This window comes from Sporosalibacterium faouarense (genome assembly GCF_016765695.1).
Lineage (GTDB): Bacteria > Bacillota > Clostridia > Tissierellales > VENL01 > Sporosalibacterium > Sporosalibacterium faouarense.
The window spans coordinates 1-41,978 of sequence record NZ_JAETGO010000035.1; the positions used below are offsets into that span (position 1 = coordinate 1).

The 41,978-nt window shown below is 31.1% G+C and carries 38 protein-coding genes and 1 riboswitch; of the genes, 35 read left to right on the forward strand and 3 right to left on the reverse strand.

The features are described from left to right. From JMO20_RS06200 to JMO20_RS06265, 14 genes are all read left to right on the forward strand, one after another. Positions 1 to 736: flagellin N-terminal helical domain-containing protein (locus JMO20_RS06200; RefSeq protein ID WP_202708670.1), on the forward strand; the 736-nt coding region annotated here is incomplete at its 5' end. 112 nt (positions 737 to 848) lie between these two features. Further along, positions 849 to 1,175 carry a hypothetical protein gene (locus JMO20_RS06205; RefSeq protein ID WP_202708671.1) on the forward strand — a complete coding sequence of 109 codons (327 nt, stop codon included), beginning with the start codon at positions 849 to 851 and terminating at the stop codon, positions 1,173 to 1,175. A 14-nt stretch (positions 1,176 to 1,189) separates the two neighbouring features. Then, the gene (locus JMO20_RS06210) at positions 1,190 to 3,127 is read left to right on the forward strand and encodes a glycosyltransferase family 2 protein (protein ID WP_202708672.1); all 1,938 of its coding nucleotides are present in this window, start codon (positions 1,190 to 1,192) and stop codon (positions 3,125 to 3,127) included. A gap of 173 nt (positions 3,128 to 3,300) precedes the next feature. Continuing rightward, entirely contained in the window at positions 3,301 to 4,815 is a 1,515-nt protein-coding gene (locus JMO20_RS06215) for a tetratricopeptide repeat protein (protein ID WP_202708673.1), read from the forward strand. Positions 4,816 to 4,846: 31 nt separating this feature from the next. Then, on the forward strand, positions 4,847 to 5,083 hold the full coding sequence (locus JMO20_RS06220) for an acyl carrier protein (protein WP_202708674.1): 237 nt from the start codon (positions 4,847 to 4,849) through the stop codon (positions 5,081 to 5,083). A gap of 34 nt (positions 5,084 to 5,117) precedes the next feature. Beyond that, a complete protein-coding gene (locus JMO20_RS06225; RefSeq protein WP_207753450.1) occupies positions 5,118 to 6,674 on the forward strand; it encodes an acetate--CoA ligase in 1,557 nt (518 codons plus the stop codon). A 31-nt stretch (positions 6,675 to 6,705) separates the two neighbouring features. Further along, complete coding sequence (locus JMO20_RS06230; protein ID WP_202708676.1) at positions 6,706 to 7,317, forward strand: acyltransferase; 612 nt, start codon at positions 6,706 to 6,708, stop codon at positions 7,315 to 7,317. 5 nt (positions 7,318 to 7,322) lie between these two features. Then, positions 7,323 to 8,447: a DegT/DnrJ/EryC1/StrS family aminotransferase gene (locus tag JMO20_RS06235; protein WP_202708677.1), complete on the forward strand. Its 1,125-nt coding sequence runs from the start codon at positions 7,323 to 7,325 to the stop codon at positions 8,445 to 8,447. Positions 8,448 to 8,467: 20 nt separating this feature from the next. Next, positions 8,468 to 9,790 carry a UDP-glucose dehydrogenase family protein gene (locus JMO20_RS06240; protein WP_202708678.1) on the forward strand — a complete coding sequence of 441 codons (1,323 nt, stop codon included), beginning with the start codon at positions 8,468 to 8,470 and terminating at the stop codon, positions 9,788 to 9,790. Between the two features lie 31 nt (positions 9,791 to 9,821). Next, a complete protein-coding gene (locus JMO20_RS06245) occupies positions 9,822 to 10,946 on the forward strand; it encodes a Gfo/Idh/MocA family protein (RefSeq protein ID WP_202708679.1) in 1,125 nt (374 codons plus the stop codon). A 170-nt stretch (positions 10,947 to 11,116) separates the two neighbouring features. After that, entirely contained in the window at positions 11,117 to 11,488 is a 372-nt protein-coding gene (locus tag JMO20_RS06250) for a flagellar protein FlaG (RefSeq protein WP_202708680.1), read from the forward strand. 31 nt (positions 11,489 to 11,519) lie between these two features. Next, positions 11,520 to 13,979, forward strand: a complete 2,460-nt coding sequence (gene fliD / locus JMO20_RS06255; protein ID WP_202708681.1) for a flagellar filament capping protein FliD — start codon at positions 11,520 to 11,522, stop codon at positions 13,977 to 13,979. A gap of 20 nt (positions 13,980 to 13,999) precedes the next feature. Next, positions 14,000 to 14,389 carry a flagellar export chaperone FliS gene (gene fliS, locus JMO20_RS06260; protein WP_202708682.1) on the forward strand — a complete coding sequence of 130 codons (390 nt, stop codon included), beginning with the start codon at positions 14,000 to 14,002 and terminating at the stop codon, positions 14,387 to 14,389. 1 nt (position 14,390) lies between these two features. Then, on the forward strand, positions 14,391 to 14,870 hold the full coding sequence (locus JMO20_RS06265) for a flagellar protein FlgN (RefSeq protein WP_202708683.1): 480 nt from the start codon (positions 14,391 to 14,393) through the stop codon (positions 14,868 to 14,870). Positions 14,871 to 14,936: 66 nt separating this feature from the next. On the opposite strand, the gene JMO20_RS06270 is transcribed toward JMO20_RS06265, so the two are convergent. Beyond that, positions 14,937 to 15,164 carry a hypothetical protein gene (locus JMO20_RS06270; protein ID WP_202708684.1) on the reverse strand — a complete coding sequence of 76 codons (228 nt, stop codon included), beginning with the start codon at positions 15,162 to 15,164 and terminating at the stop codon, positions 14,937 to 14,939. 812 nt (positions 15,165 to 15,976) lie between these two features. On the opposite strand from JMO20_RS06270, the gene hpf reads away from it, so the two are divergent. The 19 genes from hpf (at position 15,977) to JMO20_RS06365 (ending at position 39,332) form a co-directional block, all read left to right on the forward strand. Continuing rightward, positions 15,977 to 16,504 carry a ribosome hibernation-promoting factor, HPF/YfiA family gene (gene hpf, locus JMO20_RS06275; RefSeq protein ID WP_202708685.1) on the forward strand — a complete coding sequence of 176 codons (528 nt, stop codon included), beginning with the start codon at positions 15,977 to 15,979 and terminating at the stop codon, positions 16,502 to 16,504. A gap of 181 nt (positions 16,505 to 16,685) precedes the next feature. Beyond that, positions 16,686 to 17,273, forward strand: a complete 588-nt coding sequence (locus tag JMO20_RS06280) for a DUF5317 family protein (RefSeq protein ID WP_202708686.1) — start codon at positions 16,686 to 16,688, stop codon at positions 17,271 to 17,273. A 158-nt stretch (positions 17,274 to 17,431) separates the two neighbouring features. Further along, positions 17,432 to 20,173, forward strand: coding sequence for a preprotein translocase subunit SecA (gene secA, locus JMO20_RS06285; RefSeq protein WP_202708687.1), 2,742 nt, complete (start codon positions 17,432 to 17,434; stop codon positions 20,171 to 20,173). Between the two features lie 15 nt (positions 20,174 to 20,188). Next, positions 20,189 to 21,299, forward strand: a protein-coding gene (gene prfB, locus JMO20_RS06290; protein WP_202708688.1) for a peptide chain release factor 2 whose coding sequence is annotated in 2 segments (ribosomal slippage) — positions 20,189 to 20,263 and positions 20,265 to 21,299 — 1,110 coding nt in all. Because the reading frame shifts where the segments join, the coding sequence is not laid out codon by codon here. A gap of 278 nt (positions 21,300 to 21,577) precedes the next feature. Beyond that, a complete protein-coding gene (locus tag JMO20_RS06295; RefSeq protein WP_202708689.1) occupies positions 21,578 to 23,767 on the forward strand; it encodes a methyl-accepting chemotaxis protein in 2,190 nt (729 codons plus the stop codon). Between the two features lie 119 nt (positions 23,768 to 23,886). Next, positions 23,887 to 26,154 (forward strand): Tex family protein, encoded by a 2,268-nt coding sequence (locus tag JMO20_RS06300; protein WP_202708690.1) that lies wholly within the window; start codon positions 23,887 to 23,889, stop codon positions 26,152 to 26,154. Between the two features lie 198 nt (positions 26,155 to 26,352). Further along, entirely contained in the window at positions 26,353 to 27,654 is a 1,302-nt protein-coding gene (locus tag JMO20_RS06305) for an MFS transporter (RefSeq protein ID WP_202708691.1), read from the forward strand. A 202-nt stretch (positions 27,655 to 27,856) separates the two neighbouring features. Further along, positions 27,857 to 30,100 carry a hybrid sensor histidine kinase/response regulator gene (locus JMO20_RS06310; protein ID WP_202708692.1) on the forward strand — a complete coding sequence of 748 codons (2,244 nt, stop codon included), beginning with the start codon at positions 27,857 to 27,859 and terminating at the stop codon, positions 30,098 to 30,100. A gap of 88 nt (positions 30,101 to 30,188) precedes the next feature. Then, positions 30,189 to 31,349, forward strand: a complete 1,161-nt coding sequence (locus JMO20_RS06315; RefSeq protein WP_202708693.1) for an amidohydrolase family protein — start codon at positions 30,189 to 30,191, stop codon at positions 31,347 to 31,349. 12 nt (positions 31,350 to 31,361) lie between these two features. Then, positions 31,362 to 32,522 (forward strand): amidohydrolase family protein, encoded by a 1,161-nt coding sequence (locus JMO20_RS06320; protein ID WP_202708694.1) that lies wholly within the window; start codon positions 31,362 to 31,364, stop codon positions 32,520 to 32,522. Between the two features lie 79 nt (positions 32,523 to 32,601). Further along, a riboswitch (FMN riboswitch) is annotated at positions 32,602 to 32,721 on the forward strand. Between the two features lie 132 nt (positions 32,722 to 32,853). Further along, positions 32,854 to 33,456 carry an ECF transporter S component gene (locus tag JMO20_RS06325; RefSeq protein ID WP_202708695.1) on the forward strand — a complete coding sequence of 201 codons (603 nt, stop codon included), beginning with the start codon at positions 32,854 to 32,856 and terminating at the stop codon, positions 33,454 to 33,456. Between the two features lie 235 nt (positions 33,457 to 33,691). Continuing rightward, the gene (gene tsaE, locus JMO20_RS06330) at positions 33,692 to 34,150 is read left to right on the forward strand and encodes a tRNA (adenosine(37)-N6)-threonylcarbamoyltransferase complex ATPase subunit type 1 TsaE (RefSeq protein WP_202708696.1); all 459 of its coding nucleotides are present in this window, start codon (positions 33,692 to 33,694) and stop codon (positions 34,148 to 34,150) included. Continuing rightward, positions 34,150 to 34,872 carry a tRNA (adenosine(37)-N6)-threonylcarbamoyltransferase complex dimerization subunit type 1 TsaB gene (gene tsaB, locus JMO20_RS06335; protein WP_202708697.1) on the forward strand — a complete coding sequence of 241 codons (723 nt, stop codon included), beginning with the start codon at positions 34,150 to 34,152 and terminating at the stop codon, positions 34,870 to 34,872. Before tsaE ends, tsaB begins: the two co-directional genes overlap by 1 nt. Further along, positions 34,865 to 35,314 carry a ribosomal protein S18-alanine N-acetyltransferase gene (rimI, locus tag JMO20_RS06340; protein WP_202708698.1) on the forward strand — a complete coding sequence of 150 codons (450 nt, stop codon included), beginning with the start codon at positions 34,865 to 34,867 and terminating at the stop codon, positions 35,312 to 35,314. The genes tsaB and rimI overlap by 8 nt, the downstream gene beginning before the upstream one ends. Before the next feature lie 18 nt (positions 35,315 to 35,332). Beyond that, positions 35,333 to 36,016, forward strand: coding sequence for a Yip1 family protein (locus JMO20_RS06345; RefSeq protein ID WP_202708699.1), 684 nt, complete (start codon positions 35,333 to 35,335; stop codon positions 36,014 to 36,016). Positions 36,017 to 36,165: 149 nt separating this feature from the next. Continuing rightward, positions 36,166 to 36,744: an RNA polymerase sigma factor gene (locus JMO20_RS06350; RefSeq protein WP_202708700.1), complete on the forward strand. Its 579-nt coding sequence runs from the start codon at positions 36,166 to 36,168 to the stop codon at positions 36,742 to 36,744. Next, complete coding sequence (locus JMO20_RS06355) at positions 36,717 to 37,256, forward strand: anti-sigma factor family protein (RefSeq protein ID WP_202708701.1); 540 nt, start codon at positions 36,717 to 36,719, stop codon at positions 37,254 to 37,256. Before JMO20_RS06350 ends, JMO20_RS06355 begins: the two co-directional genes overlap by 28 nt. A gap of 3 nt (positions 37,257 to 37,259) precedes the next feature. Then, positions 37,260 to 38,297, forward strand: a complete 1,038-nt coding sequence (locus tag JMO20_RS06360) for a bactofilin family protein (protein ID WP_202708702.1) — start codon at positions 37,260 to 37,262, stop codon at positions 38,295 to 38,297. A 138-nt stretch (positions 38,298 to 38,435) separates the two neighbouring features. Continuing rightward, the gene (locus tag JMO20_RS06365) at positions 38,436 to 39,332 is read left to right on the forward strand and encodes a toast rack family protein (RefSeq protein WP_202708703.1); all 897 of its coding nucleotides are present in this window, start codon (positions 38,436 to 38,438) and stop codon (positions 39,330 to 39,332) included. A 175-nt stretch (positions 39,333 to 39,507) separates the two neighbouring features. Here the strand turns inward: JMO20_RS06365 and JMO20_RS06370 are convergent, their stop codons facing one another. Continuing rightward, the gene (locus tag JMO20_RS06370) at positions 39,508 to 40,305 is read right to left on the reverse strand and encodes a DL-endopeptidase inhibitor IseA family protein (protein ID WP_202708704.1); all 798 of its coding nucleotides are present in this window, start codon (positions 40,303 to 40,305) and stop codon (positions 39,508 to 39,510) included. 216 nt (positions 40,306 to 40,521) lie between these two features. Here JMO20_RS06370 and JMO20_RS06375 point away from each other — a divergent pair, with 216 nt between their 5' ends. Then, a complete protein-coding gene (locus JMO20_RS06375) occupies positions 40,522 to 41,259 on the forward strand; it encodes a hypothetical protein (protein WP_202708705.1) in 738 nt (245 codons plus the stop codon). A 63-nt stretch (positions 41,260 to 41,322) separates the two neighbouring features. Next, a complete protein-coding gene (locus JMO20_RS06380) occupies positions 41,323 to 41,544 on the forward strand; it encodes a hypothetical protein (RefSeq protein WP_202708706.1) in 222 nt (73 codons plus the stop codon). 87 nt (positions 41,545 to 41,631) lie between these two features. Here JMO20_RS06380 and JMO20_RS06385 read toward each other — a convergent pair whose 3' ends face one another. Continuing rightward, on the reverse strand, positions 41,632 to 41,805 hold the full coding sequence (locus tag JMO20_RS06385; protein ID WP_202708707.1) for a hypothetical protein: 174 nt from the start codon (positions 41,803 to 41,805) through the stop codon (positions 41,632 to 41,634). Positions 41,806 to 41,978 lie beyond the last annotated feature (173 nt).

Below are 41,978 nucleotides of genomic sequence, written 5' to 3' on the forward strand. Positions count from 1 at the left end.
GATGACTGTTAACAAGTCTAATTTATCAAAGTCAATGGAGAAACTTTCATCAGGTAAGAGAATAAACCGTGCAGCAGATGATGCAGCAGGATTATCAATCTCTGAAAAGATGAGAGGACAGATTAGAGGACTAAAGCAAGCACAAAGAAATGCACAGGATGGTATTTCTTTAATTCAAACTGCAGAAGGTGCAATGGATGAAGTGAGTAATATGTTAGTAAGGCTTAAGGAGTTAGCAGTACAAAAGGCTAATGGAACATATAACTCTGATGATCAGACTAATATAGCTCAAGAAATGACTGCTTTAGCTGATGAAATTGGTAATATTGAGACCAATACTAAGTTTAACAATACATCAATATTAGATGGTACTCAAACATTTGATATAGTTATTTCAGATTCTGATACAGTAGCATTAACTATAACTGCTGGTAATGTATCAACTGCTTCAGCTCTATCTTCTACATCTGTTACTTCAGAGATTGAAGCTTCTATAAACTCTATTAACTTAGAAAGAGCTAAGCTAGGTGCACTTCAAAATAGACTAGAAAGTACAGTAAGAAACTTAGGAGCAACTTCTGAGAACTTACAAGCAGCAGAATCAAGAATTAGAGACGTAGACATGGCTTCAGAAATGATGCAGTTCACTAAGAATAACATCTTACAGCAAGCAGCTACTTCAATGATGGCGCAAGCAAATCAAGCTCCTCAAGGCGTGCTTCAATTATTAAGATAATCAAAAATTTTGTTGATAAATCAAAAGAGACTCTGAAAAAGAGTCTCTTTTGAAATATTGACCCTAATTAACAAAAATAGTATTTGCATGAAATAATGAGGAGGTTATCACTTTGAGTGGAAACATACAAGAACTAAAGAACTCAATTTTAGAACTTACTTTAAATATAACTAAAAGAATAAACGATATACATGATAATTTTTCAGATACAAATGAATTTGAAAATGATAGAGTGTTTTTTCTTATGGAAGATCTGAGTACTCTTTTTGATGGAATCAATTCTATTGTGGATGAAACTAATACCATAGACTTATTGGAGTTTAGCGAGAAACTTGGTATGATGATAGAAGCACTTGAAAGCAATGATGAGTACTTATTCCATGATGTAATGATATACGAGTTGAAACCTGTTTTGGAAGGAATATATGAATCTATTTAAGTTGAGGTGTTAAAATGGAACATAAATATAAGTTAAGCATTTGTATGATTGTAAAAAATGAAGAAGAGAATATGCAAAGTTGTCTTGAGAGTATAAGTCCTTTGTTGGAAGACTCATTTGGTGAATTGATTATTGTCGATACAGGTTCAACAGATGCTACCCCTCAAATAGCTAAGAGATACACTGATAAAGTATACTTTCATGAATGGAATAATAATTTTTCTGATATGAGAAATATATCGTTATCATATGCAACAGGAGAATGGATTTTTATAATTGATGGTGATGAAGAGCTAGTAGATTGTGACAGATTAATTTACCTGTTAAATTCTATGGAAATTGAAAAATATAATACTATATCTATAATGACAAAAAACTACTTTTCTACAGATAATGATAAGGGATTTGCTTTAGCTACAGGGCTTAGAGTTTTTAGAAATGATGGAGAATTTCATTATGAAGGGTCTATCCACAATCAACCTAAGTTTAAGAACCCGATTTTAGGAGTAGACATTTACCTAGATCACTATGGATATGCGGCAGATAGAAAAGAGGTAATGGAGAAAAAGTTTAAAAGGACTAGTACTATATTGAAGCAAGAATTAGAGAAAGACCCTGATAATATATATTATAGATATCAACTTGCCGTAAGCTATGATTCTCATCAGGAATATGATCTTGCATTAAATGAAGTTAGAAAAGCTTATGAAATTGCAAAGAAAAAGAAAGTTCTTGAACAAGGGCATGTCTATATATACGGATGTTATTCTAAAATAGCTTTTAATAATAAAGAATATATGGAAGCCATTAGAATTTGTCAAGAAGGATTAAAAATCCTTGAAGATAGTGTGGACTTAAGATATATATTAGCTAAATCTAAAAGTGAAATTGGTGAAAAGAAAGCTTCAGTTGAAGCATTTAGAGACTATGTTGAATTTGCTGAAAAGTTTGATACTTTAGAAGTTTCAAAGAATCCATCTTTAGTAACCTTATATGCGTCTAGTAAGCATATTGATTTTGCCTACATGAATATAGGTAAAGATTATTTAATAAAAGAAAAATATCTAGAAGCCTATAAAACAATTAAAAAAATTCAAAATCATAAAACTAAGTCGATATTAATGATAGAACCACTTATAAAGCTAAAAAAATTTAGTGAATTAAAATTTTATTATAAGCTAATAAAGAATGAAGATAAGCAATTATTAAACTTTATTAAACTATTGGAACAAGAAAAGAAGCAATTGTCAAAAGAGGAAAATGAAAAGATAGAGAAGCTACTTACAGGAAATAATACACATTACGAAATGCTAAATAAGATTAGATGCTCAGAGAGTAAGATGAGAGAAAATCTTAAAAAGGAGTTTGCTAGACTGTATGATCTAAATAAGTTACCTGAATTTTATTGGAAAGTTCTTGAAATAAATAAGAGCAATCTACGGTCAATGCTAACAATGTTTAAGAAAATTACAAATGCAAATCTGCAAGTATTTTTATCAGGATTAATAAATAATTCTAAAGAAACGAGACAACAATTAAAAAACTATATTCTGAAAGAAGATATTAGAGAAAATGACTTTCATTCTAGTAGAATTTTTGTTTGTATTGCTGAGTCTTTAATGGATTATAATGCTGACAAAAATTATGATAATGAAGAAGATACAATACAAGAAGATTTTGAAATATTCGAGATTTTTTTGAAAATAGGGTCAAATTATGTTAAAAATCTATACAATGAAAGTAAATTCAAACTTCAGTGGCAGTTTATAGAAAATAGTCGTGATAAATTTTTTGTTTTAATGAATTTTGTAAATGAGGCTTTATCGAATAATAACGAAAAACTAGCAATCAAATATTTTAGAGATGCATATAGGATATATCCCAGTATGATTCGTTTTTTAAGGTATTATAAGAATCAAAACTTTTCAATAGATTTGATAAATGAAGAGTAATGATTTGACTTCAATACTATAATTTTATGAATTTCTGTGATTAATCCTTGTATATCTTATGATAATAAATATTAGAAAAACAAAGTATTATAATGTTAATATATAACAAATGTACTTGGCAGTATATAGAAATATTAAAGATAATAAGTTAAAGAATTAGGAGTGCTTTTAATATGAAAAAAAAAAGCAACATACAGGGAAAATTAAATGGATTAAAAGATAGAATTAAGTTATTAATAGAACAGGGGTTACTTGAACAAGCAATGGGAATTATAATTCAATATGAAAAGGTAGTGCCTAGAGATGTAGAGATACATTCAATGAAAGCTGTCATTTATATGATGAGTAATAAACTTGTAGAAGCAGAAAGAACTTTAAAAGAAGGGTTAATGATAGATAAGTATAATTTTGACATACTCTATAATTTAGGATATGTATATAGCTTATCTGGAAGATACTATGAAGCTATGACTTCATATTATCTAGCTAAGCTTGAGACTAAAGATTTGCTAAGTATTGAAGATATTCAACAAGAAATTATGAAGATATCTTGTAAAATTAATAATGGGTGTGAAGCTCAAAATAAGCGTATAGAAAAATTTCGATTATCATTCAAAACTAAAGTTATTTTAGTGGGTAATAAAGATCAAGTAAATGAAGTGAGAGAAGAATTTGATCATGATTTTGTGATTGTCCGCTGTATAGATTTTTTAAATTCAGAAATTAAAGCAACAGATATTAACTTTAGAAAAGAATTAAAGAATTTAGACTTTGATTATATAGTTTTATTAAGTAAAGAAGATGAAGAAATACAAAGGCACAAAGAAATATTGAATAGGGTTGGTATATTAGAAAAGAAAATTTTTGAATATCATAAGTTCAATTTTAATTTTGTAATAGAGGGGTTTGACTATAAATTATTACAATCACTAAAAAATGACAAAGTTGAATTAATTACAACAGGTTTATCATATGCAGAAGTTGGAGTAGACGGTAAATTTCTTGAACGAAATTCAATTAATATTGCCTTATCTAGCCAAGATTTATTTTATGACTTTGAATTTTTTAAATTTGTGTACAATTTTAAATATATAAAAGAGAATCTCAAATATGCAATTATAAATTTAGGATACTATAGTTTTGACTATGATCTATCTAGAACATTTGAAAGAACTAGAATACATAGATATTATCCATTATTAAAAACCACTCATAACTATGATAATGAGCTTGGGATCAGACTCATTAATAAAATGTATCATAGAGAAGTAAGCTCCAAAGCTTACCTGTCTAGCAGAATCTTTAAATCAAATAAGGTACTGGATTCTTCTTGTTCAGAGAAAGGAAAGAAGTATGCAATGTATCATTCTAGAATGAATAGACCAAAGATTGTTAATGAAAATAAAAAAATATTTGATGAATTTATTAATTTTCTAATAAATAATAATGTAAAACCTATTATTCTAGTATGTCCAGTAAGTCAATACTATTATAAATATTCTTCATCGGATCTAAAAGGGAGATTTTATAAAATTATAAATGAATTTAAAAGACGATATGATTTTCAAATTATTGATTTATTTAAGTCTAGCATGTTTAATGATGAAGACTTTTGGGATGATTCTCACTTAAATAATGAAGGCGCCAAAAAACTAACTATCTTTTTAGAGGAAAATATTGAATGGTAGTTATTAATATATAAAATAGAGGAGAGTATGTATGAAAGAACTAGAAAGTATAAGGAGATTTATTACAGATAATTTAATCTTACAAGATGTAGAAATAGATTTAGATACAGAACTTTTTAATTCAGGACTTATAGATTCATTTGCACTTTTAGACTTAGTTTGCTATATAGAAGATGAATTCAATGTTAAAATTAAAGACTATGAGATAGTTGAAAATAATGCAAATACTGTAATAAAAATTGGAGATATGATAAAAGAAAGGTTATAAAACTTAGATGATGAGGAGTCAAAAAATGTTTAATATGGGTGAATTTATATGCCGAAATACAAGTAATGATATTGCATTGGTTGGTGTTAATAAAAATGGAGACCCAAAGAAATATAGTTATTTTGATTTAGATAAGTATTCTAATCGTGCCGCAAATATGTTAATTAGTATGGGAATAAAAAAGGGAGATAGGGTTGTTGTCTGTGCTGAAAAAAATCCTTACTTAATATTTATGATAATCGGAATATTAAAGGTGGGTGCAATATATAGTCCAATATTTACTAGCTCTGGGACTGAATCTTTTAATCAGAAAATTGAAGACTGCAAGCCCAAAATAATAGTCACTCAGAAGTACTTACTAAAAAAGATGCAGTTTTTAACCAAGAGGAATAATCATATAAACATTATTATAATGGATGAAGATATGGGAGACGTAGATTTACATTACTGTCAAGTTTTATCTATAAAAGAGCTGTCTAAATTTGACTATAATTTTGAAGACTATAGTACTTTAGAAAATGATATTGCCATAATACACTATACATCAGGTACTACTTCTAAGCCTAAAGGAGTGGTACATATACATAAAGCTATTAAAAGGTATAAGTATACTATGAGAGAAGTATTTGGATTATCAAAACAGGATATGTACTGGTGTACTGCCAACCATGCATGGGTTACAGGCTCTACATATGGAATTCTGGGTCCACTAAGCATAGGAGCAACTACATTAGTATTGGAGCCGGGATATAGAGCAGCACATATTTTAGATGCATTAGAAAAATATAACATTAAAATATGGTATACAGCCCCAACTTTATTACGTATGCTAATGAGGGAGAAACATGAAGTCTTTGAGCAATTTGAAAATAATTACTTAAAAAATATTTATTGTGTAGGGGAACCACTTAATGTTGAAACAATTCAATGGGTAGATGAAAAATTTAGTATTATTCCCAGAGATACTTGGTTTCAAACAGAGACAGGTAGCATTATAATTGCTAACGGTGAAAAAACTAAAGTTAAGTTCGGTTCTATGGGAAGGCCTTTGAATGATGTCGAAGTTACCATATTAGATGATAATTATAAACCAGTAGTTGGAAATGTCGCTGGGAATCTATGCATAAAAAAGAATTGGGAATCTATGTTTATTGATTATTGGAATAATGAAGATGTATATAATGAAAAGTTTGAAGGTGAATGGTATATTACAGGTGATATTGCTTATTGTGATGAAGATGGATATTACTGGTTCAAGTCAAGAGCAGATGAAATAATAAATACAGCTGGTCATCTAGTTAGTCCATTTGAAGTAGAAAATTCAATTATAAAGCATCCTTTAATTCAAGACGTTGCAGTATTTGGAGTTAAAGATAGTGTATTAGGAGAAAAAGTGGTAGCTTTTGTTATAATGAAGAATAATACTCAATTAACAAATTCAATAAAAATGCAAATTAAAAGAATCGTTAGACAAGAAGTTATGCCATTTGCAGTGCCTCAAAATATAACAAGAGTTAATGAATTCCCTAAAACTAATAGTGGAAAAATTTCAAGGCGTACTCTTAGGAAAATGGAAGAGAGAGCCAATTGAATAAAGGGATAAATTATGTAAGGAGGCTTATATGTCAACAAAAATAATATACCCTAATGTAATCTTAGGTAAAAATTGCATAATAGAAGATTTTGTCATAATAGGTAAGCCTTCCTCTGATGAAGATGAAGATTTATCTACTGTGATAGGAGACAATGCAGTAATTAGATCCCATACTGTTATATATGCTGGTAATAAAATTGGACATAACTTTCAAACGGGACATAATGTCATGATTAGGGAAAACAATAAGATAGGAAATAACGTAAGTGTTGGAACAGGGTCATGCATTGAGCATCACATTAAAATACGAGATAATGTAAGAATTCATTCTCAAGTATTTATTCCAGAGTATACTACATTAGAAGAGGAATGTTGGATTGGACCTAATGTAGTATTGACTAACGCTAGGTATCCAAGATCAAAAAATGTAAAAGAAAAACTAAAAGGACCAATTATATCTGAAAAAGCTAAAATAGGAGGAAATAGTACAATTCTTCCTGGTATAAAGGTGGGAAAGAACTCTTTAGTAGGAGCTGGAAGTGTCGTTGTAAAGGATATTGGTGACGGCAAAGTTGTGGCAGGAAATCCAGCAAGAGTAATAAAGGAAATTGATGATATACAAGAATATAATCAGAGGTGATTCATTTGAAAATACCATTCATGGACTTATCAGGAAGTTATCCTCAAATATATGATGAAGTGATGTTGAAAATAAAAAAGCATATTGATAATACTAGGTTTATTGGCGGAGAAGATATTAAGAAATTTGAAAAGAACTTCTCAGAGTACTGCAATGCTGAAAACACAATTTCCTGTGGAAATGGAACGGACGCTTTAATAATAAGCCTAAAAGCATTAGGAATAGGACCAGGAGATACTGTAATTACTGTTCCGAATACTTTTATAGCAACTGGTGAAGCTGTAACAGCTGTGGGTGCACAAGTTGATTTTGTTGATATAGAAGAAAAGACATATACAATGGATCCACAAAAATTGAAAGAATATCTACACAAGAACTCAAATAAAAAAAATATTAAAGCAATCATTCCAGTACATATTTATGGGCAGATGTGTGATATGGAAAGATTAATGAAAATTGCAGAAGAATATAACTTATCAGTAGTTGAAGATTCCTCTCAAGCTCATGGAGCTAAATTTAAAGGTAAGGGACCTGGAGAATACGGAGATATTGCTACATTTTCATTTTATCCTGGAAAAAACTTAGGTGCCTTTGGAGACGGTGGAGCTATCGTATGTAATGATAAAGAACTTGCTGAAAAAATTCGAAAATATGCTAATCATGGTAGAGTAGATAAATATACTCATCAATTTGAGGGATATAACAGTAGATTAGATTCAATTCAAGCAAGTGTTTTGGATATCAAACTCAAGCATTTAGATGGGTGGAATGAGTTAAGAAGTAAAAAAGCTAAGTACTTTAGCGAGAAGCTCAAAGGCGTAAACTGTATTATTCCTTATACTGATAAAGATATATACAGACATGTTTATCATCTTTATGTTATACAGTCAGATAATAGAGACGAATTAAGAGAATTTCTTAAAGAAAAAGGGATATCTACAGGAATACACTATCCCTTACCTTTGCACCTTCAAGAGGCATATAAGTATTTAGGTTATAAAGAAGGGGACTTTCCAACTACGGAAAGGATTGCGAAAAGAATAATAAGCTTACCATTTTGGCCTGAAATCAGGTATGAAGAAATAGATGAGGTTGTTAATTCAATTAAATTATTTTTAAATAATAAATAGTAGTGATGGAGGTGTAATCTATGCATAGTATTGCGATTATTGGAACGGGATATGTAGGACTAGTTACTGGAGCATGTTTATCAGATTTCGGTCTTAAAGTAACTTGTGTTGATAGAAGTGAAGATAAAATAGAAAAATTGAATCAAGGAGTAATACCAATTTATGAGCCAGGATTGGAATATATTGTAGAAAGAAATTTTTATTATAAAAGGTTAGACTTTACCTTAGATATAGAGAAGACTGTAAAAGACAATGATGTAATATTTATAGCTGTTGGAACACCCCCTCAAGGAGATGGTAATGCTGATTTACAGCATGTAAAATATGTGGCTCAACAAATAGGACAAAGTATGAATAGGTATAAAGTAATTGTAAATAAAAGTACAGTACCTGTAGGAACAGGAAAACTAGTTGAACAAATTATAAAAGATGAATTAAAAAAGAGAAAAGTAGATTATGGGTTTGATGTAGTATCAAATCCAGAGTTCTTAAGAGAAGGCTCAGCTGTTCATGATTTTACTCATCCTGATAGAGTCGTAATAGGAACAGAATCCAATAAGGCAAGAAAAATTATGAGAGAAGTATATAGAGTACTGAATATTAATGAAGTTCCGTTTGTAGAGACAAATCTAGAAACTGCTGAGTTAATTAAATATGCTTCAAATGCATTCCTTGCAATGAAAATTACATTTATAAATGAGATGGCTAATCTATGTGAAAATGTAGGAGCAAAGGTACAAGAAGTTGCAAGAGCAATGGGAAGAGACGGAAGGATATCATCTAAGTTCCTTCACCCTGGTCCAGGATATGGAGGGAGCTGTTTTCCTAAGGACACGAGAGCTTTAGTAGAAATAGGGAAAAAGTATAATTCCCCAATTACACTTATTGAAACGACAATTGCAGCTAATGAAAGACAGAAAAACAAGATGGTAGAAAAGATACAAAATGAATTAAATGACCTTAAGGGCAAAACAATAGGAATATTAGGAGTTGCTTTTAAAGCTAATACAGATGATACTAGAGAATCTTCTGCATTAACCATAATGGAACAACTAGCCAATAAAGGAGCTAAGATAAAGGTATATGACCCTTGTGCCATGGAAGAGGCTAAATGGAGGCTTAAGGAAATTGAAGATAAGGTTGAGTATTGTGAGGATGAGTATGAGGCAGTTAATGATTGTAATGCATTAGTGATTATTACTGAGTGGAATCAATTTAGGAATCTAGACTTAAGTAGGATAAAAGAGAGCTTAAAAGAGCCGTACTTTTTTGATTTTAGGAATATTTATTCAAGAGACAATATAGAAAAAAATGGATTTATATATATAGGAGTAGGACAATAGCTATTAAAGTTTAAATGATAGGGGTGACATCATGAAAAAGCTCAGCTTTGCAATAATAGGATGCGGTAGAATATCTTATAAGCATATAGATGCAATAATTGAAAATAATGATTTGGCAAGACTTATTGCAACTTGTGACATTGTTATTGATAAAGCACATGCCAGATCGAAAGAATACTTAGAAAAGCTTCAAAAGAAAATTACAGACAAGGATTGTGATTTAACTACTCCACTAGTCTGTGACGATTATAAGTATATCTTGGCAAATAAGGATATAGATATAGTGTCAATTTGTACGGAATCTGGCAAACATGCAGAAATTGCTATTGAAGCATTAAAATCTGGCAAACATGTTTTAGTGGAGAAGCCAATGGCACTATCTACAAAAGATGCTGATGAGATGATTTATTTGGCAAAATCTAAAAACTTAAAGTTAGGTGTTTGTCATCAGAATAGATTCAATCCTCCCATTCAAGAGCTAAGACAAGCTATAGATGAAGGAAGATTTGGTAAAATCTTTGCGGTAACAGCTAGGATATTATGGAATAGAAATAAAGAGTATTATACTCAGGCATCATGGCGAGGTACATTTGACCAAGATGGCGGTTGCCTGATGAATCAATGTATTCATAATATAGACCTATTACAATGGATGGTTGGACAACCGATAAAAGAAATTAATGGATTAGTAAATAATTATACACACCCATATATTCAAGCAGAGGATTATGGTAGCATTCAGCTAGAGTTTATAGATGGAACTATTGGCAACATAGAAGGAACAGTAGTTACTTATCCACAAAATTTGGAAGAAACATTAACTGTTTTAGGGGAAAAAGGAACTGTTGTTATCGGAGGAAAAGCAGTTAACGAAATTCTAGTATGGAATTTTGAGGATAGAAAAGATGATTTGAATAATGTGCTACAGAGCTTTGATAATAAAATTGAAAATATATATGGAAATGGACATATTCCTTTATATACTGATTTCATGAATAGTATAAAAGAAGATACTGAACCACTAATTAATGGCAAAGAAGGGAAGATAGCTATGTCTATTATTCTTCATTCTTATTTATCAAGTAAATATAAAAAGAGAGTGAAGTTTGATATTAATAATATTATGCTAACAAAGCAAGGAGTTAAGGAGATATAAGTTTTTTATTTTAGAGAATATTGCAGTAGCAAAACCTAAATATAAACATTAATTTGTCTTTCGTTAAGTATATATAGTAGATTAAATTCTTAAAGTCTTAAAAACAATTAAACTATTGTAATTATTTGCCGATAATGTTTATAGAAGAATATTTGATTGGAGGCGCAATTATGAATTTAGGAAGCATTGATATGTCAGTAAATGGAAACATACGGCAGGCTCAGGCTCAGCCTCAGCAGAATACTGTACATAATAGAAAAGAGCAAAAAGGAAACGCTCCTAAAGAAGTTACGGTTTCTCTTCATGGTTCACAACCAAGTGAAGAGAAAATAATTAAAGCAATTGAATCGGCAAATAAGAAGTTTGAAGTATACGATAGAAAATTAAAATTTTCAGTACATGAAAAAACTAATTCAATAATTGTAAAAATAGTTGATTCAAATACTGACGAAGTGATAAGAGAGATTCCACCGGAAAAAATATTGGACATGGTTGCCAATTTATTAGAAATGGCAGGAATCATAGTGGACGAAAAGGTTTAGTAAGAATGATATTTGATAGGAGGAGAAAATAATGTCTGATATGCTTAGAATTACTGGAATGGCAACTGGAATGGATACAGAATCTATAATTAAACAGTTAATGAGTGTAGAATACAGTAGAGTAGATTCTGTAAAACAAAAAAAAGAATACGTCGAGTGGCAAACTGACGCATATAGAGAAATGACAAATCTCTTGAGGGGATTTAAGGACGAATACTTTAATATGTTAAATCCAAGTACGAACATGATGTCATCAAGTACCTTTGCAGCTTTTTCTACTTCAACGCAGGTAGGAGGAATAGACAGTAATGTTGTTACTGTTAAAGCAACTGGGTCAGCTAATGTTGGAACTCATACTATTAACAATATTAAGTTAGCTCAAAAAGCTTTATGGAGTAGTTCATCTTCAGTTTCAGATGTAATGACAGGGAATGCTATTAATTTTTCTAATTTAAAAGAAGGTAAATCCTTCAATATAACTCTAGATGGAAATACTAAAACTATAACTTTGAATAGTACAGCTGCTGGAGCTACAACAGCAACTGGATTAGCCACAGAGTTACAAAGTTTAGTTAACGATGCTTTTGGAAGTGGAAGTATAGATATCTCTGGTAATGACGGAACAGGTACATTGAGTTTTCAGGCTAGTGGTCATACTTTAAATATTGAGAGTGCTTCACATACTTATTTAAGTGACTTAGGGCTAAACCAAAACCAAACGAATTCAATTACTGGTCAAGAACTAGATTTTTCTAGTGCAATTGATATTAGTGGGAATATAAAAATAGATGTAAATGGAACTGAAAAAGATGTTTCTATTGGTATAACTGGAGCCAGTACTATAGGGAGTTTTGTTACACAGCTTCAAACTGACTTGGATGTAGCTCTTGGAAATAATGTTGTGGAAGTAGTTAATGATGGGGATAGGGTAAAATTAGTATCTTATAATACTTCCGATGAAATAACAATTTTGTCAGGAGATACTCCAAATTCTATTGGTGACATTGGATTTGCCAGTGGACAGAAAATTAATAAACTTGAAGGTAATGTGAACTTAACTGCATCAGATTTAGGCAAAGAAATGGATATATTTGCAGATGGAACACAATATCATATTGATTTAACTCAAGACTATACTGATATAGCTAGTTTAACAAGTGCTATTAATTCTCAGCTTTCAAGCCAAGGTGCTACTTTTACTGTATCAGATGGCGGTAGCGGAAATTTGATACTTAGTGGTACGGCTGGTCAAGAGATAAAAGTGGCTAATAGTACTGAAACCGTTGTAGATGATTTAGGATTCGATAATATTAGTAAAAATGTAATAGATTTAAAACTAAGTCTAAATGATTTAAACTTTGGGACAGATACTGTATTTAATAGTGGTAAAGTTGAGTTTCAGATTAATGATACAAATTTTTCTTTTGATGAAACTGACTCCTTACAATACGTCATCAATCAGATAAATAGTAGTGATGCAGGTGTTACGTTAAGTTATAGTAGCGTATCTGATAAGTTTGTATTACAAGCTGATAATGAAGGTGCCATGAACGATATATCATTAGGAGATTTAAATGGAACGAACTTTCTTAATGGTTCACTAAATTTAAATCAGGTTACGGAAGGAACTGATGCGCAATTCACATTAGATGGTGTAGCTACTACTAGAAGTTCTAATAATTTTACAATAGATGGAGTTGAATATACCCTAAACACTGAATATGATCCTAATGATACAGAAGGTTTAACTGACATATCTGTTAATGTAAATGCGGATCCAGATGAAGTATTTGATACTGTTAAGAAATTTGTAGACAAATATAATGAAGTAATATCTGAAATAAATTCTAAGCTCACAGAAGAGAAGTTTTATGATTATAAACCTTTAACGGAAGTTCAAAAGGGAGAAATGTCAGAAAAGGAAATAGAATTGTGGGAAGAAAAGGCTAAGAGTGGTATGTTAAGAAGTGATTCAATTCTTAGAAGTATTGTTAGCGATATGAGGAATGCCCTTTATGATGGAGTGGATAATGTTGGGATAAGATTATTTGACATTGGAATAACAACTAGTTCCAACTATAGGGATAGAGGGAAGCTAATAATAAATGAAGATAAACTTAAAGAAGCACTTTCTAATAATTCTCAAGAAATTATGCAACTGTTTACCAATAAGGGTGATATGTACGGTGAAAAAGGAATCGCTAGTAAACTTAATGATATAATTGATAAAAATATTAGCACAACAAGAGGCGATGATGAGCTAAAAGGTAGATTGCTTGAAAAGGCAGGAATCGAAGGAGATACATCAGCAGTTAATAATATTTTGTTCTCTAAAATTCAGAACTATGATGAAATGATTAATGGACTACAAAGTGATTTAGCTGATAAAGAAGAATATTACTATAGTATGTTTGCAAGACTTGAGACCGCTATGGCTGAGATGAATTCTCAATCATCTTGGTTAGCATCACAATTTGGTGGAGGAATGTAATCTTTAAGGAGGTAATATATATGGCAATGAGTAATCCTTATTCACAATATAAACAGAATTCAATTATGACTGCATCACCTCAAGAACTAAATATTATGTTATATAAAGGAGCAATGAAATTCATTAAGCAATCAATAATAGCTATTGATAAAAAAGAAATTGAAGTAGCTCATAAAAGTAACATTAGGGCTCAGGATATATTTATTCACTTTATGTCAATTGTCGATACAAATTATGAGGTTGGAAAAAACCTGTACAGTCTTTATGATTATATGCAAGATAGGTTACAGGAAGGAAATATAAAAAAAGACATTGAAATATTACAAGAAGTCTATGATATGACTAATGAGTTAAAAGAAACTTGGGAAGAAGCAATGCAAATTACAAAAAAGAATAAGGTGAATATATAGCATGCAAGATATAGAAAATGATTTAAGTCCTTTAATTCAATTACTAGAAGCAAAGTTAAATCTATTAGATGAAATATTAAAATTTACCCATAAACAAACAGAAGTGTTGCAGAGCCAGGAAATAGAAAGATTGGATCATTTAATAAAAAGTAAACAAAAAAGAATAGATAAGATAGATAGGCTTGATAAAGCTTTTAATAAGCAATTTGCAGGGATAAAGAAAAAATATGGTGTTGAAGAAATAGCAGAATTAGATATTGATAAGAGTCTAGTATCTGTACTTAAATCTGTTACAAAAAAGATTCAGAATATAATTCATGCTATTTATGATATTGAGCAAGTTAATAAGGGATTAATTAATAAGAACTATAACGATGTTAAATCTAGACTTAAGAATATCAAGAAAGGTAAAAAACTTACTTCAAGTTATTATAAGCAGAGTACTCAAACCGATGGATACTTTATTGATCGTAAAAAGTAAGGATTGAATAGTATGAAGGAATCATCCTATATGGGTGATTCTTTTATTATTAATCAATTAGAATGGCTATTTCCCCGAAATAAACACTTTACCATCCCTAATATACTTTAAAATAAGGGATTTAGATACTCCAGTAGCATCAGATAACTCTATTATGTTTACATTGCTTCTTCCATATAGATAGTCTCTAATTTTTTTATAGGGATTATCCAATTCTTCTGAACATTTACTACATAAAATATCCTTTTCACTTTCAAAAAGTTTTCCACATTTCTTACAATTAACCAAACTCATAATATCTCCACCTTCAGAATTATTTTAAAATAATTAATTGAGAAATATCTATTTATTATTAAATATAATCATATATATATACAATTATATTTGAATCCTAGAAGGCACCATAATAAGCAAAACCTTGTTACTAAAACTATACTAAATAAATGTAGAAATGTAAACATTAATACAAATTCAAGTTTATTGTAATAAAATATAGTACTTTTGACCTATGAATAAGGCCTACATCTAGTATCTGACAAATATTATCACCACAATAAAAAGAATAACTATAATTGTCAAAACTAACAGTAAATTAGCAAATTTAGGAATCAAATGTAAAATTAACAACTGTCCACTATTGATTCACACTTTTTCCACAATATAGTTTGTGGATATATACTGTTTTCCACAGAGTTATTCACATTATCCACAGAAAACCTATATACTTATCCACAAAATTACAACCAAAATGGTGTGGATAACGAAATTAATAATTATGCAAAAGAATGAATAATATTTGTTGAATATGTTTTATTCTATCAAATTATAATATATATGTACGTAATAAAAGGAATATTTTGGTGACAAATTTCAAATAATTATAGAAATTTTTATAAAGTAAAAAAGATGTTAAATAATTTCTAGGGTGGGTATCATATATATAAACAAAAGAAATATTTATTTGATAAGGAAATTAACAAAATATTATGAAAATTGAAAGGATATTTTTAAGCAGATATAGAAATATATATATAAGAATTTTTATCATAATATAAAATAAATTTTCTTATCAATTGTAATTCTTAACTTGAAAGGAGTTGGAATTTATGAAAATTACTGTTAGTGGAAAAAACATGGATGTTACAGATGCTCTAAGAAATACCGTAGAAAAGAAGTTGAATAAACTAGAAAAATATTTTAATGAGGATGTAGAGGTTAATGCTACAGTTAGTGTAGAGAAAAACAGACACATCTTTGAAGTGACAATTCCTTTTACTAAAAATATTTTAAGAGCAGAAGAAATTACTGACGATATGTATGCATCAATAGATAGGTCAGTTGATATTCTAGAAAGACAAATAAGAAAACATAAAACAAAGCTTCAAAAAAGATTTCATAATGGAGATACTATTAGGTTTGAAAATGTTAGTCTATTACAAGAAGAAGATGATGAGCCTAAAATAGTTAAAACTAAGAAATTTGCTATGAAGCCAATGGATGAAGAAGAGGCAGTATTACAAATGGAATTGATAGGTCATAGCTTCTTTGTTTTCAGAAATGCAGAAACTAATGAAGTCAATGTAGTTTATAAAAGAAAAGATGGAGATTATGGCTTAATTGAGCCAGAATTTTAAAATAGATTTTAAATAATATATAGAATGATAAGGACGAGGATTTTTTCCTCGTCTTTTTATGTCGGGATTTTTCAAGAATATTATTATTATTCTGTTAAATGAGAAGGATTATCCAATATTTTATAGAATTATTTGTATAGAAGATAATTGGTAAGTCAAAGCTAAAAGGGGAGGGAAAATAATGCTTATAGAGTTTTTAATTGCAGCAATAATTATAGGGGTTATTCGAGGAGGAAGCATAGCAAAATTAATTAGTTCATCATTCAATAAAATGATAGTTCTAATTTTAGCATTAATAATATATATGAGTTTTATTCACTTTGCTATACGAGGATATGATTTGCTTTTAGATTATAGTTATATTATTTACATCGTTGTAAATATAATTCTCTTAGTTGCAATCGTATTAAATTATAAATATAGAGAAGTTTGGTTAATTTGTATTGGATTAATACTAAATATAATTTCATTTGTAGCAAACGATCAAAATATTATTTTTTCTGGAAAAGGACTTTCTTACATAGGACTGGAAGATGCAGCAAATCTCTTAACTAGAGAAGGAGCTAATTTACTGGCACCTTTAACTGATGCAACAAATGCAAGTGTATTAAGTCACTTTATAGCGATACCAAAACCCTATATTTATCCACAGATTTTTAGTATAGGTGATTTATTAATAAGTTTGGGAGTATTTCTCTTAATTCAAACTATTATGTTTAATCAAGACATTGGAAATAATAAAATGCTTAATTTCAGATATAGAGGATAGTGATAGACTCTTAACAATAATAAACATAAAATAATCAAATCCAGTCTAAAGAATGGAAGTTCTTTCTGGATTTTTGTTTTGTATTTTTGGATTTCTTGCTACTTACAAATTTTAGTGATAAAATATAATGATAGTATAAACTAGTGAGGTGAGATACTGTGAAATCAATTTTCGAGAAGATTTTTGGAAGCTACAGTGAAAGAGAAATAAAACGATTGGGACCGATTGTTGATAAGATTGAAGCTTTAGAAGATAATATGAGAAAGCTAAGTGATAGTGAATTAAAGAACAAAACCAATGAGTTTAAAGATAGACTTAAGTCAGGAGAGACCTTAGATGACATATTACCAGAAGCTTTTGCAGTTGTTAGGGAAGCTTCTGATAGAGTATTGGGATTAAGACATTATAGGGTGCAGCTTATCGGAGGTGTCGTTCTTCATCAGGGTAGGATAGCTGAGATGAAAACTGGTGAAGGTAAAACTTTAGTTGCAACTTTACCACTTTATTTAAATGCTCTGGAAGGTAAAGGAGCTCATCTAGTAACTGTAAATGATTATCTTGCATCATATCAAGGTGAAATGATGGGGAAGGTATATAATTTCCTAGGGCTTACTGTTGGTGTTATAGTTCATGGACTTAGTATTGAAGAAAGAAGAAAAGCATATGGTAGTGACATTACCTATGGAACTAACAATGAGTTCGGCTTTGATTATCTGAAGGATAATATGGTTATATATAAGAAAGAGATGGTTCAGAGAGATTTGAATTTTGTTGTTATAGATGAGGTTGACAGTATATTAATAGATGAAGCAAGAACACCATTAATTATATCTGGTAATGGAGAAAAATCAACAAAGATGTATTTTGCAGCAGAAACCTTTGCAAGGACATTGCAAGGTAGAAAAGCTGACCCTAATGAAAAGGGAATGGATAAATTTGATAGAGAGTATAAAGAAGATGAAGATGCTGATTTTATTGTAGATGAAAAGGCAAGAACAGTTACATTAACCGATAGAGGGATTACGAAAGCAGAAAAATTCTTTAATATTGAAAACTATGGGGATATTGAAAATATGGAGATATCTCATCATATTAATCAAGCATTAAAGGCAAGAAACTTAATGAAGGTTGATATTGATTACGTTATTAAAGAAGGGGAAGTAGTAATAGTTGATGAATTCACTGGTAGACTTATGTTTGGAAGAAGATATAGTGAAGGATTACATCAGGCCATAGAAGCAAAAGAAGGATTAGATGTAAGAAGAGAATCAAAGACTTTAGCTACTATTACATTCCAAAACTATTTTAGAATGTATAACAAACTTTCAGGAATGACAGGTACAGCTAAGACAGAAGAGGAAGAATTTAGAGAAATATATAATGTTGACGTAGTTGAGATTCCAACTAATAAACCTGTTATAAGGGAAGACCATCCTGATGTTGTATATAAGAAAATGGAAGGTAAGTTTAAAGCAGTTGTTGAGGAAATAGCAGAGAAACATAAGAAAGGTCAGCCAGTTCTAGTTGGTACCATATCTATTGAAAAATCTGAATTGATAAGTAAGATGCTTAAGAGACTTGGAATTCCTCATGAAGTTCTTAATGCTAAGCAACATGAAAGAGAGGCTGAAATAGTAGCTCAGGCTGGTAGATTTGGTGGAGTTACAATTGCTACTAATATGGCTGGTCGTGGTACTGATATTATGCTAGGTGGTAATGCTGAATTTACCGCTAAAATTGAGATGAGGAAAAAAGGATATAGTGAAGATGTCATTCACCAAGTAGACAGCTTTGCTGATACAAATGATGAAGAAGTTTTAGAAGCTAGAAAAACTTATAGAGAGCTATTAGATAAAGCTAAGGAAGAAATAAAAATAGAGCATAATAAAGTGTTAGAAGCAGGTGGTCTTCATATTATAGGTACAGAAAGACATGAGTCAAGACGTATTGACAACCAGCTTAGAGGACGTTCTGGACGTCAAGGAGACCCAGGATCTTCTAAATTCTATATATCTCTAGAGGATGACTTGATGAGGCTTTTCACTGGAGATAGATTAAGACTTATGGTTGATAAAATGGGTATGCCTGATGATGAGCCTTTAGAACATGGTATGCTATCTAAATCTATTGAGAGTGCTCAGAGAAGAGTTGAAGGTAGAAACTTCAATATAAGAAAGCATGTACTTCAATATGACGATGTTATGAATAAGCAAAGAGAAATAATATATGCTGAGAGAAAGAAAGTTCTAGAGGGTGAGGATTTAAGAGATCATATATTCTCTATGGTTGAACAAATAATTGATGATGCAATTGAATTATATACTGCTAATAGCAAATATGCTGAAGAATGGAATATGAAAGGATTAGAAGAACACCTTGGAAAAGTATTCCTTCCTGAAGGAGCATTAGTGATAGACGATATTGAGAGTTTAACAAAAGATCAATTAAAATCCATGTTATTAGATATTGCTGGAAAGGCTTATGAGAGAAAAGAAGAAGAGATTACTGTGGAAAGAATCCGAGAGTTAGAGAGAGTAGTTTTATTAAGAGCAGTAGATAGTAAATGGATGGATCATATAGATGCAATGTCTCAGTTGAAACAAGGTATAGGTTTAAGAGCTATGGGTCAAGAGGATCCTGTAAGAGCCTATAAGGCTGAAGGATTTGACATGTTCCAAGATATGATTGAAAGCATTCAGCAGGACACAGTTAAATATCTTTTCAATGTAGAAGTCGAAGAAAAGGTTGAAAGAAAAAGAGTAGCAGAAATTACTGGCACTAGTCATGGTGGCGCTGAAGAGAATAAGCCTAAAACAGTAGTTAAGGGTAAGAAAGTTGGAAGAAATGAACCTTGTCCTTGTGGTAGTGGTAAGAAATATAAGAAATGTTGTGGCAGATAGATAAGGAGGATCATAATGCTGGAATATGAAAGCTATAAAGCTAGAATTCTAGAATTAACTGAAAAGATAGCTGAGGTAGGTGTTTCACTTTGACTTGCCTAGTTTAGAAAAGCAAGCTGAGGAATATGATAAGAAAATGATGGAACCAGATTTCTGGGATGATAGTCAGAGCGCTCAGAAAGTAGTCCAAGAATCGAAAGCTATAAAAGATAAAATTGAAGAATATAAGAAAATTGAAAGTAGATTAGAGGATGTAGATGTATTATTGGATCTTGCTAAGGAAGAAGAAGAGGATTCTATGGCAGGAGAGATAGATAGTAATATAGAAGAAATCGAAATAGACTTGAAAGAATTGGAGATAAAAACTCTACTAAGTGGTGAGTATGATAAAAATAATGCTATATTATCAATACATTCAGGTGCAGGAGGTTTAGAGGCACAGGATTGGGCTGAAATGCTTTTAAGGATGTATAAAAGGTGGGCGGAGAGAAAGGAATATACTATTGATATCCTAGATATAATGCCAGACACTGAAGGTGGTATTAAGAGCGCTACTTTGCTTATAAAAGGAATAAATGCTTACGGATATTTAAGAGCTGAAAGAGGAGTTCATAGATTAGTTCGTATTTCACCATTTGATTCTTCTGGAAGGAGACATACATCCTTTGCATCGGTAGATGTTTTTCCAGAATTGGATGATGATATAGAAGTAGAAATAGATTCAAACAATCTTAGAATAGACACCTATAGAGCAGGTGGAGCAGGTGGACAGCACGTTAATACCACAGACTCAGCTGTTAGAATAACTCATATTCCTACTGGAATTGTAGTTCAATGTCAAAATGAAAGGTCTCAGCATAGTAATAAAGCAACAGCTATGAAGATGCTTACTGCAAGACTCATTGAGTTAAAGGAACGGGAGCAGAAAGAGAAAATTGATGATTTGCAGGGACAATATAATCAGATAGCTTGGGGATCACAAATAAGATCATATGTTTTTCACCCATATAATATGGTTAAAGATCATAGGACCAATGCAGAAACTGGTAATACAAATAGTGTAATGGATGGGTCTATAGATATATTTATAAATGAATATTTAAAAATGAAGGTAACAGAAAGTTAAAAAATTATGTAGTAAAAGCTCTAGGGAACTAGGGCTTTTACCATACTTAAATGATACTAAATCCCTATTGAAATAAATGGAAATTGCAATAAAATATTAAGGTAAATATATACTTTTTAAGTGGGTAATAGAAACAAAAAAAATTCCTTTGCAGAAAGGAATTAACAGGTGAATATAGAATATATAAGTTATACGCTTCTTCGACATAATAATGGAAAATTTTAATAATTACATAATTTAGTATATGAATAACCTTTTTATAACAAGGGAGTGATTAGATGGGTTTATTTCGTAAAAGAAATAAGAAGAAAAAAATCAATGTTATTAGTAAGGTGCCAAAGAAAAAGAAGAAAGACAAAAAGTTAAATGTGGATAAAGCTATCAAAGAAACAAATAAAAAAGATAATGGCAATGCTAATAAGAAAATCAAAAAGAAAGAGAATAAAAAGACTGGCAAAAAATTGTCTAAAAATTCGAAAAGTATAAAATCTAAAAAGATAAAAAATCAGTTTACTGCTATCGTACTTATATTAACTATTTTACCTATAATAGCAATAGGATTTATTAATTATAATGTACAAGCTAATGATGCCGAGGAAAATATTATTGCCTCAAATGAGACTATTGCTAAATCATTATCTGGTCAGGTTGAACTCTTTATTGAAAATTCATTTGAAGTTCTAAAAACCCTGGCAAATACCCATGATTTCATTAATATGGAGGGGAGAGAGCTTCAGAGGGTATTAACTAATACCGTTATCAATGTAGAAGATATTCAAACCCTTTATGTACTTGATGTTGAAGGTAATGAATTGTTTTCTACTAGAGGAAGTAGCGTAAAAGAAAATTTAAGTGATAGGGAATGGTTCATTGAAGGAATGAAAGAAGAGCAATATATTTCTCATTCCGATTTATATGCTAATTTACCTGGAGTAATGATTACAATACCTATAAAAGATAATTTAAATCAGAAGGTTGGACTATTGGCAGCCAATATTAGCTTGGAAAAGCTCACTGATTTAACAAATAATCATAGTGTTGGAAAAACTGGATTAGCATATGTTATAGATAAGAGAGGAACTATTATAGGACATCCTAATTTTGAAGAAAAGGTTCTTAAGCAGGTAAATGTAAAGTCTGAAGGTATAGAAGGGGCTATAGCAGCGCTTAACGATGATAAGGATACGCCAGGTAATACTAAGTATGAGAATGAAAAAGGAACAGATGTATTAGGAGTTTATAACAGAGTACCTTTAACTGGATGGTCAGTAATAATTGAACAAAATCAAAGAGAGATTAATGAAGCTGCTGCTCAAGGTTTAACTAGAACATTACTTATTAGTGTTGGAGCAATAATTGCTATTATTTTTTTCTCAGCAATAGCTAGTAGAGCATTCTCAAAACCAATAATAGGATTAGCAGATGTAGCAAACAAAGTAGAATCTGGGGATTTCACCAACAAAGTGAAGGTAACCTCGAAAAATGAAATTGGACAATTACAGCATGCATTTAGTAAGATGGTTGAGTCGATGACGTTGCTTATTGCCAATGTAAGAGAGACATCTAATACTATTAAAGGGACTGCTGACCAATTAAATAATAATACTAAGCTTACTGTCGATGCATCTTCACAGATTTCAGAGGTTGTAGAAGAAGTAGCTGCAGGAACTGATAGACAATTAAAAAGTGTTGATGAAACTTCTTCAATTGTAACGAATCTAGTTAGCAGTGTTAAAGATGTGGAAGATAGATCTAAATCAATACTTAAGGCCACTAATGAAGCCTCTGATATTGCGAATTCAGGAGCTAAGGATATAGATGAAACTAAACAGACGATGAATTCTATTGCAAGTAAAGTTAAAAAATCGGCAAGCCAGATATCAAATTTAAATACTCAAGTTGACGAAATAGGTAAGATTATTACCTTTATAGATAATATCGCTAAGCAAACTAATTTATTAGCATTGAATGCTGCTATAGAGGCAGCTAGAGCTGGAGATGCCGGTAAAGGTTTTACAGTTGTTGCTGATGAAGTAAGGACTCTAGCTGAACAAACCGGGGATGCTTTAAAAAATATTGTTGGAATTATCAATAAATTACAGAATGAAATGTCTATAGTACAACAATCAATGGAAGATGGAATAGATGAAGTAGATAAAGGTAACCAAGTAATAGAAAATACTACAGTATCCTTTGGTAATATAATGACAGAGACTACTAAGGTAGCCACAGCTGTTGGAGATTTCACTTCAATAGTTGAAGAGCTTTCTAGTGGTATGGAAGACATAGAAAGAGCCATTAGTCAAGTAAGCTCAGTATCTCAACAAACTGCTTCAGGTACTCAAACTGTATTGGCTAGCACAGAAGAGCAGCAATCAGCCCTTCATCATATTAATGAATCTACTGGGGTTCTAAATGAAATGGCCAATAAACTTGAGAGCTTGATTAAACAGTTTAAAATAGGCTAAGGATAACTAATGAAGACTAAGAGAAATCTTAGTCTTTTACTCTATGCCATTGCTTGTAGGATTAGGATTAAAATTATATAATGAAGTTATGAAAAATAAAAGGTAAGGAGTATAAGCATATGAATATTGCATTAAAATTAACACAAGAGTTTAATCTAAAGAAGTTTCAGGTAGAAAACACTATCAAACTTATTGATGAAGGGAATACTATTCCCTTTATTGCCAGGTATAGGAAAGAACAAACTGGTGAGTTAAGTGATGTAGTGTTAAGAGATTTAAATGAACGTTTAACTTATCTTAGAAATCTCGAAGGCAGGAAAGAAGAGGTCATTAGATTAATAGATGAACAGGATAAGTTGACAGAAGAGCTTAAGGGAGAAATACTTAAAGGAGAAACACTACAGAGAGTAGAAGATTTGTATAGACCCTATAAGCAAAAAAGAAGAACAAGGGCAACAAAGGCTAAAGAAAAAGGATTAGAGCCTTTGGCCAATATTATTCTTTCTCAAGAGTTGAATGAAGGTGATTTAGAGAAAATTGCAGAGCCATTTGTAGATGAAGAGAAAGAAGTAAATAGTATTAAAGAGGCCTATCAAGGGGCAATGGATATAATAGCTGAAATAGTATCTGATGATGCAGAGTTTAGAGATATAATTAGGAAAATTACATATGATAAAGGAATTATAACTTCTAAGGCTGTAGATGATGAAGCTAATGATGTATATGAGATGTATTTTGAGTATAAAGAGCCAGTTAAAAACATAGCAAATCATAGGATATTAGCCTTAAATAGAGGAGAAAAAGAAAAAGCTTTAAGAGTAAAAGTAGACTCTCCAGATGATGAAATTGTAGAAATATTAAAAAGTAAAATAATTACTAATAAGAAAGCAATAACTAAGGAATATCTAGAAGCAAGTATAGAAGATAGCTATAAAAGGCTTATATCTCCATCTATTGAAAGGGAAATAAGAAATAATCTTACTGAAAGAGCTGAAGAGGATGCTATAAAGGTATTTGCTCAAAATCTAAAGCCTTTATTGATGCAGCCGCCAATTAAAGGAAAGGTTGTAATGGGATTTGACCCAGCCTATAGAACTGGATGTAAGATAGCAGTAGTGGATGAAAGAGGCAAGCTCTTAGATTATACTACTGTATACCCAACAGCACCACAAAACAAGGTGGAAGAGGCAAAGAAGGAGCTTATTAATCTTATAAACAAATATGATATAGATATGATTGCAATAGGGAATGGAACTGCTTCCAGGGAATCAGAAATGATAGTAGCAGATATGCTTAAGGAACTAGACAAAAGAGTATATTTTACTATTGTAAGCGAAGCAGGTGCATCGGTATATTCTGCCTCTAAAGTGGCCAATGAAGAATATCCTGATATAAATGTTTCTATAAGGGGAGCTATTTCTATAGCTAAAAGACTTCAAGACCCTCTTGCTGAGCTTGTAAAGATTGATCCTAAGCATGTTGGAGTTGGACAATATCAGCATGATTTGAATCAAGGTAAGCTAGATGAATCAGTAAGTGCTGTAGTTGAAGATTGTGTAAATAGTGTTGGTGTAGACTTAAATACAGCTTCGGCATCATTATTAAAATATATTTCAGGTATATCCAATAGTGTAGCTAAAAATATAGTTAAGTATAGAGAGGAAAATGGCGGATTCAAAAACAGAAAAGGATTATTGAAAGTAAAAAGATTAGGAGAGCAAACATTTATACAATGTGCAGGATTCTTAAGGGTTTCAGATGGTGATACACCTTTAGATAATACCTCAGTCCATCCTGAATCCTATGAGGAAACAATGAAGCTAATTAATAAATTAGGATATACAATGGATGATATAAAAGAAGGAAAGCTTAAGGATATAGATGATAGAGTTGCTGATTATAGAGAAAATGGAAACGACACCGATAATACTAGTATTAATTCTTTAGAAGAGCTTAAAAAATTTAAGGATAATTTTAGAGGAGAAAAACAAACAAAAAGAATTAATATTAGTAAAAACTTAGAAGCACTTTCAAAAGAATTAGAAATAGGATTAATTACACTTAAGGATATAATAAAAGAGCTAAAGAAGCCAGGGAGAGACCCTAGAGATGAAATGCCAAAGCCAGTATTTAGAACAGATGTATTAAAAATGGAAGATCTTAAACCTGAAATGGTTTTAACAGGAACCGTTAGAAATGTAGTTGATTTTGGTGCATTTGTAGATATTGGAGTTAAGCAGGATGGATTGGTACATATATCTCACCTGAGTGATAAATTTGTTAAGAAACCAACGGATATAGTTTCAGTTGGTGATGTAGTCTCAGTTAGGATTCTAGATGTAGATCTTGATAGGAAAAGAATTTCTTTAAGCATGAAAGAAGCTTAAAAGTAGATAAATTGCATAGTGCAATTTTAATAAAATAAATATCAGAGGAATTTATACAAAATGATAAAATTCTAATCAGTTAATTTCCTCTGAGAATTATTTTTCACTGAGAAAACTTTATATTAAAATTTTATAAAAAATATACTTAATTTGTAGATATGGGATTTTCTCAAAATAACATATGATAAGGAGGATAAAATGAGCGATCTAAATCAGCATAATATTAAGGAGTACCAGCGTCGTTGGTTTATCTGGGGGATTCTTGCCCTAGCATACGTAGTTGTATTTTTTCACAGAGTTGCAGTTGGAGTAGTAAGAACTGAGTTAATTACAGATTTCAGTATTAGTGATGTTGAATTTGGCAACTTAGGATCAATGTATTTCTATGCATATATGCTTATGCAGATCCCTTCAGGCATACTAGCTGATACTTTAGGGGCAAGGAAAACGGTTACAATAGGTACATTACTAGCAGGTATCGGTTCAATAATATTTAGTATGGGACAGAGCATTACTGTCGGGTATATAGGTAGGCTTATAGTGGGACTAGGAGTGTCTGTTGTATTTATATCAACGTTAAAAATATTATCTCAATGGTTTAAAGAAGATGAGTTTGGAAGGATGTCGGGTCTTACTTCATTTTTTGGCAATGGAGGATCATTATTAGCTCAATTCCCATTGGTACTAATGGTTTCATATATGGGATGGAGGATGTCTTTCACAACAATAGGTATTATAACTATAATAATAGCAGCGTTAATATTTATCATTGTCAGGAATAGGCCTGAAGATGTTGGACTAAATCCAATAACTCTAAAGACTAGTACAGAGAAGGTTAGTGTTGGTAAGAGTATTAGTAGAGTTTTTTCAAATCCTAGGACATGGCCAGGATTCTTTATATTTGGTGGAATGTTTGGAACTATGATTTCCTTTATTGGAGCATGGGGAGTACCCTATATGATGCATATCTATAACGTTACTAAAGGAAAAGCATCTACTTTTACGATGACAGTTACAGTAGGACTTATGATAGGTAGTCTTGTAGTTGGAATTATTTCTGATAAGATTGGAAAGAGAAAGCTACCACTAATAGTGTTTTCCATAGTTTACCTATTAACTTGGATAATTCTACTTTTTGTGAATTCAGGCGATATGACCTTTGGATTTCTTTATGTATTGTACTTTATTATGGGCTTCTCTTGCTCAGGGTTTGTACTTTCTTGGGCATGTGCTAAAGAGGTCAACCCTCCAGACTATGCAGGTATATCTACAGGAACAGTGAATATGGGTGGATTTTTATTTGCAGCCATTATTCAGCCTTTAATAGGTTATATTTTAGATCATAACTGGGCAGGTAAAATGCTGGAAGGAGCAAAGGTGTACAATATAGATTCATATAATAAAGCTTTTATGCTATGTTTAGTAGGAGCTATTATGGCTGTTCTAAGCGTAGTGTTTGTTAAGGAAACAAATTGCAAGAATATATATAATCATAATTAAGCTATGATTATAGAAGACAGGATTATTACAAGCAAAAGGCAACACATCTATAAACAGATGTGTTGCCTTTTAAAATTTAAGCTGTGAATTTAATTTTTAATATAATGAAGGATTTTGCATACTTTTATAGAAGTTTATCACGTGGACTTATGGAATTGGATGTAATAAAAGGTAAATAATACAAAAGGGTGTAGGTGATGCTATGGCTAATAATAAGGAAATCATAAAATATGAACCAGGAAAATTCTGTGGGGTTATAAGTTCTAGCTTAAGCTCACTAGAAGAAGGGGCATTGAAGAAGCTTATTCTACAATTGTTAAGAAAAAGAGGATGTTTAGTGTATGTTTATAATTCAATTGAAGATTTAAATCGAAAGGTTAAGATTTTTAAATCATGGAATCTTGATTACGAAGGCTTAGTAAGAGCGAATAGAATTATATATGTTTCGTCTCAAGAAAAATATCTAAATAATGGTGTTATTGATCATGATAAGATAATTAAATACTACAAAGATTTAATTGATAAATGTAGAAAAAACCAATATGAAGATATAATCTTTCTAGGAAGAAGAGATGGTTTCTATAGTAAACATGCAACTTTTAATGATATGGCAAAGTTTCACAGAAGAATTAAAGAATTATGTCAGCAGAAAGAAATTATGATTTTTACTACCTATATTGTGGATGTATTAAATGAGGAGAGATTTTTTGAGCTAATGCCATTGCACGACATGTTTATATTAGATGATGATAATCAAAGCTATCTCTACTTGTCTGATAAATTTGAAGAGGTCAAGCTAGTATTTAAATTTCTTAGAAAGATGTTTATTGATAAAGCAGAGTTATATAAAGATAAGAAGAAGCTTGAATTTCTCAATAAATTAATAATGAAGATATCCTATAAAGAAAGCCAAGGAGAACTTCTAAATGAAGCATTGAACACCATTTCTACAATTGTTGGAGCCGACTTTGGTTATATGCTGAGCTATAGTAAAGAGAAAAAACGTAATATAGTGGCTAGATATAATTTACCCTATGGTTTCCTAGAAGAACTTGAGAAATTAAGCTATGAAAAACATACTCCCCATAGATATTCATCAAATAATGTTATAGTGAATAACTCTAATGAATATATTAATCCAGTTAGATACAAGATTGTCAAAATATTTGAAGTGAAATCTGTGATTGAGATTCCTATAAAAGAAGAAAATAAGGTTGCAATTGGTGCGATTTTTTTATTCTTTACTCAGAACAATGAGTTTATGACAAAACATGTTCCGTTTCTAGAAGCTGTTAGCAATACCCTTCTTGCATTACTAAAGAAGCATGAAGAAAGTGCTGAGCAGAAGAAAGAGTTAATTAAAGCAGAGAAACTAAAGAATCTTGGAGAATTGGCTGGAGGAATAGCCCACGATTTCAATAATATTCTAACTTCTATATTAGGTTTTTCTATTGTTGCATTGGAGCGTACTGATAATAAAGAAATGAAAGAATACTTAGAAATAATAAATCAGTCTGCTTTAGACGGTAGGGCTATAGTAGATAAAATACAAACACTGACTAAAAAAAGAACTAATAAGATAAAAGAAATTGTTAATTTTAATAAGATTGTAGAAAGTTCTATACAGATGGCAAGACCCAAATGGAAGAATTTCTATGAGAGTAAGGGAGTAAAATTAGACCTTATTAGGGCATTAAATTCTCAAGGACATGTTTACTGTAATGAGCATGAAATAAGAGAGGGGATATTAAATATAATATTTAATGCTATGGATGCCATGGAAGAAGGTGGAAGTCTTAGGATTTCGACATATGATAAGGAAGATAAAGTTTATTTAGAAATAGAAGATAATGGAGTAGGTATGACTCAAGAGGTAAAGGAACAAATATTTGAACCTTTTTATAGTACAAAGGAAGCTAGAGGTACTGGACTTGGGTTAAGTATAAGTAAAGAGATATTTGAAGAGCATGGTGGAAAAATCGGAGTAGAAAGTAGGGAAAATTGTGGCACTAAATTCATTATTGAGTTTAAAAATCAAATTGGGCAGGGAGCAATTGAGAAGGAGAAATATACTATACCTACTTTTGACTCAATTAAATCACTGGTTGTAGATGATAAGGATAAGGTTGCAAGATCTCTTAAAGAATTATTAGGTATGCTAGAAGTAAAAAGTGATATAGAAACAAATAGTGAAAAAGTCATTGAGAAGCTTTCTAACTCAAAGTATGATGTGATTTTCTGTGATTTAGCAATGCCTAAGGTAAGCGGATTAGACTTGGCCAAGCAAATAAAATTAGATTATCCTGAAACTAAATTTATTTTGATGACTGGATGGCCAGAAAATATTAATGATGAATATTTAGATAAAATAGATTATATTCTAGAGAAGCCTTGCATGATAGAAGATTTAGCTAAGGCTCTAGATGAAGTAAAAAGTACATGTTAAGTAAATTAATTTGGTTGAAGAAAAACTAAACAAAGGATATAATATTAATTAGAGTCACGAAATAAAATTAAAATAAGGGGGTATTGTTGTGCTTTTAATTAAAAATGGGAAGGTTTATACGATGACTGGGGAAGTCATAGAGAATGGAAGCATTTTAATAGAGAACGGAAAGATAAAGGAAATTGGCAAAGATATTGTGGCACCTTTAGATGTAGAAATAATAGATGCAGAAGGAAAAACAGTAATGCCAGGTTTTATTGATGCTCACTGTCATCTAGGTATGTGGGAAAGTGGAATTGGATTTGAAGGTGATGATGGAAATGAAGCAGTTGACCCAGTAACACCTCATTTAAGAGCTATTGATGGAATAAATCCTATGGATATAACTTTTAAGGAAGCTCAACAAGGTGGTGTAACCTGTGCTTGTACAGGGCCAGGAAGTGCAAATGTAATTGGAGGACAATTTGCGGCTATAAAGACATATGGAGATCGAATAGATAATATGATTGTTAAAGCTCCTTTAGCTATGAAGGTTGCCTTTGGAGAAAATCCAAAGAGAGTATATAATGGACAGAAAAAATCACCAACGACTAGGATAGCTACTGCGGCTATATTAAGAGAAACTTTATATAAAGCTAAGGAATATAATGAAAAACTTGAATTATCAAAAGATGATGAGTCTAAAAAACCTAAATTTGACATGAAGCTTGAAGCTATGGCTATGGTTATAAGAAAAGAAATTCCTCTTAAAGCCCATGCCCACAGAGCAGATGATATATTCACAGCATTAAGAATAGCAAATGAGTTTGGTCTTGATATGACATTAGATCATTGTACAGAAGGACATTTAATAGCTGACTATTTAGCAAAAGAGGGAAAATCAGCAATAGTGGGACCTACATTTGGTCATAGATCAAAATTCGAGTTACAAAATACAAGCTTTGAAACTCCAAATGCCCTTAATAAAGCAGGTGTTAAGATTGCAATAACAACGGATTCTCCTGTTATACCACTGCAATACTTACCAATGTGTGCTGGATTGGCAGCTAAGGCAGGGTTAGATGAAATGGAGGCACTTAAGGCAATAACTATAAATGCTGCAGAAATCGCAGGGATAGCAGATAGAGTTGGAAGCTTAGAAGTAGGAAAAGATGCAGATATCGTAATATTTGAAGAAAATCCACTTATGGATGTTGGATGTGAAGCTTCGTTTACAATAATAGATGGTAAGATAGTTTATAAAAAGTAAGGGGGGTAAAAGGTGCTATTAATAAAAAATGGGAAAATTTTCACTATAACCGGTGATATTATAAATAAAGGAAGCATACTTGTAGAGAATGGAAGAATTAAAGAAATTGGAAAGGATATAGTAGCTCCATTGGATGCAGAAGTAATTGATGCAGAAGGTAAAGTAGTTATGCCAGGATTTATAGAGGCTCATTGTCATTTAGGAATACATGAAGAAGGAATAGGCTTTGAAGGTAATGATGGTAATGAAGCAGTGAACCCTGTAACTCCTCATTTAAGAGGGATAGATGGAATAAATCCTATGGATGGAACATTGAAGGAAGCATATGAAGCAGGGATTACTTGTGCCTGTACAGGTCCTGGGAGTGCAAATGTAGTTGGGGGACAGTTTGTAACTATAAAGACCTATGGTGATAGAGTTGATGATATGGTTGTTCAAAACCCTTCTGCAATGAAGATTGCCTTTGGGGAAAATCCAAAGAGAGTATATAATAGTCAGAAAAAATCACCCACGACTAGGATGGCAGTAGCTGCTATTCTTAGAGAGACTCTATTCAAAGCTAAAGAATACAATAAAAAGCTTGAGTTGGCTAAGGAAGATAAGTCTAAAAAGCCAGATTTTGATATGGAGCTAGATGCTATGGCAAAGGTGATTAGGAAAGAGATACCATTAAAGGCCCATGCCCATAGAGCCGATGATATATTTACTGCAATAAGAATTGCCAAAGAATTTGATGTTGATATTACATTAGATCACTGTTCAGAAGGACATATGATTATAGACCATTTGGTTGAAGAGGATAAGGCAGCTATAATTGGACCTACTTTAGGTCATAGGGGGAAATTTGAAACAAAGAACAAGACCTTTGAGACTCCAGGGATTCTTAATAGGGCTGGAATAAAGGTGGCCATTACAACTGATGCTCCAGTTGTTCCATTACAGCATTTGCCCATTTGTGCGGGAAAAGCAGTTGATGCAGGAATGGACGAAATGGAAGCATTAAGGGCTATAACTATTTATCCAGCTGAAATACTTGGGATTTCAGATAGAGTGGGAAGCTTAGAAATAGGAAAAGATGCTGATATTGTAATATTTGATGGTAATCCAATTTTGGATGTGGATTGTAAAACTTATGCCACAATTATAAATGGTAAAGTTGTATATAAGAATTGAGATAATTAGGCTGGAAGATTACATAATTATCATTGACAAAAATTTAATTATGTGCAATAATGTAGGTACAAATGAATATTTGAATCTTCAGGGCAGGGTGAAATTCCCGACCGGCGGTTATAGTCCGCGAACTGTATTAAACAGTTGACTTGGTGTGATTCCAAGACCGACAGTAAAGTCTGGATGGGAGAAGAGAATTGTACTTATTTAGAGTGCATTTAAGATGTATGGCAAATTAACCCCTTGGAGATTTTCTTCAAGGGGTTTTAAAATTATTTAATATGCCTCCCATCAACACAATAAAAATATAATTTATTATGGAGGGATTATTATGTTAGCAATAAATGAGAAAATGTCAACAAAGGTTATCACTAAGATTTCAATTTTGTCAGTATTAGCTTTCCTTATAATGCTTATAGAAGCTCCTCTTTGGTTTACACCAGTATTCTTGAAAATAGATGCTAGTGATTTACCTGCTTTAATTGGAGCATTTGCATTGGGACCAATGGCTGGAGTAATGATTGAATTTTTGAAGAATTTACTGCACATAGTACTCAAAGGAACTGACACAGCTGCTGTAGGAGAATTAGCAAACTTTATTGTAGGTGGTTTATTCGTTTATACTGCAGGATATATTTATTATAAAAATAAGAATGTTAAGAGTGCAGTAATTGGTATGGCCGTAGGGACAGTAGTAATGACAATAGGTATGGCTATAGCTAACTATTTTGTGTTGATACCATTCTATGTAAAGTTATATGGAATGCCGTTGGAATCAATAATAGATATGGCTAAGGCAGTAAATAATTATGTTGTCGATTTAAAGTCTTTCATACTTTATACTGTGGTACCTTTTAATCTCATAAAGGGAATTATTGTATCATTAGTAACTTTAGTAATATATAAAAGAATTTCTCCTATACTTCATAGATAGGTTAATTAGGAAATGCAATGATATGAAATAACATATATAAGGATTAAATTGATATGCTCTCCTTACAATAAATAGTTAAAATAATATAACTATTTATTGTAAGGAGAGTTTTAATATTGTGATATAATGCAACTAGGCTAACTATTGAAATTAGAATCTTTATATAATGTATTGTACATAAGGAACAATATGGATATAATATCATTAGGCTTTGAGATACGGAAAGGATGAAATTATGTTTAAGATTACTACAAAAGATCCTAAAGAAACTAAAGAATTAGGTTATGCTTTAGGGAAAATTTTAAAAGGTGGAGATGTTGTCTGTCTCATAGGTGATCTAGGTGCAGGAAAAACAACCTTGACCCAATCTATAGCTGAAGGGCTTGATATAAACGATTATGTGACTAGTCCTACCTTCACTTTGATAAATGAGTATGATGGTAGATATCCCCTTTATCATTTTGATGTATATAGAATTAATGATGTAGAGGAAATGTACGACCTGGGCTATGAAGAATATTTTTATTCTGAAGGAGTGACATTAATTGAATGGGCAAATTTGATAGAAGAAATGCTTCCTAAGGATAGATTGATTATAGAAATAAAAAGAGGAAAAGGAAATGAAGAAAGGGAAATACTAATTCAGGGAATTGGAGATAGATATAGAGAAATAATCAAGGAGTTGAAAAAGTAATGAAAATACTAGCCATAGACACATCAAGCATAGTCGCAACCTGTGCAATTATGGATGACGAAAAGCTCATAGGAGAATACATACTTAATCATAAGAGGACCCATTCCCAAAAAATAATGCCGATAATAGAAGAAATTTTATCAAGTTGTGATCTTAAACCTGAGGATATAGATGTTTATGCTGCTTCAGTTGGACCAGGTTCCTTTACAGGATTAAGAATAGGAGTTGCAACAGTTAAGGGACTGGCTCATGCAATGAATAAATCAGTAGTAGGTATATCTACGATAGAGGCATTGGCATTTAATATTCCATATTCAGAAGGGATAATAGTTCCAATGATGGATGCAAGGAGAGATAGGGTATATACTGGCATTTATAAATGGGAAGATGGAGATTTATGCGTTATAGAAGAGCCAGATGCAATAGAGGTTGAAGAACTATTAGACAAATTATTAAAAAGGAATGAAAAGGTTATTGTAAATGGAGATGGAGCCATAGTATATAAGGATAAGATTATTGAAGGATTGGGAAGCAAAGTATTATTTGCTCCTAAATCTGTGAATATGGCTAGAGCTGCATCTGTGGCTGAATTGGCAATGGCTAAAGCTAAGATTGGAGATGTAACAAGCTTTATGGATCTGGTTCCAGATTATTTGAGAAAATCTCAAGCCCAAAGAGAATATGATAAGAAAATGAAGCTCTGCGGTGAGAAAGATGAGTAATATTAATATCCGTGAGATGACTGAAAAAGATATAGATCAGGTGTTGGAAATAGAAAGACTGTCTTTTACCACTCCCTGGTCTAGAGATGCTTTTGAATCAGAAATTAAAAAGAATCTTCTATCTAAATATATATTAGCAGAAAAAAATGAACAAGTTGTAGGATATGCTGGAATGTGGTTGATAGTTGATGAAATACATATTACGAATGTAGCGGTTCATCCTAACAAAAGAGGTGAAGGAATAGGAGATAAATTAGTTAGTAAAATAAGTGAAATTTGTAGAGATAGAGATATGAGAGCTATCACCTTAGAGGTTAGGAAAACTAATGATGTAGCTAAATCACTATACATAAAGCATGGATTTAAAGAAGTAGGTATAAGGCCTGGATATTATAGTGATACAAACGAAGATGCAATAATCATGTGGAAGGAGTTAGGTTAAAATAAAGGAGGAGTTGTTATGGACAATAGTTATTATGAAGAACAAGAACCTTTAAATTGGTTTGAGAGATTAAAATATGTCTTTACTAAACCAAGTAAATTATTTTCAAACTTAGTGCAGCATCCGAAAATTATATCACCATTACTTGCAATTGTAATAAGTATGGCTGTATTAATACTTATAAGGATTAATCTATTTCAAGAATATATAGTGTCAACTCAGAATGAAGCCACTGGTATATTTAGTACAATCATATCAGTTCTTTCTTTTGCATTATTTCCTGTATTAATTCTTCTTGTGAAAAGTAGAATTATTCATGGATTTGTTCCTATTTTTGGAGGAGATGCTAATTATAATCAGTTTTTATCAGTTATTGCATATTCATACATACCTGTTATACTTGGAGAAACAATCATAGCCATTATTTCTTTGGTGCAGGGACAGTTTGATGTTTCTATATCCTTCGCTCAGCTATTGCCTCAATCTATGGAAAGTGGTTTTTTATATGCAATATTAGCACAGTTTAATATTTTCACAGTATGGTATCAAATATTAGCTATAATTGGAGTATCATATGTATATGAAATAAGTAAGAAAAAGTCAGCAATACCTGTTTTATTAACATGGCTATCATGGATATTAATAAATGGAAGTTTGCAGGTAATAATGTACTGGGTAGCAGATATGCAGTCTCAAAGCTAATTGAATAAAACTATAACTATAACTATAAGGCGGGCTTATTTAGCTCGTCTTAATTTTTTAAAATTTAATTTATAAAAAAGTATTTTTATTTCAGACAAATAGGAAATTACTTCGTAGTATTATTATGAAGGGAAGAAAGGAGGGGTCATATGAATGAACAGGACATTGATATTGTTAAGCGATGTCTGGAAGGAGATGGGAATTCTTTTGAAATACTGGTTACTAAGTATAAGAAGAAGATATATAATATAGCCTACAGATTTACAGGAAATAAAGATGATGCAATGGATGTAACTCAAGAAGTTTTTATAAAGGCTTATAACTCTTTAAATCAATATGACCCAAAATACAAATTTTCTTCCTGGATATTAAAAATTACAACTAATTATTGTCTAGACCAGAAAAAGAGAAAAAAAGTTGAGACCGTTGAGCTAAATACAGAGCTAGACAATAGAAGTACCACAACAAGCGCAGAGAATCTATATATCCACAAGGAGAATAAAGCAGCTATAGCTAAAGCCATAGCCTCTTTGCCGGATAAGTACAGAGTACTTATAGTACTATATCATAATCAAAATCTTAGTTATAATGAGATATCAGAAACTTTAAAGCTACCTCTTACTAAAGTGAAAAATAGACTATATAGAGGTAGAAAAATGCTTAAGGAAGAATTAGAGAATGTTAGAAGGGAGGAAACTAAATGGACTGCCAAAAAGCTTCGATATTGATGATGGAATATATAGACGGAACAATAAATGAATCAGATAAAATTAGCTTACTAGGTCATATTGAAGAATGTGAAGACTGTAACGAAGAGTTTTCATTACTCGTTGAAAGCATAGATTTAGTTGAAAATATGGAAGAGTTAGAGCCTCCTGAAGACATGGAAAACTTAGTTATGTCAAGTATTGACTTGAACAGATATAGCATTAAGACTAAAGTATGGAATATTACACTAGCTTTATTTGCAACAATAACAATTATGATGGGAACTACAGCATATGTTGCCTATAGCAAACTAGGATTTCTAAAGGAGGTTTTTATAGCTTTAACTATTAAAGTAGTAAACTTTATTGTGCTTAACTTACCTCAATTAATGTCTTTTATTGATGGTAATTTACTCTTAGTATTTATTTTGGGAATGGGAATTTTATCAATTCTGATGGGTTCAACTATAACAATTGCTGTAGCGGAAGTATATATAATTAAAAAGTTTGGACTTAAGTTAAGGAGGGGTTAGAAAGTGAAAAGAATAAGAATCATTGCTAGTATATTAATTATATTAACCTTAATAACAGGAGTAGCATTAGCTTCAGAAAAAGTAGTGCATGGAGATAAAATAGCGTTATTTAAGGATATTAGAATCGAAGAAGGAACTAAATTAGATGGAGATATAATTGCGATTTTCTCTGATGTAGATATTGATGGTACAGTAGATGGAGATGTAATATCTATTTTCGGTAAAGTTAATCTCTTTGGAAATTTGGATGGAAATATAATATCAGTTTTAGGAAATATTGATATGGGAGAAAAATCTATAGTTACAAGGGATATGATTCAAATTACGATTGGAGATGATGATAGGCCTAATAGTGCAATTATTAGGGGTGAAGAAGTCACAATGAGACTATTTGAAAGTGAGATTTCAGGTATCTCTGCATTGATAATTTTCCTTGTTGCATTCTTTGCACTTAAAAATATATTTGGATTCATACTATCAGCTATTTTAGTTGCAGTAATACCAGAAAGAATGGACAAAATAACCTATGCTACATCTAATAGAATAGGAAGACGTTTAGGAATAGGTATACTAGGGGTTATCGTATTCTATTCAGCATTAACCATATTAGGGGCAATAGTTATTGGAACACCACTGATACCTATATTATTAATATTAAGATGGTTATTAGGTCTTGGTGGAAATACTGCTGTTAAGATGGCTATAGGTAGAAAAGTAGGTAAAAAAGGTCAATGGTCAAGAATTACTCAATTACTCGTTGGTAGTTTAATATATATGTTAATAGATATTACAATAATCTTAAAGCCTATATTATATTTTGGTAAACTGATTGGAATGGGAGCTATTATTGATACAAAAATTGGAACTACAGAGTATTGGAGTAAAGATAGTGCTAAACATAGTGGAAATAATGAGGCACCAACATATACGGTAAAAGATGAAAATGATAATAATAGAAGTGATGAAATACAAGATCAATTGAGCATTGAAGATAATAATATAGAAGATGATAATAGTACTCAAGATAATGATAAATTGTAACGGTGATAGTATAAAGAAATATCTTGTTTAATTTCAGAGAGATATATTTAAACATGAATTAATTAGACTGAAAAAATATATTAGGTGTTTTGGTTAATTAGCATAGAAGAGAAAAAGATTAAGAAGGAGGGCAGAAGTATGAAAAGAGTTTTAGCTATAATTATGGTGTTTGTCATGATAAGTTTATCAGGATGCGTAATAGATTTGGAAGATGGGCTTGAAATTGGTATAGGCGATGACCGGATTTCTATAGATGTAGGTGATGAGAATTTTGAACTTGGAGATTTAGAGACCTATAATCAAGATTTTGATATTGGTAATGAAGAAAGCCTAGATGTTGATATAAATGTAAGTGCTGCCAAGATAAATATAGAAAAAAGTGAGGATAAACTTTTTTCTGGTAGAGTAGAAAGTAATATTGTAGGCTTTGATCCGAGAATGGAGTTAGTAGGGAACAGCCTTTTAATCAAAGATAATTTTAAATATAGGTCCATAAGAAGCTTTAAGAATAATTGGGATCTTAAATTTACAGATCAATTGCCATTAAAATTTGATATCACTACTAATGCATCTAAAAATGACTTTGACTTTACAGGATTATTAATTTCTAAGTTTAAACTTTATGCAAATGCCACTGACAATTATATACGTTTTGATGAAAAAAATAAAGAGAATATGGAAAGCTTTGAAATAGATGTTAATGCTGGTAATCTGGAGGTTTATGGACTAGGTGATGCAGGGCCTGAAGAGATTGAGATAGATGTCAATGCTGGTAAGATTGCTTTGGAATTTGGAGAAAACATAGATAAAGATATGGAAATTTCAATAGAAGGTAACGCATCTCAAACCACACTAGATTTACCAGATAGTGTAGGAGTAAGCATTGAAAAGAGAAGCACACTTTCAAGTTTAGATATAGATGAGTCAGAATTTATAAAAGGTGAAGATGGCTACAAAAGTAATAATTATGAATCAGCAAAATATAAAATAGATATTGAGGTTAGAGGAACAGCTTTTAATTTGACTGTAAGATGAAGAGTAAAATATTAGCAGGAAAATAAAAGGCATTGAAAAAAACCTCTCCTAAGCATATACTTATGCAATTAGGAGAGGTTTTTATTATTAAATATAATTTTCTTAAGAATCTTATTAAACTTCTAGGTTAAAGAGGCACTAATATCTTATCAATTCATAGTTTAAGTTGTATGAATCAACTTATAAATACACAGTACTTGACTAACCATGAATTATCAACATATTTTAGAATGTAGTCATGACTGCTAATTAGATTATTTTCTGTATCATAAGTGTTTACTTTATAATAAACCTCTAGATTTTTACTATCAGTATGATCGTATACTATATCTACGTGACCAAGGGCAGGGTCAGAGCCTGCTTCCCCACCATAGGTATAAAGTCTTCCATCAATAGAAATATATTTAGGTAAAGATACTAGGTCTTCATATAAACTACCAGTAAATATTGTAGATAGTTTCTTGTTCAAATCATCTTTTGTTTTGAAATCTTCATCAGTTACAAGATAATAAGTCTGATCACCATGTTTTAATGCTGTATTCCAGTCATGCCGTAATGAAGAAATTCTAAATAAAGATAGCATTTCTTGAGCTCGTTGAAAAATGGCTTCAGCATCTTTGTGAGTTAAAATTACTATATCATTTTGTTGAGATTTTCCAGAGCTAGAAATCGCAATACTTAAAGATTTGTTTTCTGATTCCAATTTAGAATTTCTTTCTTCTAAACTTAGATTCTTATTTTCTAGTTCCGTAATCCTATCCTTCAAGTTATCTATTTCTCTTTTTAATTCATTCGTTAAAGCTTTTGAAGTACTTAACTCATTATTAAGCTTGTCCCTTTGATTGTCTAATAGGTTTATTTCATTTTGCAATGAAGAATATTTTTCAATAGATACAGTTTCTGTAGAGTTACAGCCTATTAAAATTAAGGGTATAAGTAAGAATAATAAATTTAATTTACTTGAAACTTTCATTAAGGGCCTCCTTCCTAACATGACTTTAAAGTAGGCTAGTTAGAAAATGTAGATCATCATATCCTCAAGCTTTCGCAAAACATCCTAACATATTATAGAATAAATGTAAAATAATGAAATGTCAACAATTTATTGCTGTTGTTGAAATATTTATAATTCACTTCTCATAACTATATAAAGTAGATATACAATATATCAGCTATGGAGGTAATTAAGGTGAAAATCAAACTAATAATTGGATTAATTATTATAAATATTATACTGATAATTCCACAAACTGTTTTAGGTAATCCAGAGGATGATAGAGAAGGACTCAAGAGTATAGAAATTAATAAAGATATGAAAATAAACGATGATGTATTTGAATTTATAGATAGTTTTATAAATAAAGGAATAATAGTGGGAGATCTTTTTGTATTAGGAAGAAAAATATACAATGAAGGAATTATTCATGGGGATATACTAGGAATAAGTTTATTTACTGAAATACTTGGAACTATAAAGGGAGATGTAAGAATGGCAACAAAGTCCCTTAAAATATCGGGACCTGTATTTAGAAATGTGAGTGCTCTTGTAGATAAGTTTATTTTAGATAAATCTGGAGTGGTAGATGGAAGTATGACATTAATAGGGAATGAAGTTAAAATAGATGGCTTGATTGGTACTGACCTAAGAGGAAAAGCCAAAACTCTAACAATAACTGGAGAAATAAAGGGAAATGTCGATATGGAAGTGGAGAAGGTAGTTTTTGGAACAAATGGAAAGGTATCTGGAGATTTTAACTATTCTGGTCATGAAAAAATCATAATTCCGATGAGTAATATTAATGGTAGTATAAACTACGAAAAGAAAGAATCATTCTTTGAAAAAATTAAAATAAAAAAGAGTTTGAGATATTTTCAAGCGTTTAAGAATACATTGGACATATATATGAGAGTTTTTAGATGTATATAATAAATACTCCTATGAAATAATATTATTAAATTGTTTAAAATTATGAATTGTAGGAGGGTATTTATGGCTAATGGAAATAAAGATCAACTAATGAAAGTAGCTAAGAGCTGTAGTCAATATAACTTTGAAGAAGATTCTTCCTTAAGGTCAGATGTGTCAATAATGGGAGAAACAGCAAAGAGTTGTGAAAACTGCGTTCATTTTACAGCAGAACATAAATGCGATATTGACTTAATAGATAAAATACTCACAAATATGGCAATGGAGCTAGATGACGAGTACTAAATTTTAACAATTAAATATAGGTTATTACAATGTAAAAGGGGACAGAAACTGTCCCCTTTAATTGTTATACTTGTTATCAGAAATGAATTACCTTAGCTCTTTAGTATAGTCGCTATCTAATTCACTCATTACTTTCTGAGGTTTATCTTTTAATGCCATCATTAGGGCATAATCTCCATAATTTACTTCCTTTAGCATTGCATCTGAGACTATATTAGATTGAGATATCCTATTAAAGAAAGTGTTTTTTCTTTTAGCCATGGTTTTCACTCCTAAAGGTTAATTTACCTCTATATTTAGTATCTAACAAAAGTGAATATATATGTTAGTAAATTTTTCATATGAATCTTATAAGGAATGAGATGTTTAAAAGGAAGTGCTGTTGGAATTAACTAATCATATAATGAGATGTAACAAAATACTAAAAATGTTAC

Excerpts from the sequence above, each read along its gene's own strand:
- tsaB (WP_202708697.1), top strand. The coding sequence starts at position 34,150 with ATGAAAATACTAGCCATAGACACATCAAGCATAGTCGCAACCTGTGCA.
- JMO20_RS06240 (WP_202708678.1), top strand. The coding sequence starts at position 8,468 with ATGCATAGTATTGCGATTATTGGAACGGGATATGTAGGACTAGTTACT.
- rimI (WP_202708698.1), top strand. The coding sequence starts at position 34,865 with ATGAGTAATATTAATATCCGTGAGATGACTGAAAAAGATATAGATCAG.
- JMO20_RS06265 (WP_202708683.1), top strand. The coding sequence starts at position 14,391 with ATGCAAGATATAGAAAATGATTTAAGTCCTTTAATTCAATTACTAGAA.
- JMO20_RS06270 (WP_202708684.1), bottom strand. The coding sequence starts at position 15,164 with ATGAGTTTGGTTAATTGTAAGAAATGTGGAAAACTTTTTGAAAGTGAA.
- JMO20_RS06245 (WP_202708679.1), top strand. The coding sequence starts at position 9,822 with ATGAAAAAGCTCAGCTTTGCAATAATAGGATGCGGTAGAATATCTTAT.
- JMO20_RS06325 (WP_202708695.1), top strand. The coding sequence starts at position 32,854 with ATGTTAGCAATAAATGAGAAAATGTCAACAAAGGTTATCACTAAGATT.
- JMO20_RS06305 (WP_202708691.1), top strand. The coding sequence starts at position 26,353 with ATGAGCGATCTAAATCAGCATAATATTAAGGAGTACCAGCGTCGTTGG.
- fliD (WP_202708681.1), top strand. The coding sequence starts at position 11,520 with ATGTCTGATATGCTTAGAATTACTGGAATGGCAACTGGAATGGATACA.
- JMO20_RS06280 (WP_202708686.1), top strand. The coding sequence starts at position 16,686 with ATGCTTATAGAGTTTTTAATTGCAGCAATAATTATAGGGGTTATTCGA.
- tsaE (WP_202708696.1), top strand. The coding sequence starts at position 33,692 with ATGTTTAAGATTACTACAAAAGATCCTAAAGAAACTAAAGAATTAGGT.
- JMO20_RS06345 (WP_202708699.1), top strand. The coding sequence starts at position 35,333 with ATGGACAATAGTTATTATGAAGAACAAGAACCTTTAAATTGGTTTGAG.
- JMO20_RS06385 (WP_202708707.1), bottom strand. The coding sequence starts at position 41,805 with ATGGCTAAAAGAAAAAACACTTTCTTTAATAGGATATCTCAATCTAAT.
- JMO20_RS06215 (WP_202708673.1), top strand. The coding sequence starts at position 3,301 with ATGAAAAAAAAAAGCAACATACAGGGAAAATTAAATGGATTAAAAGAT.
- hpf (WP_202708685.1), top strand. The coding sequence starts at position 15,977 with ATGAAAATTACTGTTAGTGGAAAAAACATGGATGTTACAGATGCTCTA.
- fliS (WP_202708682.1), top strand. The coding sequence starts at position 14,000 with ATGGCAATGAGTAATCCTTATTCACAATATAAACAGAATTCAATTATG.
- JMO20_RS06370 (WP_202708704.1), bottom strand. The coding sequence starts at position 40,305 with ATGAAAGTTTCAAGTAAATTAAATTTATTATTCTTACTTATACCCTTA.
- JMO20_RS06310 (WP_202708692.1), top strand. The coding sequence starts at position 27,857 with ATGGCTAATAATAAGGAAATCATAAAATATGAACCAGGAAAATTCTGT.
- JMO20_RS06295 (WP_202708689.1), top strand. The coding sequence starts at position 21,578 with ATGGGTTTATTTCGTAAAAGAAATAAGAAGAAAAAAATCAATGTTATT.
- JMO20_RS06350 (WP_202708700.1), top strand. The coding sequence starts at position 36,166 with ATGAATGAACAGGACATTGATATTGTTAAGCGATGTCTGGAAGGAGAT.
- JMO20_RS06380 (WP_202708706.1), top strand. The coding sequence starts at position 41,323 with ATGGCTAATGGAAATAAAGATCAACTAATGAAAGTAGCTAAGAGCTGT.
- JMO20_RS06355 (WP_202708701.1), top strand. The coding sequence starts at position 36,717 with ATGGACTGCCAAAAAGCTTCGATATTGATGATGGAATATATAGACGGA.
- JMO20_RS06210 (WP_202708672.1), top strand. The coding sequence starts at position 1,190 with ATGGAACATAAATATAAGTTAAGCATTTGTATGATTGTAAAAAATGAA.
- JMO20_RS06230 (WP_202708676.1), top strand. The coding sequence starts at position 6,706 with ATGTCAACAAAAATAATATACCCTAATGTAATCTTAGGTAAAAATTGC.
- JMO20_RS06250 (WP_202708680.1), top strand. The coding sequence starts at position 11,117 with ATGAATTTAGGAAGCATTGATATGTCAGTAAATGGAAACATACGGCAG.
- JMO20_RS06220 (WP_202708674.1), top strand. The coding sequence starts at position 4,847 with ATGAAAGAACTAGAAAGTATAAGGAGATTTATTACAGATAATTTAATC.
- JMO20_RS06225 (WP_207753450.1), top strand. The coding sequence starts at position 5,118 with ATGGGTGAATTTATATGCCGAAATACAAGTAATGATATTGCATTGGTT.
- JMO20_RS06365 (WP_202708703.1), top strand. The coding sequence starts at position 38,436 with ATGAAAAGAGTTTTAGCTATAATTATGGTGTTTGTCATGATAAGTTTA.
- JMO20_RS06300 (WP_202708690.1), top strand. The coding sequence starts at position 23,887 with ATGAATATTGCATTAAAATTAACACAAGAGTTTAATCTAAAGAAGTTT.